We start from the raw sequence: 57671 nt of genomic DNA on the forward strand, positions 1-57671 counted from the left end.
ATAATGATGTGCTAAAGCCACTTTGTTGCATCCTTTTTCTTTTGCAAAATTATTTAATGCTCCTCTTCTTAAATTCGCACACAAAGAGCATGGATTTTCTTCTTTTCTGTAATCAAATACTATCTTTTTTATATCGGTTTCTTTAATAAAAAAAGGTATCCCTTTTTCTTGGCAAAAATTTTCTACAGGCGTTGGGTCAAAATTATCATAACCTAACGTCAACATCAATCCCATTACCTCAAATTTCTCCGGATAAAAATTTTTAAGAAGATGTAATCCATACAAAAGGGTTACACTGTCTTTTCCTCCTGAAACACCAACAGCTATTATATCTCCCTCTTGTATCATATTAAAATCTTGAACTGCTCTTCTTATTCTTCCAAGTATTTTTTGCATATTATCACCCCTTCAATATTAATACTATTCACAGGAATATGTCAATACAATTGAATATTTTAGCTAATTATGATATAAAGAAATTATTAGAAGTTGTGAGGAGAGAAGTTATGGCAGATGTTATATTAAGAAACACAAATATTAAAAGGATTTTAAATGGTCACCCTTGGATATACAAAACTGAAATAGATAGAATTGAAGGAGATTACACTCCAGGTGGAATTGTAAATGTTTTAAATCACAAAAAAGAATTCATAGGAAAAGGCTATATAAATTTAAAATCCATGATAACAGTAAGACTATTGACTCGGGATATTCATGAAGAAATAGATGAAGAATTTTTTAGAAAAAGAATTAAAAGAGCCTGGGAATACAGAAAAAAGGTTATGGACAATTTAAACTCCTGTAGAGTCGTATTTGCAGAAGCAGATTTTTTACCTGCTTTAATCGTGGACAAATTTGGTGACTATCTCGTTCTTCAAACACTTTCATTAGGTATAGATCGATATAAAGAAACAATAGTAAAGCTTCTTGTTGAAATATTAAATCCCAAAGGAATTTATGAAAGAAATGATGTAAATGTAAGAGAATTAGAGGGCCTTCCACAGCAAAAAGGTTATTTGTACGGCAAGTTTGACACAATGCAACAATTTGAAGAAAATGGAATAAAATTTTGGGTAGACATTGAAAATGGCCAAAAGACTGGATATTTTTTAGATCAAAAAGAAAACAGAAGAGCAATTCAAAATTACGTCAAAGATGCAGAAGTTCTTGATTGTTTCAGCCACACTGGTTCATTTACAGTACATGCCCTACACTATGGAGCAAAAAGAGTCGAGACAGTCGACATCTCTGAGGAAGCCATTGAAATGGCCAAAAAGAATGTAGAACTCAATGGTTATCAAGAAAGATGTAATTTCGTATGTGACAATGCCTTTGATTTGCTGAGGAAATACGACAAAGAAAATAGAAAATTTGACACTGTAATATTAGACCCTCCTGCCTTTACAAAAAGCAAAGAAACTGTAAAAGACGCATTAAGGGGATACAAGGAAATAAATTTAAGAGCATTAAAAATTCTAAGAGAAGGAGGCTTTCTCATCACCTGTTCTTGTTCACAGCACATAAAACCTGATATGTTTTTAGATGTCATTAAAGAAGCAGCCAATGATGCTAAAAGAAATGTAAGACTTGTAGAACAACGTACTCAATCAAAAGACCATCCAATATTATTAGCCTCTGAAGAAACTCAATACTTAAAGTGCCTAATTCTACAAGTCTTATAAAAAAGAACACTTTCCCTATTTTTATCATATTGTGTAATAGTGAAAGTGTATAAATGAGGTGAAAAAATGGAGAGGCAACAATTAGGCTCCAGGCTTCTATACGAGGGTACCGTCGGATACGATGTCCTTCAGCTTCAAATGATTCTTCAAAGTTTAGGTTATGACCCTGGTCCAATAGACGGCATTTTTGGGCCAAGAACCAAAAACGCCGTCATGAGATTTCAAAGAGACAATGGTCTTAAAGTGGATGGAATTGTAGGACCAGAAACAATGAGAGTTATAAATATGCTCATACCTTAAAATTTCCTGCTTCCCGGCTTTACAAGAGGAATGCCTTCTTTGCAAAGAGGACATTCCTCTTTTTCATATGTCTCAACATACAAACTTACTACAGACTTAAAAGGAACTTCAAAATTTACCTTTCCGTCGCTTCTATCAACTATACTTCCAACTCCTATAACATTGCCTTTTAAAGAATTGACTAAATTTATAACCTCTTTTACAGAACCTCCTGTAGTAACAACATCTTCTACCACTAATACATTTTCTCCTTCTTTGATTTCAAACCCTCTTCTTAGCTTCATCACCCCTTCTTCTCTTTCTGCAAAAAGAGCTTTTGCTCCAACTTGACGAGCAACTTCATAGGCCAATATAATTCCTCCAATTGCAGGCCCTATTACAACATCTATTTCGTGGCCTTTAAATTTTAATGCCAATTCTTTACTAAAAATTTCGCTGTATTTAGGATATTGAAATATTTTCGCACACTGCAAATAGGTATCGCTGTGTTTTCCTGATGTCAATAAAAAATGTCCTTTGTTAATTACTCCTAACTTGCTAAAAATCTCTAAGACTTCTTCTTTTTCCATTTTCTCATCCCCTTTAATCAACCTTTAAAGAACCTATAATCTCATTTATGTCTTCTATATTGTTTAAAACCATATATTGTTTTATGCCCTCAATAACCTCAATTGTGCAATTGGGATTTACAAAATTACAAGTGCCAATTGCCACTGCCTTCGCCCCCGCAATCATAAACTCTAATGCATCTTTAAATGAACTTATACCGCCCATACCTATAACAGGAATTTTCACGGCTCTCGCTGCCTCATACACCATCCTAAGGGCAATAGGCTTTATAGCAGGTCCAGACAAACCCGCAATCACGTTCTTAAAAACAGGGGTTCTTGTATCAATATTTATAGCCATTCCTGCAATTGTATTAATTAAAGATACAGCATCTGCTCCTCCATCTTCTGCTGCTTTAGCACAAACTCCAATATCTCCTACATTTGGAGTTAATTTTACAATGACAGTTTTTTGTGTAACTTTTTTTACTTCTTTTGTTATATTAAATATATCCTCAGGATTTATTCCAAAAGCCATACCACCTTTTTTTACATTTGGACAGGAGACATTTATTTCAATTCCATCAACACCATCTATATCAAGCTTCTTTGCCATGTAAGCAAATTCCTCAATGGTTTCTCCTGCAATATTCACTATTACAGCAACATCATAATCTCTTAAAAAAGGCAGCTCTTTCTCAATGAAAGCATTTATACCCGGATTTTGAAGCCCTACACTGTTTAGCATTCCACAAGGAGTTTCATAAACTCGTGGAGGTGGATTACCTTCTTTAGGGTTTACAGTTAATCCTTTTACAACTATTGCCCCTAATTGATTTAAATCAATATATTCTCCGTACTCTCTTCCAAATCCAAAAGTACCTGAAGCTGTCATCACCGGATTTTTTAACTTAAGTCCCCCAACTTCAACTTGTAAATTCAAAATTCCACCTCCTCTGCCCAAAAGACGGGACCATCTTTGCACACTCTTTTGTACTCAAAACCACCATCTTTTTTCACTTTACAAGCGCATACAAGACAAGCTCCTATGCCACAAGCCATCCTTTCTTCTACAGATATTTGACAAGGAATGTTATTTTTCAAAGAAATCTCTTTAAGAGCTTTTAGCATAGGCTTTGGTCCACAGCCATATATTATGTCAATCTTATCAATTATATCCTCAATTCCTTGTGTCACCATTCCTTTTTTCCCAAAACTTCCGTCCTCTGTCGTGACAATAACTTCTCCTAAATTTTTAAACTCCTCCACAAGAAAAATTTCTCTTTTAAATCCCAACGCAATATACAAATTTTTTGCTTTGATTTTTTTAGCAAGGTATAGAAGGGGAGGAATGCCTATTCCCCCTCCTACTATTAACACATTTTTGTCCTCATATAGTTCAAAACCATGTCCGTGAGGACCTGTTACTTCAATTGTGTCTCCTTTTTTCATTTCGGATAAATTTTTAGTACCTTCCCCTTTAACCTGATATACAATTGTCATTGATTTGTCATCAACAGAGCATACGCTAATAGGCCTCTTTAAAAAAGTCTTGCCTTTGCAGTCTACCATCACAAATTGTCCTGGGTGTGCTTTCTCATACCACTCAAATACCATTTTATAAATACCTGTGGCTATCTTTTCATTAGACAATATCCTGGTTTCCATTTTTCACCTCAACAAGCGATGTATTTTCTTTTAACAAGCCCATTGTTAATCATACCTGTCATAAGAATTACTTCTGCTCTCGCCGCTTGTGCATACTCATATTCAGAATATACATCTTTCCAGTAAGGAGTTTGATATGCATAGATAACGCTCCGTGAAGAATTTATTATTGCGCCAAATCCATTCTCATCAAAACAATCCATTATATCTTCAACAGTCCCCCCTTGTGCCCCATAGCCTGGCACTAGAAAGAAGCAATTTGGCATTTCCTTTCTTAGCACTTTTGCCTCTTCTGGATAAGTTGCCCCTACTACTGCACCTATAGAACTATAGCCATATTTCCCAATTGCTGAATTTGAAATTCTATTTATCATTCTTGCAACACTTTGATATACATACTCACCCTTGGTAGTTTTTATATCCTGTATATCTTTAGAACCTTTGTTAGAAGTCTTGACAAGTGCAAATATACCCTTATCGTATTTAATCGCATCTTCTACATAAGGCATTATAGTGTCTTCACCCATATAGGGATTTACAGTAATAGCATCAAACAACTGGTTTTGCAAATAAGCTTTTGAATACATTTTTGCAACCTCTTGTATATCTCCTCTTTTAACATCCGCTATTACCATAAGCCCTAAACTTTTGGCGTATTCAGCAGTTTTAAAGAAAGCTTTAAATCCTTCTATCCCATAAGCTTCATAAAAAGCCACTTGGATTTTGACCGCAGGTACAATATCGTAGACTGCATCTATTATACCTTTATTAAAGAGATACAAAGCTTCACACACACCTTCAATGTTTTCTCCTCTTTTTTTAAATGCGATATCTTTTATAAACTGGGGCGTCATTTCAATTCTAGGGTCAAGCCCCACCACAACAGGACTTTTTTTAGATTTTATATTTTCAATTAACCTATCAATAAACATATTCCTCATCCTTTACTGAAAGTTTATTCATTTTATTGTATAAATATTTATTAATAATTATACCTCAACTTTTTCTGTTTTTCTATCCTTTTTGTATTTTATTTCTCCTTCCACTATCGTACAATCCACAACTCCTTTTAGCCTCATACCATGGAAAGGCGTGTTTTTCCCTTTTGATTTAAATTTATCTTTGTCAACTACATACTCTTCATAAGGGTCTACAATTACAATATCCGCTATCGACCCTACCTTTATCCCACTGGATATACCTAATATTTTCGCAGGATTTATACTCATGTAATTGACTAACTCTTTTATGGTTATTTTACCTGTCTGTACAAGGAAAGTATTTATCACAGAGAAGGCTGTCTCTAAGCCCGATATTCCAAAAGCAGCCATGTCGTAAGGTACTTTTTTGTCATCCTTAGTGTGAGGGGCATGGTCTGTCGCGATTGCATCTATTGTGCCATCTTTCAATCCTTCTATTAATGCTTCTATATCCTCTCTTGTCCTTAAGGGTGGATAAGCTTTTGTGTTTGTATCGTAATTGTAAACTGCTTCATCTGTCAAGGTAAGATTGTGAGGAGTCACTTCAGCAGTTATTTTCACTCCCTTTTCTTTCGCTTCTCTTATAAGTTCGACACTTCCCTTTGTTGAGATATGTGCGATGTGAAGCCTTACACCAGTTGACTTTGCAAGTATAATATTTCTTGCAAGCATGACTTCTTCTGCTTCTCTTGGTATGCCTTTTAATCCTATCATTGTTGAAATTACTCCGCTATTCATTACACCTTCTCCACTTAAGGCTTTGTCTTCACAGTGAGTTATCATAAGAAGGTCATACATTTTTCCGTATGTCATTATCCTCTTCATAAGCCCTGCGCTCATTATTGGAAAACCATCATCAGATAAGGCAACAACCCCTGCTTTTTTAAGTTTTGCCATTTCGGTTATCTCTTCGCCTTTCATTCCCTTTGTCATGGCTCCTATAGGCAGTACTTTTACAACTCCTTCTCTTTGTGCAATGCTTTTTACATATTCTACTACTATTTCATTGTCTATAGGAGGATTTGTATTTGGCATGCAGGCAACAGTTGTATACCCTCCTGTTGCTGCCGCCTCTGTCCCTGTTTTAATAGTCTCTTTCTCTTCAAATCCCGGCTGCCTTAAATGGGTGTGCATATCAACAAAGCCCGGAAGTACATATTTTCCTGTCGCATCAATCACTATCCCGTCTGAGACTTGTATATTTTTATCAATCGCTTTTATGATACCATAGTCTATCAATATATCCGCTGTGGCTTCACTTCCAAATCCATCTATTACCGTACCGTTTTTTATAATCATCCTCATTTTAATTTCTCCTTTCACAAAGTATTTTTAAAAGTGCCATCCTGACAGCGACACCGTTTGTCACCTGTTCTTCTATAACAGAATACTTGTCATTTGCTGCTTCTGACGTAAGTTCAACATTTCTGTTTATAGGCCCTGGATGCATCAATATCGCATCAGGTTTTGCAAGTTTCATTCTTTCCTTATTTATCCCAAAATACTCTCTATATTCATCAATTGAGGGAAAAAGACCGCTTTTTTGTCTTTCCAGCTGTATTCTAAGCCCCATCACCACATCTGCTCCTTCTATTGCTTCCTCTACATTGTAGTAAGCCTTGACTCCTAATTTTTCTATTGCAGGTGGCATCAAGGTGGAAGGGCCTGCAACTCTCACTTCCGCCCCCATCTTTTTAAGTCCCCATATATTTGACCGTGCAACTCTGCTGTGCATAATATCTCCTATTATTGCCACTTTTAATCCTTCAAAGCTTTCTTTCTTTTCTCTGATTGTCATCATGTCCAACAAGGCTTGGGTGGGATGTTCATTTATACCATCTCCTGCGTTTATGATAGAGGCATTTGTGTATTTTGCCATAAGATGCGGCGCTCCACTCATGTTGTGTCTTGTTATTATCACATCCGCCTTCATCATCTCAACAGTCCTTATGGTATCTATTAAAGACTCCCCTTTAGCCACACTGCTGGTTGCCACTTCTATATTGCCGTAATGGGCTCCTAAATACTTTGCTGCCATCTCAAAAGATAGTCTTGTCCTCGTGCTAGGTTCGAAAAAAATCGTCACAACTGTCTTTCCCTTTAGTATCTGTGAATATTTTTCTCCATTTAGAATTTTTTTCATCTCCTTTGCAGTGTCTAAAACTTCTAGTATTTCTTCTTTCGATAAATCCTTAATGCCTAACAGGTCTTTTCTCTTCACATTACCTTCCTCCTTTTAAAAAAAGAGTAGTAACCACATCACAATAGTGTGAAATGGTACTACTCTTTTTGTATAAAATATTCTCTTTTGTTAAAATTAGGGTTCTGAATTTTGGCATAAAAAATCCTCCCTTTTTAGAGTTTAATACTCCGGGAGAATATCTATCATTCTCCCTTTTTAGCCTCGCTGGGCTAAATTAAAGGTGCTACTTTTCAGTTATTACAACTCTGTTTACTTTGTCTACTTCCTCCAACATTACATTTACTATTTCATTTTTTGATGTTGGAACATTTTTACCTACATAATCTGGCTTTATAGGCAATTCCCTATGCCCTCTGTCAATTAGTTCTGCCAGCTGTATCGCTTTAGGTCTTCCTAAGTCGATAATTGCATCCATAGCAGCCCTTATAGTCCTTCCTGTGTATATCACGTCATCCACTAATACCACTATTTTACCTACTACATCTACACCTATATCTTTTTTCTTCACTAAAGGCTGTTCAAGGTCTGTCGTGAGGTCATCGCGATATAAGGTGATATCCAGCGACCCTACTGGAGGCTTTTTCCCTTCAATTCGCGATATATACTTCGCTATCCTTTCTGCTAAAGGCACTCCTCTTGTCTTAATACCTACCAAAACCACATCTTCAATGCCTTTATTCCTTTCCACAATTTCATGGGCTATTCGTATGAGCGCTCTGTCTATAGCTTTTTCATCCATTATCTCTGCTTTTATCTTCAACTTCACAACCTCCACAAAAAAACTTCTTGCACTGACAAGAAGTTTTTTATGCTACATTATGGTAACCTTGCCAGCCTCACAGGACTGCTTAAAGAACTTTGCTTTTTTATATATTATCACATTCTTTTTAAATTGTCCATAGGAATATTTAAAAAAAATAAAAATTGTGCTAAGATGTTAGTATTGACACCAATATTAAAAGAAGGATGTGACAAAATGGAAGTAGGAAAAGTACCTGTAGAAATACTAAAAAGAAGTGTTTTCCCATATCTCGGAGTTAAAAGAAAAGAAGTTTTAGTCCACTCCCAATTAGGAGAAGACAGTAGCATAATCGATTTCGGCGAATACGTGGCGGTCCTTTCAACAGACCCCATAACAGCAGCAGAGAAATTAAGCGGCTTTTTATCTGTCATAATATCCTGTAATGATTTAGCTTCTTGTGGCGCAAAGCCAATTGGAATATTATCAACTATACTACTGCCCGAAGGCAGTGATGAATCTGTACTCCATAATTTAATGGAAGAAATAGATAAAGCAGCAAAAAAGCTCAACATAGAAGTTTTAGGAGGCCACACAGAAATAACCACTACAGTAAACAAGCCTATTATAAGCACAACAGCAATTGGCATGGCTAAAAAAGGTGAGTACATAACCACAAAAGGCGCAAAAATAGGCGATGATGTCATAGTTACAAAAGCTTTAGGCCTTGAAGGCACAGCAATTTTAGCAACTGACTATGAAGATTTGCTGCTAAAGCGCTACGATAAAGATTTTATCTTAAAAGCACAAAGTTTTATAAACGAAATAAGTGTCATAGAAGAAGGACTTATTGCAGCACAAAATGGTGCAAATGCAATGCACGATATAACAGAAGGAGGAATATTAGGAGCAGCCTATGAAATCGCAGAAGCATCAGGCCTTGGCATTGAAATATATGAGGAAAAATTGCCAGTACGCCCTGAAACAAAAGAAATTTGCCGTTTTTTTGGCATAAACCCTTTAAAGCTCATATCCAGCGGTTCAATGATAATTACTGCCAGTGATGGAGATAAAATAGTCAAATCTCTATCTGAAAAAGGAATACAAGCTACAATAATAGGTAAAATTATAAAAGAAGGAAAATATTTAATAACATCAAAAGGAAAAGAAGAAATAACTCCGCCAGAGCGAGATGAGATATATTTAGTAAATAAAGAGAGGATTCTTTTATAATTCTATCTCAGGGTGTAAACAAACTTTTTATGATATGTTGGCATTTTGCATAAGTGAAGCGACTTGACAGAGCAGGAACTAAACTTATCTCTATTTGTTTCTCAATATTTCAATCAACCTTACAAAATACTCAGGAAGTGGAGCTTCAAACTCCATGTAAACTCCTTTTGTAGGATGCATAAATCCTAAAACACTTGAATGTAATGCCTGTCCTTCCAACTTAAACTTTTGCCTCTTAAAGCCATAAACATGGTCTCCTACAATAGGATGTCCTATATAAGCCATATGCACTCTTATCTGATGAGTCCTACCTGTCTTTATAACCGCCTCTACTAATGTATTTTCTTTAAACCGCTCCAAAACTTTGTACAATGTAAGAGCATATCTTCCATCCTCTATTACAGCCATCTTTTTTCTGTCAACAGGGTGCCTTCCTATAGGTGCCTCAATTTTCCCCTCTTCATCTTTTATAACTCCCTCTACAATAGCAACATATTTTTTAAAAACACTTCTCTCTTTTATTTGATTAGAAAGGCTTATGTGGGCCTTATCATTTTTAGCAACAACCATCACACCAGAGGTATCCTTATCAAGCCTGTGAACTATACCCGGCCTTAAAATGCCGTTAATTCCCGATAAATTTTTACAGTGGTAAAGAAGTGCATTAACAAGTGTACCACTGTAATTACCCGGCGCCGGATGCACTACCATTCCCTGTGGCTTATTTATCACAATTATATCATCGTCTTCATAAAGAATATCCAAAGGTATATCTTCTGGCAGTACATCAATTTTCTCTGCCTCTGGGACATTTAAAACAACCTCATCATTCTCTTTTACCTTGTAGCTGGGCTTTACCGTTTTACCATTTACAAAAACAAGCCCATCCACAATCAATTTTTTAATATAAGACCTTGTGTAATCTAATTCTGCCGCAAGAAAGACATCTATTCTCTTTCCTTCATCCTCTTTTTCTCCTTGCAAAACTATCTTATCTACTATGTTCATCACATCACGCCTTCTCCTTAAAAATCATAAGATATCCTAATATAATAGCTCCTATAACTATAAAAGAATCTGCAACATTAAAAACCGCAGGGAAAAATTTAAAATCAATAAAGTCTACAACATATCCCAATCTAACTCTGTCAATAAGATTTCCAATAGCGCCACCTAAAATCATAGCAAGTGTATAATTATACACACTATTTTCCGGCAATTTAATCATAGAATAAATCAACACAGCTCCTACAATTACTGTTATTATTATAAAAAAAAGAGTCTTATTCTGAAGCATCCCAAATGCCGCACCTTTATTCTCCACATAAGTAAGATGAAAAAAATTCTTTATAACCGGATAACTTCCTATAAGCATAAGGTACTTCACTGCAAGATACTTCGTCAATTGGTCAAGAAAAACCACAAAAGCTACAATAACTATCGCCAATGCCAATTCCTCCTATGTATTCATTTGTTTGAGTTGGCGTATTTGCCGTACGAATATATTATACAAGAAAATTGGGATTTAAACTATATGCTTTAAAAAGTAATAACTATGGGATATAATCATTATTGAAGGCATATGAAATTGTAGTCAATCTCGTCATAAAAAATTTAATATAAATTTAGGAGTGATAATTATGGAATTCCCAATAAAACATAATGTTTACACATTTACTGACTATCTTAAATTGGAAGAAGGTGAAAGAGTAGAATTAATTGAGGGTAACCTTGTAGCTATGTCCCCTTCACCTTCAAGAATAGTATCTACATTTTCTTTAACACAATAGTTTACATAAATCTTTTATGATTTATTAACCTTCCACCTCTTTTAATTTTTCCGCTACATCTAAAAAATTACTGTCCTCCACATAAATCTTTTGAAATTGCTTTAACGCCTTTTCTTTTTGCCCCAGTTTCCTATAAACTGTACCCAACAAATACCTATACACCTTCATCTCCTCAGTATCAGTTTTTCTCTTCCTCATCGGTCCTTTTTCTAAAACCGCTAAAGCCATATCAGGTTTGTTAAGTTCTATATAACAATCAGCCATTGCATTAATTACAAACAAATTATTCTTATACTCCTCTGGCAATAAATTCATAAGTTCAAGTGCCTTTTGGTATTGCCCAACTTTAATTAAAAGATTAATATAATGAGTTTTTGCCTCCAAATCCTCCGGATACTTAAAAAGATATTTTTCAAAGCACTCATTAGCTTTTTCATCTTCTCCTAAATGGATATAAATAATTCCAATCTCTTTATACAAAGAAATTGCATCTGGTTCTATTTCAATAACTTTTAAAAAATTATCTAAAGCACTTTTATAATCTCCACGATTATAAGCCACCTTACCCTTCTCAAAGAAAGAAACTGCCTTTGAAATAGGTTTTTTACTTAACGCGTAAAAATAAAACGCAAAAATTATAAATCCTAATATTCCCAAGGGAGTATATGTAAATAGCAATATAAAAGAAGCAATAAACAACAAATAATGAGGAGCTTTTGAAGGCATTTTTTTCAATATTTCTGGTGGATAAGTTATACTAACATTATTTATTTGAGTGTTAGGTGAAGAACTGACTTGTTTTTTCTTTTTATTTAAATAATTGATGGTATAAAGACCTGTCCCCGGAATCCCAAAAGAAGTATAAACTCCCCGGGGACCTACCCCTATTCTCGCACCTCTTTTCCCTACACTAAAACCTATACCGCTTTTACTGACATTTATTCTAACTCCTTTACCCAGACTAATACTTCTTCTAAATCTCCAGCTCACTTTCAATTATACCTCCTCTAAATTACGGATCCAATTAAAAGATATCTTCTATCGCTTTAAAAATTTCCTATACATCGGCATTATTTCTTCCAATTTTAAATGAATTATTGCTGTATTTCTCTTCTTATCCTCTTTATAATTGCATTGGGTCTTTTTGAAAATTCTTCTATAGGTATTTTGTCTCGTAAAATATCATCTTTATAGATATTATAATAACCCTCATTTATAAATATCGTTAAATTCCCTATTTTAAAGCCTGTTATTTTTGTATTTTCGTCAATCATTTTACTATTAATATTGACTTTTAAAAATTCTTCTTGATGCTCATACAACCTCTTAAGTTCCAAATAAAGTCTATAGTCTTCTTTTGTTTTTATACAAAGTTCTGATACGTTTTTTGCATTCTTAAGAAGAAACAAATTAGTATATATACGATTTGTAACTCCAAAAGGACCACAAGTAATAGGTCTTTCAAGCTTATTCCATTCTTCTATTTCAAATTTCACATATAACTCATCAGAATCCTTTGGTATTTCTTTTATATCTTTCCTTTTTACTATTTCAAAACCTTTTATCCTACCATAATAGTGTATCCCAGCTTCTTTATCAAATTTTTTGATTGACTGGTATATCGCAACATATTTAAACTTGATACCGCTAGACTTAATATTTTTATAAGGTATATGATAAAAATTATATTTGAGATTTATATCAAGCTGCTCTTTACTTGACAACGGAGCAACAAGTACTTCTTTATCATCAAACTTTACTTGATCAAGGTATTCATATGTACCACCTTGAAAAACTGAATCTTCAAAAGCTGATTCAAAAGAATTATTTATAAGGTCATCTATGAGTTTCTCAACAAGCTTAGTAGAACCAGGTAAAAATGGCAGTCCTCCCACATTAACTTTTTCATTACTTTTATAAAAATGATGTTCTTTATATTTTTCTTCGTCAGAATATGGAAACAATACAAAAGCCCCGAAAACCATTCTCTCAAAATTTTTATTATTTTTATTTTCATACACAATGGCATCACGGTATCTATGCATAGTGTTTATATCCTCTTCTTCCGGACCTGGAGAACGATATTTATTATAATAATCTGTATCAACAACTGCAGGATTTATTTTGTATTTTGCATCAAGTACATATTTAAATATAGTGTTTGATCCAACTTTACTCAACGATAATATACTATCAGGCATTTGAGGTGTAGTTGGGATATTATCATATTTAAATTTCTTATTGTACACTAGGGAATATATCTCCCCATTTTTTGGATTTTGATATTCAACACGAGTCTCCTCGCCTTTTGTCAAAGTAACAGTAAGTCCTCGATTATTAAATTTAATAATACCTTGCTTTACAAGATTATATTTTTCTCTCAATATTGAATTAAGTTTGATAAAACACCAATATTCATATAATATAGCCAAATCTTTCATAGATATTTTAAAAATGTATTCCCTTATCATAAGTCCCTTTAAAAGCATAATATAATATTTATAAACATCCTTGTATCCTGGCGACATATTAAGCACAAGGGAAAGTGAATTCATAGTATATATATCTCCAACACCTTTCAAAAAACTGTAATTTAAATGCCTTCCAAGCTTATATATCATCGCTTCAATGCTTTTTTTAATCTTTTCATCAACAATACTTGATTCTTTTTCATAATTTTTCTTAACTAAATTAAGCTTTTTTATTATAGATTTTATAATGTATTTTACCAATCTGTTTTCATATGTATCATAGGTAACAGAACTCTTTACAGAGCAAACTTTGTCAACTATTATTTCCCCATCGATGTTCTTCACATATTGAGGATGCTTGTTAATCCATTTTATTCCCTCTCTGTCAACCCTTTTTGCAGTATAATATTTTAGTATTTCCCTATCTTTTTTTAACTTGAATTCGGCAAGTAGCAAGCAAATTAAAAATTCAATTTCCATGAATGTAAAAAAAACGGTGTTTTGTTATAAGTTTTGCACTTTGATAACTGCATATTTACATTGAAAGAATAAAAGCTATATCCTTTTTTACAGTTAATTTACTCTTTTAAGGTATAGCAAAGCTAACCGTCTACTTGATATGGCGGTTTCTATCATTTGGTATATTTTTTGGTATATTCTATGTGTTTACTATGTTAAGCAAAATACCATTAGTGCTTTTCGTATATACGTTATCACAGTTTTAAGAAACGGATTATTAGGATAACGTATATGCCTATAACGTCCTTTCCCAACAAGATTACCAGGTACATTATATAATATTCGCCTTATTGTGGTTATCTCATGATGACTCATAAACTCTGGCAAGATAGTCCTTTTGAACCAATTATGGAGATTGTAAGCGATCATTTTGATAAGCAAAAATATTTCGTTGCAAAATTTGTTTCTTTGACTGTTTTTTGAAAAAGCAAATCCTTCTTTTAGTTCATCTATTTTGTTTTCAATGTCGCAGCGTTGGTTGTATTCATGAAATATTTCTTCAGGTGTCATGTACTCAATATTTGTTACTATAGCTTGATATTCATATTTGAATTCGTCTATATCCATACAAATCTGCCCTGTTTTGGGCTGTGGCAGTTTTTTGCGTATAATCACAATTCTGCGTACTTTATCCCATTTAGGCATTTTTGCATATATTTCATTTACACTAAAGGTTTTATCTATTTCAGTCCAAGGATAAAGGTGTTCTCTTTGATTGACATAGTCTATAAAGCATCTGATCCATGCCTGATTTTTAGCTTTCATTACATATTCATAACCTTTAGATTCAAAATACAGCATATTATCGTAGTCAAATGCTCCACGGTCAACGCGTACTCGCTTAATTATCCAATTTTCAGGAAGCTGTTCTTCGCAAGATTTTACAAAATCTAAGAAACCATGATTTGTGTGATGTTTACCTTCTTCAAGAGTAACATTAACAAGTTCATCAGTATTAGCAATAATGCCGATTTTCTCTTTGAAAGATGGTCGACCATGGTACCTTGGATTATAACCTACTGAAGCACCTTCCTGCTCTCCAAATATAGTACAAACTGTATCATCAAAATTCATAATGACTTCACGTTTCGTTCCTTTAGATTGCAAGGAAAGCAAAGTCTTGTTAATAAGTCTTAATTCTTCAAGAGAACTTTCAGGCAAAGCTTTAATTAAGTCTCTGCATACTTTTTCGCTGGGAACTTTATGCCCTTTAATTTCTGTGTATGCATTATCATATCTTAGTTGGTCCATGTGAAGAAAGCGGGTATTCCCTTGAATTACAGAATCAATCATAAAGTCAATAATCTCGGCTGGTTGAAAAACAGCATTTGGTGCTTTTTTAAAGGATAATATGCTTGAAAGAATTTTATTAAAGCCGATTTTTTCTTTAAATGCTTGGATATAGGTGAAAGTTACATTGTTTGATACTGTAAAATTATCAAAAGTTGCTGGCAAAATATATTTTGAAAACCCCTTTTCTTTTGTAAGATTAAGTGTTAAACTCATATTATGGAGATTCTCCTTTCTGTTAATGTTTTTGTTTGACACTTAAATTTTATCAGAAAAAGGGGAATCTCCATATATTTTTTGTAAAAAATTTTTCACTTAATTTAGCCCTCAAATGGCTCTATTTGGGCATTTCGTAAATTCACTTGCCGAATCCAAGGTAAACATTGTTTAGTGAATTCTTTATTACTCATTAACCAAAGTCTTTTGAATAATTTTTTGCAATATTTTCTCAAATACTTTATTGAGCTATTTACCACGATATTATTGACAAAAAAGTGAAGCTAAGCAAAAAGCAATTTAAATAATAACAAGTAGATATAGATACGTTTTTAGATCCTCATTAATATCGTCATTATTACGGTTTATAATTACTAAATTATTACAGTTTATAATTACTAACTAATTATAATTGGATTTTTCCTCCAAAGGGCAAAACAGCCCCTTGGAGGAAATTTTGTTTACTTGTCTATTACCCCAGATCCGAAAAATCCAAGGCACCATCCCATCGGGGTAACAGAAGAAAATGTTATCTTCTGCATATTTTCACCTCCTCCTAAGCAATTTTTATGTTGAGCACATCTCAAAACTTTTTACATAAAAGTTTTGAGATGTGCTTCTAGCCTTTTTGAAATACATTTTTGCTTTACTTTTTTACTTATCTACAACTACAGAATGATAATATATCGCATCCTTTTCTCCACATGGTCCCATACTTCCATCATTTCCTAGCACACTAATACACCATGAATATACTAAAAGAGTAACTATAGAAAAAATAACTAATAATTTTTCTCCTCATACCTCCCCTTGCCTCCCTTTACTTTTCCTTCTCTTACCTATATAATATATGGTAAGTTAAACAATTTCAACCCGAATTGATTCTGGGTGGTGTGTTAAAAAATGGATGGATTTTATTACGATTTAGAAGCTTTTAGCAATGAACTAAGGGATAATAGTTTCAGGGCCAGTAAAATTAACTATTATAGGAATGAAAAAGGGCTGTTTAAAATAAATTGTCTGAAAATTCAAACTTTATTTGAATGTGAATATAAATATGTTCATTTTTTACATGATATAAAAGGCTGTCTATAGATTAAGGATTGAATCAGAAAGATAAATTTAGTTTTAAGGCCCTAGATTTTGAAAAAGCTTATGTCAGAAATATTAATTCTGTTAGCAACCTTGATACTTTTAGCCATATTACTTTACCTACCACCACAATTGTAACTAGTTAAGTTTCGTATACATCGCAGCATGTACTAACATCTGCTGAGTATCGCTTATATTAGGTCCGTTAACTTATCCACACAGGAGGATTTTCAAATGGAATTACACCAACTAAAGTTGCACTCTTTCAAGGAGTGAATCAAGTAAAGAATCTGCGCTCAGAAGCCCTAGTTCTTCAAAACGTAGTCTGGCCTTTCCCAGGTCTATCATAATCTTGACACCTCCATACGGGCACCAATTGGGCACCAAAAAAGGGTTCTGGTACCTTGCCGGATACCTAGAACCCTTGATTTTTCTGGTGGAGCTGATGGGACTTGAACCCACGACTTCCACAATGCCATTGTGGCGCTCTCCCAACTGAGCTACAGCCCCATATTTATTTTTGGTGGAGGTGCGGGGAGTCGAACCCCGGTCCGAAGGCGTCACAGTAAAAGCTTCTCCGAGCGCAGTCGCTGTTTTAATTTTCCCTCAGCGGTTCTCCCAGCGACAGGATAACCGCCTCGGTAGCTTCATAAGTTCCGGTTTTGCCCCGAAGCCTGAGCAAAACCAGTTCCCCACTCTTTTGACGCCCAATCCTGAAACGTGGGCATTTCAGGTTGGACGGCTACCTTAAATTAGGCAGCGTAAGCTAATTCTCTGTCTGCGTTTATTTTTACTCCACCGTTTTTACGAGCTGGCGGACAACTCGGCTCGCTACTTTTACCTCGACTGCCCCCGTCGAAACCAGTACACCCCCATGTTATATGCCTAATTGTTTTTCTTTAAAGTGTTTTTCTAATTCACTTTTTGCATCTCTTCTCGCAATATCTTCTCTCTTATCGTAGAGTTTTTTACCTCTCGCTACAGCTAATTCGACTTTGACAAGGCCTCGCTTTAAATAAAGCTTTGTAGGAATTAAAGTGTAACCCTTCCTTGTCACATAACCAATTAGTTTATTAATCTCATGTCTATTGAGAAGTAATTTTCTAGTCCTTAAGGGGTCTTTATTAAATATATTGCCTTTTTCATAAGGACTTATATGCATATTATAAAGATAAACTTCGTTGTTTTCAACTCTTGCAAAGCTATCTTTTAAATTGACTTTCCCCATCCTAATAGATTTAACTTCAGTTCCACTAAGCACTATTCCTGCTTCATAAGTTTCTTCAATGAAGTAATCATGGTAAGCTTTTTTGTTTTGAGCGATTATTTTAATTTCTTCCTTCGCCAAATTTTAAACACCCTCTTTAGGAGAAAATTGCCCTACTTGTGTGTCACAAATAGGGCACCCTCATCGCTATTATATTATAACACATTTTTAAATAGTGTCAATATATGTTTCAGCTTTTATGCTCGGTTAAGCCAATCTCTAAATTATCTTTTTCTTCTTCTGCTAAAACAAAGTCTATTTCTCTCCTATCCACATCTACATGAACAACTTTTACATAAACCTCTTTACCTATAGAGTAAACTTTTTTGCTCTTTTCACCAATTAAAACATATCTTTCTGGATCAAAATGGTAATAGTCATCCTCCAATGAAGCAACATCTACTAACCCTTCCACAGTGTTGTCAAGTTCTACAAAAAATCCGTAATTTGTCACGTTGGAAATTATCCCTTTATAAACATTCCCTATTCTATCTGCCATGTACTCTACTTTCTTTAATTCTTCTATTTCTCTTTCTGCAGCTTCTGCTGCTCTTTCTCTCTCAGAAGATTTTAAAGCAATGTCATTTAAAATTCTGTTGTAATGGCGTTGCCTTTTTTTTGTTAATTTTCCATTTATGTATTCTTTGATTATCCTATGAATTATAAGGTCAGGATATCGCCTTATGGGGGAAGTAAAGTGAGTATAATATTGGGTCGCCAAAGCATAATGGCCAATGTCTTCTGGACTGTATCTTGCTCTTTTTAAAGACCTTAAAAGCAAAGTTTCTACAACTCTTTGCTCACTCTTTCCTCTCACTTGTCTTATTAACTCTTGCAAAGACTTTGGATGTATTTGTCCTCCTTCAATTCCTTTTATATGGTATCCCAAATTGTGAATAAATTTATTGAAAGCAATTAATTTCTCTATATCCGGATGTTCGTGTATTCTATAAACAAATGGTACATTTACCCAATGCATATGCTCAGCTACCGTTTCATTAGCTACTAACATAAATTCTTCAATTATCCTATGAGCTATATTCCTTTCGACTTTTACAACATCTATTGGTTTACCTTTCTCGTCTACTATTACTTTAGCTTCAGGAAAATCAAAATCTACACTGCCTCTTCTTTTCCTTTTCTCTAGCAAAACAAGAGCTAGCTCTTTCATTAGTTTAAAATCTTCCAATAGGTACTGATACCTCTTTTTTAATTCTTCATCATTTTCTTCTAAAAGTTTGTAAACATTTGTATATGTCATTCTCTCTTTGCTTTTTATAATGCTTTCAAAAATTTCATGGTCTACAACTTCTCCTTGAGAGTTTATTTTCATTTTAACAGTGAGAGTCAGTCTTTCTTCCTGCGGATTTAGACTGCAAATACCATTAGATAACTTAGGTGGCAACATTGGTATTACTCTATCAATGAAATATACACTACAACCTCTTTTTAATGCTTCTTTATCTAAATTCAAACCTTCTTTCACATAATGGCTCACATCTGCAATACTCACATACAGAAGATAATTGCCATCTTGAAGTTTTTGTACACATACTGCATCGTCCAAATCTTTTGCATCTTCTCCATCAATTGTGACAAAATCTAAATCAGTCAAATCAACTCTTCTCTTATTCTCTTCTTCAGGAATTTCTGTCGGTATCTCTTCTGCTTCTTTTAAAACCTCTTTAGGAAAAACTTCAGGAATATCATACGCCCGTATTATAGACATTACATCTATGCCAGGGTCACCTTTGTATCCTAATACTTCTATAATCTCCCCTTCAGGACTTCGCCTTCCTTCAGGCCATTTAGTAATTCTGGCTACAACTTTCATGCCTGTTTTAGCGCCTTTATCTTCTCCTTTAGGAATAAATATATCTTGATGGATCTTTTTGTTGTCTGGCACTACAAAGCCAAAATTTTTGCTTTTTTCGTAAGTTCCAACAATAGTTGTATTTGCCCTTTTGAGAATTTTTACAACTTCTCCTTCTTCGCTCTTTCCATCCACCCTTTTTGTAACTCTCACTAAAACAGTATCGTCATGCATTGCACCGTTCATGCCACTTACAGGTATGAATATGTCCTTTATATTGCTATCTTCGGGAATTAAAAAGCCATAGCCTCTTGAATGAAATTCAATCTTACCTTTTACTAAATCTAATCTTTCAGGAAGAGCATATTTACCTCGTTTTGTTTTAAAAACAAGGCCTTCTTTTTCCATCTCTTTTAATATTTTTTCTAAAATGCTTTTTTGACTATAGTCTATCCCTAATATTTTCATTATTTCTTCTATTTTAGAAGGTTTATAATTCTCTTCTCTCATTAATTCTAAAAGTCTTTCTTTTACGCTCATTCCCATTCCTCACAATCCTATCTGTGGTGCGATTTTTTTCATTTCATTAAGAGCAATCTCTAAAAATTCGTCTAAAGAAATTCCAAATTCTTCACAAGTTTTGATTTGGTCACGGTTTGCTCCTTTAGCAAAAGTCTTGTCTTTAAACTTCTTCTTTAATGATTTTAATTGGACTTCCTCTAACTTCTTAGAAGGCATCACATAAGCTGTTGCAGTAATTAAACCCGATAAAGGATCTACAGCAAAAAGGGCTTTGTCAAGAAGAGTTATCCTCTCAATGCCATGAATTTCATTATGTGCCATAACTGCATGTACTATTTCCTCATCAAGACCATGTTCTCTTAAAATTTCTCCACCCCTTATACTGTGCAACTCTGGATTGTCCTTAGTTTCTTGGTAGTCTATGTCATGTAATATCCCTGTAACTACCCATCTTTCAACATCTTGCCCTAATCTTTCAGCTAACCCTCCCATTATAGCACCTGTCGCTATCATGTGATTTATTAAAGTCTCATCTGATACATATTCTTTGACAAGCGCTAAGGCCGTGTTTCTATCCATTTAACTCTCCTCCTACTATTAAAGTTACCAATTTTACTTAATATTATAACATGAATGGTCAAAAAACAATAACCTTAAACAATGCTCAAAGGCAGCAAATTTTGATTTGCTGCCTTTGAAATTAATTATTTATTATCGTATTTTATTGCCGCCTGAGCAGCAGCCAGTCTTGCAATAGGTACTCTGTAAGGTGAAGCAGAGACATAATCAAGACCTACTTTGTGGCAGAACTCAATAGAAGATGGGTCTCCACCGTGCTCACCACATATACCTACTTCAAGGTCAGGTCTTGTCTGTCTTCCAAGTTTAGTACCCATTTCTACTAACTTGCCAACACCCTCTTGGTCAAGCTTAGCAAATGGATCAAATTCATATATCTTCTTTTCATAATAGGTTTCAAGGAACTTGCCAGCGTCATCCCTTGAGAAACCGAAAGTCATCTGAGTCAAGTCATTAGTACCAAAGGAGAAGAATTCTGCTTCCTTAGCAATTTGGTCAGCTGTAAGAGCTGCTCTTGGTACCTCTATCATTGTTCCTACAAGGTATTTTATCTCAACATTGTTTTCTTTTATAACTTCGTCAGCTACTTTTACTATTATGTCTTTGAGGTATTTAAGCTCTTTAAGTTCACCTACAAGTGGTATCATAATTTGCGGTTTTACGTCTTTGCCTGTTTTCTTCTTTACGTTTATAGCAGCTTCTATAATAGCTCTTGTCTGCATTTCAGCAATTTCTGGATAGGTTATAGCTAATCTACAGCCTCTATGACCTAACATTGGGTTAAACTCTTTTAAGCTTTCTACTGTTGCTTTTAGCTCTTCAAAAGTTATACCCATGTTTTCTGCAAGTTCTTTAATTTCTTCATCTGTATGAGGTAAGAATTCATGCAGTGGTGGATCTAAAAGGCGTATAGTAACAGGGAATTCACCCATAACTTCAAACAAACCTTCAAAGTCTGACCTTTGCATAGGCAATAGTTTTTCTAAAGCTTTTCTTCTTTGTTCTTCTGTCTTTGAGACAATCATTTCTCTCATAGCAGGAATTCTATCTTCATCAAAGAACATATGCTCTGTCCTGCAAAGGCCTATTCCTTCAGCACCAAACTGAACTGCAACTTTTGCATCTCTTGGTATATCTGCATTAGTTTTTACTTTTAATTTTCTATATTTGTCTGCCCAGCTCATGAGAGTTGCAAAATCTCCAGTTAGCTCAGGTGTAACAGTCTTTATTTCACCAATGTACACATTACCTGTGCTACCATCTATAGATATGTAGTCTCCCTCATGAACTTCTATATCGCCAATTCTCATTACTTTTGCTTGCTCGTCTATCTTTGCATCGCCACAACCTACTACGCAAGCTGTACCCATACCTCTTGCCACAACAGCTGCATGAGATGTCATACCGCCACGAGTTGTAAGTATTCCTTGTGCTACAGACATACCTTCAATGTCATCTGGAGATGTCTCTGTTCTTACAAGAATTACTTTTTCTCCTCTTGATTTTGCAGCTTCTATTGCCTCATCAGCAGTAAAATATACTTTTCCTGATGCAGCACCAGGAGAAGCAGGTAAACCTTTTGCAACAGGCTTAGCAGCTTTCAACGCATTTGGCTCAAAGGTTGGATGCAATAACTGGTCCAATTGTTTCGGATCTACTCTTAAGACTGCTGTCTTTTCATCTATTAAGCCTTCAGCCACTAAGTCTACAGCTACTTTCAAAGCTGCTTGAGCAGTTCTCTTTCCGTTTCTTGTCTGTAGCATGTAGAGTTTACCTCTTTCTATAGTAAACTCTATGTCCTGCATGTCTTTGTAGTGTTTCTCCAATTTCTCAGCAATTTCTACGAATTGGTTATATACTTCTGGCATAGTCTCTTTCAAAGTTGAAATTGGCTGAGGCGTTCTAATACCTGCAACAACGTCTTCACCTTGAGCATTCATCAAGAATTCGCCAAATAAAGCTTTTTCACCAGTTGCAGGATTTCTTGTGAAAGCAACACCTGTACCTGAGTCATTGCCCATGTTGCCAAATACCATTGATTGGACATTTACTGCTGTACCCCAATCACTTGGTATGTCGTTAAGTCTTCTGTACACTATAGCCCTTGGATTATCCCAAGACCTAAATACTGCTTTTACAGCTTCTAGAAGTTGATCTTTTGGATCTTGTGGGAAGTCTACTCCCATTTCTTTTTTATAAAGTTCTTTAAATCTTTTTACTACCTCTTTGAGGTTTTCAGCTGTTAAATCTGTATCAAATTTTGCACCATTTTCCTCTTTTATTTCATCTAAAATAGCTTCAAATTTATTCTTGTCAATTCCCATTACAACATCTGAGAACATTTGAATAAATCTTCTATAGCTGTCATAGGCAAATCTTTCATTGTTTGTAGCTTTAGCAAGGCCTTCTACTGTCTCGTCGTTTAAACCAAGGTTTAAAATAGTATCCATCATACCTGGCATTGAAACTCTCGCGCCAGACCTTACAGATACTAATAAAGGATTTGTTGGGTCTCCAAATTTTTTACCTGTAATTTCTTCTAATTTAGCCATATATTCATAGATTTGTTCAACAATTTCTGGAGCTATAGTCTTACCATCTTGATAATACCTTGTACAAGCCTCAGTGGTGACTGTAAATCCTTGGGGAACAGGTAAACCCAACTTTGTCATTTCAGCAAGATTTGCGCCTTTTCCTCCTAAGAGTTCTCTCATTGAAGCATCGCCTTCACTAAATAAATACACATACTTTTTACTCATGAAATCTCTCCTCCTTTTAATACGTTTAATATCACATTAGCTGTTTCTTCTACAGCTTTATTTGTAACATCGATTACAGTACACCCTAATCTCTTCATCACCTCCTCAGCATATTTTATCTCTTTTTTAACTCTTTCTTCAGTAGCGTATATAGCATTAGCATCAAGGCCAAGAGATTTTAATCTCTCTTTCCTTATTTTTACCAAAACTTCAGGATCTATAGTCAACCCAAATATTTTTTTAGGGTTGATTTCAAATAATTCTTGAGGTGGTTCAATTTCTGGCACTAAAGGTAAATTAGCAGCTTTTATATATTTATGAGCAAGGTACATGCACAAAGGTGTTTTGGATGTTCTAGAAACCCCTATAACAACTACATCTGCCAATAGTATACCCATTGCATCTTTACCATCATCATATTTTACGGCAAATTCTATTACTTCGATTTTTTTCAAATAATCTTCTTTATTATTTTTTGCTAAATTGGTATGGGGGGATATACCAGTACTATCTTCAATAGCATTTATCACTGGTCCCATTACATCTACTATTTTTATGCCAAATTTCTGTGCTTTTTTAAGAAGATAATCTTTTAATTCCGGGACCACCATAGTATGGATTATTATGCTATTTGCATCATTAGCTGCTTCCATAATAATTTCTTCTATTTGATTTTTATCACCTACATACGGATATTTTTTTATTTTTTCTATAAAAGTATCAAAGTGAGCAGCAGCAATACTCGCAATGTTTTCTGCTGTATCTACATTAGAATCTGAAACCAAGTAAATTGATACTCCTTCTTCCATTCAAGAAATCCCCCTAACCTTCCCCAAGCTTTACAAACAATTTAGTTATATTAGTTTTCGAAATTCTTCCTGTCACTTTGTATCCTTGTTTTCCATCACTTCCCACTACAGGTTCAACTACAGGAAGACTGTCTACTTCGTGCTCTATAATTTTAACAGCAGCATTATACACAGGCTCATCATCATAAGTTGTAACTATGTTAGGCATACGGGTCATAATTATTCCCACCGGGACCTTATAAATATCAGTGTTGCCTATTGCGATTTTTAAAAAGTCTTTTCTTGAAACAGCGCCCGTTAAAAATCCTCCATCCTGTACAAAAATTGTCCCGACGTCTTTTAAAAAAAGTGTTACAATGGCATCATACACTGATGTACTTTCCTCTACCACTACAGGTAAAGACTTGATATCTTTTACTTTTATGCTCTTTATATAATCTTCTACTAAACTGAGGGGTGATTTTCCTGTATAAAAATATCCCACTTTTGGCCTCGCCTCTAAGATCCCAGACATAGTTAATATTGCCAAATCCGGTCTTAAAGTCGCTCTTGTGACATTTAATTTCTCAGCTATTTGTTCCCCTGTAATGGGTTGATGTTTCTTGACAATGTCAATAATTATATGCTGGCGGTTTGTCAGTTGAATCTTTATCACCCCTTTAAAGTTTTTGACAATTTATACTTTCCTCTGTCGTTTCATAAACGTTTTCTATCGGTTTATTACTTTAGTATAATTATATCACAAGTTTATAAGATAACCAACTTTCTTTTTCGTTTCCTTCCTATTATATCACAAATTATTGTAACATAAAAAAACAAGGAAATCAGTTAAAAATCCTGATTCCCTTAAAAATTTAACCTTTCTTCAAGATATTTCTCTACTTCTTCAATTTTTATTCTCACTTGTTGCATAGTATCTCTATCTCTTATGGTTACACAGTGATCATTTTCCGAATCAAAGTCATAAGTAATACAGAAAGGCGTGCCTATCTCATCCTGTCTTCTATACCTTTTACCTATGCTTCCTGTCTCATCGTAATCTACTACGAATTTATTTCTCAACTGGTCATAAAGCTTATAGGCATTTTCTGATAATTTCTTGGATAATGGAAGCACTGCTGCCTTAATGGGAGCAAGAGCAGGATGAAGCCTTAAAACCACTCTAGTTTCTCCATCTTCTAACTCTTCTTCTTCATAGGCATCTATTAAAAATGCCAACATTAACCTATCTACCCCAACAGAAGGCTCAATGCAATATGGTATGTACTTTTCTCCTGTTACAGGGTCCATATAAGACAGGTCAACTCCCGAATGTTCCATATGTTGCCTTAAATCAAAATCTGTTCTATTAGCTATTCCCCACAACTCTCCCCATCCAAAGGGAAAATTATATTCTATGTCTGTGGTGGCAGTACTATAGTGAGATAGTTCTTCTTTTTTATGGTCTCTAAATCTTAAATTTTCTTCTTTTAAGCCGAATTCTAAAAGCCAATCCATGCAATATTTTCTCCAGTAACTAAACCATTCCATATCTTCTCCCGGTTTACAGAAAAATTCTAATTCCATCTGTTCAAATTCTCTCGTTCTGAATATGAAATTACCAGGAGTAATTTCATTTCTAAAAGATTTACCAATTTGTCCTATTCCAAAAGGTATTTTCTTACGAGTTGTCCTTTGAACATTTTTAAAGTTCACAAAAATTCCTTGTGCGGTTTCAGGTCGCAAATACACTTCTGATTTAGAGTCTTCTGTAACACCTTGATAGGTTTTAAACATGAGATTAAACTTCCTAATATCAGTAAAATTATGGGCACCACATTTTGGACAAGATACTTTATGTTCTTTTATAAATTCCATCATTTGTTCATTTGTCCAACCTTCAATAGAAATATTTAATCCCTTTTCTTTAATGTAGTCTTCAATCAATTGGTCAGCTCTAAATCTTGATTTACACTCTTTACAGTCCATTAAAGGATCGCTAAAACTGCTAACATGACCTGATGCAACCCACACTTCTGGATTCATCAAAATTGCAGAATCAATCCCTACGTTATAAGGACTTTGTTGAATAAATCTTTTCCACCACATCCTTTTAATATTGTTTTTAAGTTCTACTCCCAGAGGTCCATAATCCCAAGTATTAGCAAGTCCTCCGTATATTTCAGACCCTGGAAAAACAAATCCTCTGTTTTTTGCAAGGGCAACTATTTTATCCATTGTAACTGCTTGTGGCATTTAATAACACTCCTTTTTCTCTCGCAATTATGCAAAAACCCTTCATCCCTTTTGGGAAGAAAGGTTTTTAACTTTACTTATTTAAGAATACCAAAGAGACAAGTTTCTGTCAATCTTTTTTCTTTTCTTCTTTTAATACGGTTACGCTTTTATCATGTTTTTCAACTTCAATTGTGCAATTAGCTAAAAGCGCTACTGCCGCTCCTACTAATGTCAACTGAGGAATGATAACTGCAGAAATAGCCCCTGCCGTTACAGGAATCTCCAAAAGAACTTTATCGTCTTTTTTTATTCTTATTTTTGTAACATTACCTTTTTTAATTAATTCTTTTATTTTATCCATAACTTCTGAACCTGCGACTGTAAAGGTCTCAGTCCAACTTTTTCTATTCTCTTCTATATATATCAATGCGTCTACAACACTGCCACCTGACTTCTCTAATGCTTCTTTTGCTTCTTTATAACTTACTCCCATTCTCTCTACTATCATATCTATTTTTTCTAATTCTTCATCTAACACGTTAAACCCTCCTTTCACATATTTTGTAAATTGTCAATAAAATCTTTTGATTTAAACTCTATTTCAAGATGTTCTTTCATATAGGCTGTTATTATTTTATCCACTTCTTCTTTTATAACTCCTGAAACTTTAATATTTTGAAGCTTGTCATAATCTCCTTTAAGAAAATACTTTATAGCTTTTAATGTTACTTCATGTAATGGCTTGGCGTCAAAACATTTATTTTTGCAGTTTATACACACTGCACCCCCGCAGGAATTAGAAAAATATTTTAAATTCTCTCTTTTTCCACAGACAACACAATTATCAAGTTGAGGCATATATCCCAATAAAGAAACTAATTTTAAGTTATAAGAAGAAATAAAAATTAAAGGGTCTATTTGTAGCTCGTCAACTGCTTTTAAAGAATGTTTTAAAAACAGATACAGCCTCTCGCTTTTTTGATTTTCCTCTAAAATTTTGTTTATAGTTTCGGCAATATACGAAGCTACAGAAAATTTGACTAAGTCTTTTTCTATATTTCTATGCGCTTCGATTAACTCCCATTGGTCAATATAGTAATAATTTTTCCCCTCAAAAATAACATAATTGGCAACAATAAAAGGCCTTATTGCATTCACAAAGCGGCTCTTTGAGCGCCTTGCCCCCTTTGCCACTGCCTGGAGTTTGCCATAGCTTTTAGTAAAAAGAGTGGCAATTTTGTCTGTTTCACCTATTAAATTGTTTTTTAATACTATTGCTTCTGTCTTTAACAAGCCCATTTTTTATCAACTCATTTTTAGTTTATTCCATTCCTCTGCAATCTTAACGCCTGCACTTGCCCCAATACGATTAGCTCCTGCTTCAATCATCGCCTTAGCATCTTCAGCAGTTCTTACACAGCCAGAAGCCTTAACACCAAAGTTTTCACCAACTGTCTGTCTCATTAATTTTACATCCTCTACTGTCGCTCCACCTGGTCCAAAGCCAGTAGAAGTCTTAACAAAATCAGCACCTGCTTCTCTTGTGAGCTGACATGCTTTTACCTTTTCTTCATCAGTGAGATAACAGGTTTCTAAAATTACTTTTACAACTATATCTCCATAGGATTTCACCGCTTTTACAACTTCTTCAATTTCTTTTTTCACATAATCATAATCTCCACTCTTTAACATACTTACATTCAACACCATATCTACTTCTGTAGCACCTCTTTTTACTGCATCTACCGCCTCAAAAACTTTACTTTCAATAGTATTTGCCCCTAATGGAAAACCTATCACTGTGCAAACTTTCACATCTGTATCTTTCAACATACTATAGGCAAGGTCTACAAAGCAGGGGTTTATGCAGACAGAAGCAAATCCATACTCTTTTGCCTCATTACAAAGTTTTTCTATTTCACTTTTTGTCGCATTTGGCTTCAGTAGAGTGTGGTCAATCATTTTTGCTATGTTCATGACATAACCTCCTTTTGTTTTCACTAAATACTTTACTATTCGTAAGTTTTCTTGTCAATGGCATATCCTAATTTTTTAAGTAACGTTGTATTGTCTCTCCACCCCTTCCTCGTCTTTACCCATAGGTCAAGAAAAACCTGTTTTCCATAAAATTCTTCTAAATCAAGTCGCGCACTTTGACCTATCTTTTTTAGCATTTGCCCATTTTTGCCTATAATAATTCCTTTGTGGGACTCTTTCTCACAGTAAATATATGCTTCAATGTCTATTATATCTTTATCTTCCCTCTCTTTAATAGATTCTACTTCCACATAAACACCGTGAGGTACTTCTTCCTCTAAAAAGTGTAACATCTTCTCTCGAATTATTTCTGCCACTATTAATTTTTCGGGCTGATCTGTTATATAATCATCCAAATAATATTTGGGGCCTTCTGGCAAAAGTGATACAATTTTTTCTTTTAACAAATCTATATTTTTATTTTCAATAGCAGAAATAGCTACTACATCTTTAAACTCATATTGCTCTTTAAAAATTTTTATAGTCTCTTCTACTCTTTTCTCAGGCACCAAATCTATTTTGTTGACTACAAGTATGACAGGTGTATCTACTTCTTTTAAATGTTCGATTATGTATCTATCTCCAGGTCCTACTTCCGTATCTGGTTCTATCATATACAAAATAAGGTCAACTTCCTTCAATGTTCTTTTAGCTACCTCAATCATAAATTCGCTTAATTTAGATTTAGGTTTATGAATGCCAGGAGTGTCAACAAAAATAACCTGGTATTCATCTGTTGTCAAAATCCCACGAATGGTATTTCGAGTAGTTTGGGGTTTGGGAGAAGTAATAGCAATCTTCTCTTGTAAAATTGCATTTAAAAGAGTAGATTTACCTACATTAGTTCTACCAACTAATGCTACAAAACCAGCTTTATGGCCCATATCATCACTCCTTATTTGATTATTTGAAAAATCAACACTGTAATCAATATCCCAAATAAACCTCCAAAAAATACCTGAGAAAAAGAGTGGATTTTACCTTCTACTCTGCTTTCAGCCACCATAAGAGCAAGTAAAAAACCTAAAGTGGCAATAAAAGCATTTGCTGTCATAAAAGTTATAGCTGTCGCAGTAGCAAAAGCAATAGCACTATGAGCGCTGGGCATTCCTCCCCTCATAGGAGTTCCTTCTTTAAAATGTACCTTTAAAATTACAGTCAAAAACACTACAACTAAAAGATTTATAACTGTGATATGAATGGGTGACTCTCTAAGCTTTAATAAAATTATTTTTGTCCAAGGATTTACCCTATCAAAAAATATTAAATAAGCTACAAGAATGGCATTTATTGCGGATATAAGAACTGCCCCTGCAGCTACATTTTTCGCGACCTTAGCCAAAGGATTATAATTTTTAACCATCATGTCAATTGTGGTTTCAATAGCCGTATTTATCATTTCAGAAATTAAAACTAAAGAAATTGTAAATAAAATTACCACAAATTCTACTCTTGAAAGGTCAAAAAAAAGGCAAAAGAATAATACCAATATCGCTATGGCAAAGTGAACCTTCATGTTTCTTTGGGTCTTAAAAGCATGTAAAATGCCCTCTATCGCATAATTAAAGCTGTCAATTAAATTTCTCGATTTCACAAAATCACCGCCCAATATTAAGCCTTGCCATAACTTCCTCTTCTTTTTCCCTCATAATTTTTCTTTCTTCTTCAGTTTCATGGTCATAACCCAAAAGATGCAGCATGCTGTGAGCTGTTAAATAAGCTACTTCTCTTTCAAAGGAATGTCCATATTCCATTGACTGCTCTAAAGCTTTTTCTAAAGAAATAACTATATCTCCTATTGGCTGTACCTCTTCTGAATCTTCCTCTATTTCCTCAACTTCCCCATAAGTATCTTCAAACTCTGCTAAAGGAAATGACAAAACATCCGTCGGCTTATCTATACCTCTATAATATTTATTTAATTTTCTAATTTCCTCATTATCCACAAAAGACACACTTACTTCAACATTATCAATAACCTCTTCTACCTCTAATACTGTTTTTATAACTTTTTCCACCAATTCTTCCAAATTTATTGCATCAACTTTATCTTGTCTGTTGTCTATCAAAATGTTCATTCTAACACCTCTTTATTTTGATTTGGTTCAATATCAGGATACTCAATTCTTTTATGAAACATACCAGTTAAAGCAGTCAAAAAAGAATTTTTTATAGTTTTAATATCTTTTAAAGTTAAATCGCTATCTTCCAACTGACCATCATTTAATCTATCTGCGACGATTTTATCAATCATATTTTTTATATTTTCCTCAGTAGGTTCCGGGATAGATCTCACAGCTGCTTCTACAGAATCTGCCAACATCAAAATGGCAGACTCTTTGGTAGAAGGCTTTGGACCTGGATATCTGAAAGATTCTTCTTCGCAAGATTCCTCTTCATTTTGTAAAGCCTTAGTATAAAAGTATTTCACTAAGGAAGTACCATGGTGTTCTTTTATCAAATCAATGACTTGTTGAGGAAGTTTATACTTTTTAGCTAATTCTACACCATCTTTTACATGGGAAATTATTACTAATGTACTTAAATCAGGAGAAATTTTGTCATGCAAATTTTCTCCTGAAAGCTGGTTCTCTTTGAAAAAATAAGGTCTTTTAATTTTACCTATATCATGGTAATAAGCCCCCACTCTAACTAACAAACTGTTTGCTCCAATAGCATCAGAAGCAGCTTCTGCGAGATTTGCTACTACTATGCTGTGGTGATAAGTACCAGGAGCATCCATCATAAGTTTTTTAAGAAGCGGATTATTGGGATTTGATAGCTCTAAAAGTTTTAAAGGAGTTAAGATATCAAAAGCTGCTTCCCAAAAAGGCAAAGTACCAATAACCAAAATTATACTAAAAGTTCCACTGACAATTCCCCATAAACTACTTTTTAATACAGAAATTATATCATTGCTATTTAAAAGCCCTATTCCTACAATACTTACAAGATTTACCCCACTGACGTAAAGACCCGCTTTTACAAAATCTAAACGTTGCTTAGAATGAGAAAGTTTTACTGCACCAATCAATCCCCCTAGCAATGACATAAAAATAAATTCTTGGTTAAAACCCACCATTAAGCCTACTAAAAGAGAATAAATTATGTCAATCATAATAGCAATATAAGGATCTATTAAAACAGAAATTAGCATAGGCAAAGTAGCAGCAGGAATTAAAAGCGGTTCAATCTCTTTAAAGGCAACAGCTAATAAAAGATAAAAAATACCTGTTAAGCACAACAATTCAATGTACATTTTTTTTGTAGTAATCTTTTTGTCCAATTTTATAATATAATACACTGATAAAAAAAGTGACAAGCCTAAAATCAAAAATAAGCCTATTATCATTCCATAGTCAATCTTACTGCTACCTTTTAAGAGACCTAAAGATTTCAAAACCTCAATTTGTTGTTGTGTCACCACTTCTCCACTGACTACGATATTTTGTCCTTTTTTATACATAACCGGCTGTACTCTTTCCTCTGCTTCTTTTTTAGCAAGGTTTGTCTCATAGGCATTATATATCATATTAGGAACAATAACAGAAGATAAAATCTTAACAGCTACTGGTTTTACTTCTTCAGAAATATCAGAACTTTCTACAACACTCTTGGCATCGTTTAAAACAGTAGGCAAAGCATCTTCTGTAATCTGCCTTGCCATAATTGCTTTTTCTGTCGATAATACCACCGATTCCATGTTTATAAGGGTATTATCATCTATTTTTAAAAGCAAAGCCACGTCATTATCTTCTAAACCTATGGGACTTACAGCTTTAAAGTCCTGCAATTTCTTTTCTTCTGTTTCTGAAGATTTGCGTACATCTCTTAATTTATTAAAAAAATCAACTAGCTTAAGATAAGATTCTTTTGCAATATTTTCATTATAATCATATTTGGGATTGACCGCATTTACTGCTTCCTCTATTTTCTTTTGAGTAGCAACTACATCTACTACATCTTTAGGAGCTTTTATGTCTTGAGTAGCTACGTCCCCAGCTTTTAAGTCAAATTTTGGAGGCGTTACACTAGTATAAACTAAGGCATAGGAAGAAACAAAATAAAAAATAACAAAAAAAATGATTATCAATTGCTCATTTTTAATTATATTTTTTATATGTTTGTCCAGTTTTTTCATGGATTATTCCCCTCGCTCTGGGATTTCTGATTTGTTTTCCTCCATGTTCTTCTCATAAATTTCATAAGCTTTTATGATTTTAGCTACAAGAGGATGCCTTATCACATCTTCTTCAGAAAGCATTACAAACTCTATACCTTCTATTCCTTTTAATATCTCCATAACCTCTTTTAGTCCGGATTTTTTACCTCTTGGCAAATCTATTTGAGTAACGTCACCAGTTATAACTGCTTTAGAACCAAAACCTATACGGGTTAAAAACATTTTCATCTGCTCAGGAGTGGTGTTTTGAGCTTCATCAAGTATTATAAAAGAATCGTCCAAAGTTCTACCTCTCATATAAGCTAGGGGTGCTACCTCAATTAAGCCTTTCTCCATGTATTTTTGGAAAACTTCTGCTCCTAAAATGTCGTAAAGCGCATCATATAAAGGTCTTAAATAAGGATCAACTTTTTCTTGCAAATCTCCTGGCAAAAAACCCAACTTTTCTCCTGCTTCAACAGCCGGCCTTGTTAAAATTATACGACCTACTTCTTTATTTTTCATTGCAGTAATAGCCATTGCCATAGCCAAATAGGTCTTGCCCGTACCGGCAGGTCCTATTCCAAATACAATCTGATTTTTTCTTATAGCTTCTACATACCTCATTTGCCCATAAGTTTTGCACCTTATCTGTTTGCCTCTAGCTGTTATACAAACAATATCAGACATTAAAGACTTTAGTTTTTCTTCTTCTCCTGCCTCAATCATATTCATAGTATACAAAACATTTTGAGTAGTAATCACATCTCCCTTTTCAATCATTCCCATCAATTTGTTAAAAAGTTTATTAGCAGATTCCACGTTTTTTTCTTCCCCCGTTATCTTAATAATTCCTCCTCTTAACACTATCTTGACATCTAATCCCTCTTCTATTAACTTAATATTTTCATCAAAGTTGCCAAACAAATTGGCAGCTTGCTCCATATCCTCAATATTAATAGCTAACTCCTTAATCAATGTTCCCCTCCTATATAAGAAATTTTTTCTTTCATTCCTATTTCCTCTAAAACCTCTGCAGTAATATTGGCTCTTAATATTTTATCTTGTATAATCACATAACTTTCTTTTTTATTTACTATCTTACTTTGAGGGCCTAAAACCTTCTCCAACTCCTTTAGTGCTTTTTCAAAAGCAATATTTTTTGCTTCCTCTTTAGATAAAACAATAGTTTTAGGTTTGGTTTCATAGTATACTTCTTTTATTATTCTAACTGGAAAGTTTTTTGATATTATCTCTTTTTCCTCTTTTTCAAAATTCTTAAAGTCTACTTTTTTAGGGGATATAGTTATAGTATTGTTACCAAAGATTATTTTTGTAACAGTTATTTTGTTGTTTGTCCTCTCAAAGACTTCTTTTTTGAGTTCGGCGTCAGCATAAACTTCATACCATGTCCTCCCAATAATTTGGCCATCAGCATGTACAAATCTTGTCTCTAGTCCTGGCTTTTCAATTATCCCTGTAACAATTATATCTCCCGCTTTTACTGTATCTCCAACTTTTTTTACCGCTTCCCCTTCTAAAACCGTCATCTTATAAATTATACCATCTTTTTTAGCTATTATATTGCATGGTTCATCTTTTGACAATACCTCTTGAGGTTTTGTTTTACCTACAACTTTTACAAAAGCATTAGTACCCTTTATATTTATTCCTATCCACGATATATCATTATTTTGTAATAAAAATTCTGTCTCTATTTTATTAACATCTATAGCAAATTTAGAAACTCCTGGCTTTAATCCTAAGTATGAAAGCTTTTCTAAAACTACTTTTTCATTTACATTGTTGACGGTCTCTATATTAATTTCCCATATAAAAGTAGAAAATGCATAAATAAGTATAAGAGAAACTATTGCCCCTAAAACCAACAATTTCCTTCTTTTTAATCGAGAAATCACAAAAGGCAATCCTTTTTTAGAAATCACTGAAACACGACAATTAGTTTTTTTCGCAAAAGATACTATTTCTTTAAAACCCTTTAAACTCACTTTTGCAACTATAGTAGTATAATTCTTACGCTCAATATCCCAAATATAGACATCATTTACCATTATGAGATTTAAAAATTTTTCAATTGACAAACCTTCAATCTTAATAATAACATATCCTTTTAAAAAATTCCATAATTTTATTGCAACCAAAAATACTCCTCCTATACCATTATTTCTATATTCATTATTTCGCCACTAATCGTTATAATCTCTGTCATTATAGAATTCACAATCATATTTTTACCTAATATTCTAACAACTCCAATTGTTGTATTTACCCTAATCCTTTCAGGAATATACTCAATAATTCCCTTGTGGTTTTCTATAGTAACATGGGTTTTCCCTATCAAAGTTATTTTAGGGAGATTCAACAGTACCTCTTTTGGAAAGTCTATTGCATTTACAAGTTCGTTTTTTGTCCCATCTTTCATACAGTAACCTCCCTTCTTTTAAAATTTTATGAGGAAGAAATTAAAAAAATTCTCTTGCTTTTTTATAGGTAATAGACCTTTTGAGTAATTAGAAAATGTATTATAATGAAAGTAAGAAAATAAATATTTCTATTACTGTAAATTATTTTTTGGGGGGATTTGCCTTGGAGAAAATAGTAATAATTTTTACGGGTGGAACTATATCCATGAAAAATGACCCTAATTTAAATGCTGCTATACCCTCTTTATCAGGAAAAGACATACTAAAAATGGTTCCCAACATAAAAGAAATTGCCCAAATTGAAATAATCCAATTTGGTAATTCCCCAAGCCCTCACCTTACTCCTGAGCTATTGGTAAATTTAAGACGAGAAGTTGAAAACGTAATCAAACAACAAGTAAAAGGAGTCGTCATTACTCACGGTACAGATACATTAGAGGAAACAGCATATTTTTTAGACTTAACTATAAATTCTGAAAAGCCAATAGTCTTGACTGGAGCCATGAAAAATTCTTCTGAAGTTGGATACGACGGTCCCAATAACTTAATTGCTTCTGTAATTACTGCTTCCTCAGAAAAAGCCAAAAATAAAGGAGTGTTAGTAGCTTTCAATAACGAAATACATGCAGCACGAGATGTCACAAAAACTCATACTTCAAGTATTGACACTTTTAAAAGCCTTGAAACAGGTCCAATAGGTGTTGTAGATAATAACAAAGCGTATTTTTATAGGAACATTGAGACAAGAAATTATATACCAGTAGACCATTTAGAGCCAAGAGTCAGTCTTCTAAAAGTCGCCTTTGGTATGGAGGATAAAATTATCAGATTCCTTGTTGATAGCGGAGAAAAAGGAATAGTAATAGAAGGAACAGGAAGGGGAAATGTACCTCCAAAATTGGCTGAGGGCATAGAATATGCTATATCAAAGGGAGTAATTGTAGTGTTAGTTTCAAGATGTCCTATGGGAAGAGTTGATGCCTCTTACGGTTATAAAGGTGGCGGAAAGCATCTTGAGTCCTTAGGGGTAATCTTTGGAGGTAATCTCTCAGGGCAAAAAGCTCGCATAAAACTCATGGCAGCTCTTGCTTATTCCAATAATTACAATGAAATCAAAAAATTATTTGAAGAAGAAAAGACTTGATACCTAATGGCATCAAGTCCTTTGTTTACTGTAGATACTTGTTTACCATGTCTTTAACAAGGTTGCCATCTGCTCTCCCTTTTACGATTGGCATTACCTTTCCCATCACTTTTCCTATATCGCTTTTAGTTTTAGCACCAGTTTCTTCGATAGCTTTTTTTACTATTTCCTCTATTTCCTCTTCGGATAGCTGCTTCGGTAAATAAGAAAGCATAATCTCAATTTCTTTTTTGGCTTTATCCACTAAGTCTTGCCTTCCACTTTTCTCGTAATCCGGCAACACTTCTTTTCTTTGCTTTATCTCCTTAGAAATTACATTGATGACCCCTTCATCGTCTAATTCTTTTTGAGTATCTTTTTCAACTTGGAGAATAGCTGCTCTTACCATACTTAAAATATTCTTTTTGAAATTATCTTTGTTTTTCATAGCTTCTACCATATCTTTGTATATTCGCTCTTTTAGGGGCATGGCAAGCACTTCCTTTATTTATTATATTTATATTTTCTTTTTCTTGCTGCTTCGGATTTTTTCTTACGTTTTACACTGGGACTTTCGTAATGCTCTCTTTTGCGAACCTCTGATAAAACGCCTGCTTTGGAACATTGGCGCCTAAATCTTCTCAGAGCATTGTCCAATGATTCGTTTTCGCCGACTCTTACTTCAGCCACTACTCTCCCTCCCTCCAGATAAACTGCTCAAGCTAAGCTGCGTATTCTGCTGCGATGTCTTGCTGAAAATTCTCATTTTATTATACTCCTAAAACCATAATGTGTCAATGATTAACCTGGTGGCCAAGTCATAAATCTACCCCCTAAAAGATGAAAATGTATGTGATATACCGTTTGTCCCCCGTCATTTCCACAGTTTGATACAATTCTATAACCTTTTTCGTCAATGCCCTCTTTTTTTGCCAATTCTTTTGCCACCATATAAGCATGAGATACTATATGTTTGTTATCCTCATTTAAATCTAACAATGTCGGTATATGTTCTTTTGGCACAATGAGGATATGCACAGGTGCTTGGGGGTTAATATCTCTAAATGCTACTACTAAATCATCTTCATAGACTATATTGGAAGGTACTTCTTTATTTATAATTTTACAAAAAATGCAATCTGACATCCTTTCACCTCCTCTTTTTATATTCTACACATCAGGTTAAATTCCTTCAATTTCTCCAATTAAGAAATTATCTTTTATTTCTTTTATTTTCACTGGAAAAATCTCATTTCTAAGTAACTTTATATCCCCTTTAACAGCTATACTTAAATAATTATCAGTCAAGCCTTCTACATAACCCTCCATATTCTTTACTGGTTGTTCAAAGAGGACTTCCAAAGTTTTCCCTATAAAACTCTCCATAAATTTATATTCACACCTATTAGACAATTCTATGAGCTTTTTACTCCTATCTTCTTTTATATGATTTGCAACTTGATTTGGAAAGTTGTATGCTCTTGTACCTTTTCTCCTTGAATATTTAAAAACATGCATTTTGCTAAAACAAATCTCTTCCACAAATTTGTAAGTCTTGAGAAACTCCTCTTCCGTTTCACCAGGAAATCCCACCATAACATCTGTAGTTATCGCCACATCCTTGATGTATTCTCTTAACCTATCAATTACACTTTTGTACTCCTTTGTAGTATATCTTCTTCCCATTCTTTTTAAGGTTTCATCACATCCACTTTGAAGGGATACATGATAATGCCTGCACATCTTAGGCAAGTTAGCTATTTCTTTCACAAACTCTTCAGTTAAAAAAGTAGGCTCAATAGAACTAAGTCTTATCCTTTTTATGCCATCTATTTCATGAATCATCTTTATAATGTCCAAAAGCCCAATATTTTTTAAATCTTTGCCATAGGAAGCTATGTGTATACCTGTGAGAACAATTTCTTTATACCCTGAATCAGCAAACCTTTTTACTTCATCTAGTACTTTTTTGGGGTCTCTACTTCTCACAGGTCCCCTGGCGTAAGGGATTATGCAGTAAGTACAGTATTGATTGCAGCCGTCTTGAATCTTTATATATGCCCTTGTCCTTTCTGTATAAGCTGTTACTCCAAATTCCTCATATTCCTTTTGAGTCATTATATTATTTACCACACTCAACTTTTGATTTTTTTGTGTAAATTCCTCTACTAATTCCACTATTTTGTCCTTATTTTTCGTACCAATCGCTATGTCCACTTCCGGAAGAGAAAAAGCTTCCTCTGGACTTACTTGCACATAGCAGCCAACAGCTACTACCAGCGCATCAGGATTTTTCTTTCTAGCTTTTCGTATCTCCTGCCTTGACTTCATATCACTTCTATTTGTTACAGTACAGGTATTTATTACGTAAACATCCGCTTTTTCATTAAAATCAACTACTTCATAACCAGCTTTTTTAAAAAGCTCAGCCATGACTTCTGTCTCATATTGATTTACCTTACACCCCAAAGTATAAAAAGCAACAGTTTTTTTATGACCATATCTTTCATAAAATTCCTCATTACTAAGAGTTAAATCTACTTTTGCCACTTTAAAAATGCTCCTCCTATTAAATCTCTTTTTCATATTATATCACATATTATAACATGCTATTGTACACAAAAAAAAAACATGCCCCGAAAAGCCTTTTATTTTGCTCCTATGTTAGCTTTTCCGCTGCTTCATTTAACCATCTTGGAAGCTTGACTGTCTTTTTCATATTTTTGTTTATGAATTTTACACAAACAAAAATGTGGACTTGACCTCTTCAATAGCTTTTTTTCTACATTTTTGTCAGTAGAATTTAAAACAGTATATTGTCCAGGATGCATAGAAACTCTCATTCTATTTTTTTATTTTTCCTCCAATTTTTAAAAGCCTATCTTTAAAAATTTTCCACCACGTAAATTTATTTATTTCATTTGAACCAAAAGGTATCAAATCTGATGTGATTCTAAAAAGCTTTATATTATTTTCAACATTGAATAATATTTTCGAGAGAATTTAAGTTGTACACAATTAATTCTAATAATTTTTCTTCAGTTGCATTTTCTTTTTTTATAGCTTTTAAACTAGGTGTTCAAAACTCTTACTGTTAAACAAGCATATCTTATTGCTATATTATTTTCCATCTTTTATTTATTTGAGATGGTATATCTATTTTTGCCTTTTGCTTTGCTTACATACATTAGTCTATCTGCTTTTTTTAGTAATTTTTCTGGGGTATCCTCTTTTTTAATCATAACCCCTCCTATAGAAGCAGAAACTTTTATTATTTGTCCTTTTTCTTCAAAAAAAGAGTTTTCTATAAGGGTAATCATTTTTTGGGCTAGTTCCTCTATTGAATTTATGTCTTCTATTTCAAATATGACAATAAATTCATCTCCTCCAAATCGTGCTACTATGTCATTTGCTCTTAAATTGCTCTTCAAAGTCTCTCCTATCATTTTTAAGACTTTATCTCCTATATGATGACCATATAAGTCATTTATGTCTTTAAAATTATCTAAGTCGATAAATAAAACAGCAAATTTTCTATTATACCTTTTTGTCTCTTTTATTTTTTCTTTTATAAAAAAGTCTAATCCTCTTCTATTTAAAACTCCTGTAAGTTCGTCTATAAATGCTAAATTTCTTAGTTTTTCTAGTTCTGTTTTTATGATTTTTACATCTGTTACCTCATTGAAAATTTCTATTGCTCCCATTACTTTCCCTGTTTCATCTGCAATAGGTAATACTTTCACATAAACAGGGATTCTATGACCAGATTTGTTATGTAAAAATACTTGTTTTTCTACAAAAGTATTGTTTTTAATAGCATAAACTAAAGGACATTCTCCCTTGCAAAGTTCTGTACCCTTTTCATCTATATGTTTTAAGATGTTGTCCCAGCAGTGAGAATTAAGTACTTCCGTTTTTTTAAAACCAGTAATTTCTTCTGCTCTTTTGTTCCAATAAAGAATTTTTCTCTCTGTATCTACAAGGTATACACCATCTGATAGATTTTCAAAAACCGATTCGCACACCCCATCTTTTAAAAACATTAAAATCTTCCTTTCATTAAAAATTTTATATAATTATGATGTTATAATTATATTGCTATTTCGATTTTTGCAATAAAAGAATAAAAATTAATTTTAAATTTCAAATTAAAATTATAAAAAGCATGAAATACAGCCTTTCAAAAAGTTAAAAGAAAGGCTACATATTTTAATCATTTTATTCGACTCTTGAAACATCAATCTGAAGTTCATCTAAGTATTTTATCAATATTTTTGAGGTTTCTTCTATTTCTTCTAATATTGTTTCTGCTTTACTGATATTACCTGTATGATAAGCATCTATAGCTTCTTTAACTAAAGAATGTATTTTAATGTGGGGCTCTTCAATCTTTTTAAAAGAAGTCATAGCTTTGATACTTTCATTATTTACAGAGTAGTACCACCCACCTAATGAACATGTGTGATGGTTACTAGCATCACCGCTTAAAGGTTCAAAACCTAAAAGCATGTTATAAACCTTCCATTTCCATAGTAAATGGTCAACTTTATATAATTCTATATGGTCAGAGATTTTCATAAAGTGGGCTTTTTCTCTTATTTGTGTCCTTGTTTTTTCTAATCTTTTGCTTAAATCATATATTGCTTTTCCTACATCTATACTCAAAGTTTTAATTTTATCCGCAAACCCGGCATTTTCTTCATTTGTTGCAGACATTTCCTGTATGAACGCAGATTGTTCCTCTACATTAGCTGTTATTTCTTCAATATGCTCTTGAACATGGTTGGTCTTTTCAATTATATTACTCATAGCTTCTATTGCTTTTGTAGACAAATCCTTCCCTTTGCTTAATTTGTTTGCTGCAGTTGATATGTAAGATACAGCTTTTGTCATTTCATTTTGAAGTAGTTCTATGTTATTACCAATTCTATCCGCCGATATCTTAGTATGTTCTGCTAATTTTTTAACTTCCTCAGCAACAACAGCAAACCCTCTTCCGGCTTCTCCTGCACGAGCTGCTTCAATTGCGGCATTCAGCGACAGAAGATTTGTTTGGTCAGCTACTCCCCTTATTATCTCTACTACTTCATTTATCTTTTTCATACCTTCAGTTAAAGAATTAATTAGATTATTTATGTAATTAAATTGTTCTAACATTTCATCAACAAATACAGTTAACTCTTCTACCGAAGAAGTCCCTTTTCTGGCTTGTTCAAGCGCATCATGCATTTCTTCAGTAATATCTGTAGCTTTTGTAGCAATTTCCTGGGAAGCAGATGCCAATTCTTCTGTTGTTGTAGCTACATCATTTAATCTTGCAGATTGCTGTGATACCATTTCTAAAAGTTCTCTCAAAAATTCCATTTTAGCAGTAACTGCAACAGCATCATTTATATCTAGAATAGTTTCTTTGGTAATTCTTTTGAAAGATTCAGCACAATTTACCATTTCGTTGTTTATTTTATCTAAGTTTCCTATACCTTCTACTTTACTCAAGTTATATGTCCCTTTAGTTATTTCTTTTAAGTTATTTTCCAACATAGTAATTACACTATCAAATTTATCATTACCTAAAGATTTATTTTCTTTTTTTAAAAACATGTTTTTCTCCTCCTTTTTTTCGTTTGTTTGGCTTTCAACCCGCAACTTTTTCTACAGTTCTTTCTTTTTCTTCTGTTATTACAGATATGGGATCAATAAGTATTATAACTTTATCTTCTTTTTGGCTAAACCGGAAATATATTTGAGATTTTCTCATCTTAGATTAATTACACCTTCTATATACGAAGGCATGCCAGGAATTTTTATAGGTGTTTCATATTTTGTTATTTCCTCAATCCTTATAAATTTCAATACCCTACTCTTCGCTATTTAAAAGAAAAATAACATACTGTTTTTCTATCATTTTATTTCTCCTTTCTACGTTTTAGTTTTTGTATTATTGGATATTACTTTATAAATTGCAGATACGTCACCACCTTTTCTTTAATTAAAATTAAGTATAAATAACTAGATATATAAAAACAATTGTACCTAAGAGATTCCTTTTTTTACACCACTTTCTCTTTTCTTAATAGCTCTTTCCAATGATAACACAACGAAAATATTATATTTTCGTGGAAGGTTTTTTAACTCTAATATAGCTTCCTGTTCATTTTTAATTTTCCCTTTGTTATAAGGCCTTTCCGTTGTCATGGCATCAAATGAATCACAAACTCCAATTATTTGTGCAACCAACGGAAAATCATTTAAGCCAAATGGATAGCCAGAACCATCAAGTCTTTCATGATGATAAAGCATTCCCGGGATAAGATCTTTTAAAGAAGGAAAAAACTTTAATATCTCATTGCCATATAGCGGGTGAATTTTTATAATATCATATTCAAGCTCTGTAAGTTTCCCAGGTTTATTGAGGATATCTTTGGGAACTATAAATTTGCCAATATCATGTAAAAGAGCACTTTTACAATTTAGAATTTTCTCTTCTTGTGATAATTCCAATTCTTCAGAAACCAACTTTGTAAGTCTAGCTACTCTTACACTATGTAAGAAGCTTGTATAATGATGATACTTAAGTTTTTTCAATAAATATCTTATTAAATAACAATCATTTAGATTATTTGGTCTCATCTTACATCATCCTTATATGATAGTTTTTCATAAATTTCCATCTTGCTATAATTATTATTAAATTATTATAATTCGACAAAAAATTCAAAATACTTCAAAAAAAAAAAAAAAAAAAAAAAAAAAAAAAAAAAAAAAAAAAAAAAAAAAAAAAAAAAAAAAAAAAAAAAAAAAAAAAAAAAAAAAAAAAAAAAAAAAATTATGCAATTTTCTCCATGCATCTTAAAAAGCTTTAAAACTATCTGGATTTATGTCAATATAGTAGACACAAAAACTCGGAATTTTTATGCTGACTTTTTAATTAAATCCTCAAATTGTTGCAAAGTCTATAGCCTATACTACTATGTAGTCTCTTTCTATTATACCAGGATTCAATATACTCGAATATAGCAAGTCGGGAAGTATCAAAATCATAGTAAGTAGCTAAATTTACTTCTTCCTTTTTAAAAGAAGCATGAAAAGATTCTATACACGCATTATCATAAGAGCATCATAATATTTTTTATTTTCCTCGATAAACTCAAATATAGAGTTTACTCCTTTGCAAATATGGCCATGGCTTTTTTAATATTTTATTCTCCTCTTCAAGCCTTGCCATCTTTTTTAACATAGCATGACATTCTGCTACTGTAATTGTTGTGCCCTTGTTGTCTATATTTATTGGTTTTGCTTTTTTCAACCAACCTGATATTGTGGATTTTGAGATGCCATATTCGCTTGAAAGCTCTGATAGACTTTTACCATGGTTATACAACTCTACTATAGTATTCTTGAATTCATCATTATACTTTGTCCTCTTGGTATTTTGTAGACACTACTCTCTTTATATTTTTATTTTATCCTGTTCGTGTTAAAGTGTCTACAATAATATACTAACACCAAATACTTGAAACCACCGATTACATAAACACAATCCCTTGAATATGTTTGTCCTTTAACTGATACATAACCGATATTGGGATCCATTAATAAATATACTTTATCATAAGTGTCAGCATAGTATTCATATCCTCGAACTACCATAGTATGCCCCGTACTACTGCTAGTTGGATACATCCCCTCTTTAAATTCCATAATCTCCCATAGAGGAATTTTTCTCCCAACATAGAATTACGTGCCATTTTTAATTTTACAAGCATTGTGCATAACAGTAAATTTAAGTAATGAAGGAGAACAGTCCCAATAGTTCATATATAAATTTATCTAACTTTATTTTCATTTTTAAATGCCTTCACATATAAAACTATAGACCTTCTAAAATCCTCTATTTATTACTTATTGCATAAATGAGGTAGTGGTCCACAGAAGTTATATAAATTGTCTCATCTGAGACAATAGCATGTAATGAAATAATATCATCAACTGTTTCAAATCTCCATTTGAGTGTACCATTAAAAGCCAAAGTAGAACTTTTAATCCTTTTCATTTTCTTTCTTTCCTTTCTCCTCTTAATTTTCCATCCCCTCAAAGCATGCAATACTTCAAAGTGTCTTGAATTTTTTTGCCCCAGTTTTTACAAAATAAAAAACTATCTCTTACCGAGTATCATTTTGTATAGATGTCTTATAATCATAATTCTTCATCGCACCAAGATGTTCTTTATCAAGAACAGGTGAAACCGCAATATATCTATTGTTATTATTAATAAGGCTACTAATCAAATCATAAAACACTTCACACATTATTAATTCTTTATCGCTTCCGAAATAAAGGTTGTGAAACCTACATAATTCCAAAAAACATTCCTCTTCTATAGCGAACAATTCTTCTAAGAGAGAATGTATTTTAAATTCATTCGCCTCAATCAACTTATCAATAGTTAAAGGATAAATGTAGTACATTTCATCAAATAAAAAGCATACAAAATCTCCCAAATGAATTCGAAAACTGCTCATATTTTCTTTCAGATTATAACAATTTAAAAATCCTCTTTTATTATTTTGAATTAGTTCTTTTATCTCATCGGGAATGACAACATTTTCATCAAAGTATGACATTGTATTAATGCCTTCATACTCAAGTTTATCATATTGCAATTCTGCAATATCCGTTTCTGGTAGGAAAGTGAGCCTATGCAGTTGTATTGTGACGGTTCTTTTATCTGAAACTTTTCGTTCTAATTGTTTTATCCTAAATATTGTTTGCAAAGTAGCTTCTAAATCTTCTTCTTCTTCAAATGGGTAGCCGTAAATAAATGAGAGTATGCAATTTGTCCCTTCAGAAATAATAAATTGCACGATAGGCTCAAGGATATCTAATTTTAAATCCTATCTAACCAATCAAGAAATGATTCTTTATTATTAATAACTTCTAATGAAATTGTTATAGACAGGGTAGCTCTAACCCCATTCTTTTTCAGTAATTCGAGGTTTTTTATTACTATATCATAAACGCTTCCCTTATTCGTTGAAAATACTCTGCTCATATCATTAATATATTTAGGTCCATCAAGTGAAATACCTATATTTACTCCATGTTCCTTGCAGAACCTTACCATTTGTTCTGTAAGCAGTGTTCCATTAGTCACAATAGAATAACTAAATTTTATCTTACTTTTTTCAGTTTTCTGAATAAAATAAGCCAAACTATTCCACACTAATAATGGCTCTCCACCATAAAAAATAATGTCTACATTTTCTACGGCTTCTTTAATTGCATATCTCATATATCCCTCTATAAATTTATCAATAACATCCATTTTTAAATACTCCACTTCAGAAAATTGCTCTTTATCTGCAATATTTTTAACAGCACAGTATGTACATCTAAGATTGCAAGCGTTTGTAAGAATAATATATATTGTATTGACCTTTCCCATTCTCATTTTTAAAGTATTACGTTTCAATTCTAAAGCATGATTGTCAGTCTCGTCATCATATATATAAATCCCTGCCTCCAAAAGAATTACCAATTCATCCCTATTAACAACTAATAGATGTTCAATCCTTTCAAGCTCATCATTATCTACAAAGATAACATCCATTATCAAAGAATTATATATAGCATAAACTCCATCATCCACTTGTAGTTTTTTATAATATTTTGATAATTTCATAAAACCTCTTCTCCCTCCATAGTCAAAGTATAAAAGAACCCTTTCCTGTTGTACAATTCATCATATGTCCCTCTCTCAATGATTTCCCCATTGTCCATTACAAGTATTTCATCCACCATCTGCATAGTATGATAGTTTAATCGGTGCATGACAGCTATAACGGTACAATTATCTTTATTCATTAAAACCTCTTCAACTTCACCAGCAGTTTCATTATCCAAATTTGAAGTTCCTTCATCAAATAAAATTATCTGAGGATTTCTTAAGAAAACCCTAGCTATTGAAACTCTTTGTTTTTCCCCTCCAGATAATGAATTCCCCTGTTCTCCTAAAGGTAAAAGCAGATTATAGTCAATTTTCTTTAGAAACTCACTCATTCCTGCTTCTGTTAAAGCATTTATAACATCTTCGTTTGAAAAGTCTTTGCTAAATAAGGTGACATTTTCCTTTAATGTCGCATCAAAAATATATGTTTCTTGATCAACCATACTTAAAATATCATAATAATCCTTTTCGTTTATATTTGATAGCTCGTTATTTCCAATCAGACATTCCCCTGTATATCCCATATACATTTTTGCAATAATTTTTAGGAGAGTACTTTTCCCTGATCCGCTTTTTCCAACAATAACATACTTTTTCCCTTTTTCAAATTCACAATTAAGATTTTTTATCACCGGTGTATCTGAACTGTACGAGAATGACAGCCCTTTAATAGTTATTTTATCCCATTCATCTATTTTGCTCTTGTCATTATTTAGAAATTCTCCCTCGTCAGGAAAGTTAGTATCAAGAATCTCATGAATTTCATCTCTCAATTCTTTGCATGATTTAATTTCCACTAAATAATTGCTTGACCTCATCAACGGAAAAGCCACATAGGTCATTAGCTGCGAGGCGGCAACTATATCAGCTACAGAAATGATTCTATTCATTGCTAAAACTCCACCTATACAATAGGTACCTACAAACATAATCTGTCCCAATAAAAAAGAAAGCTCATTCAGTAAATACTTACTTAAATCTAATTTATATCTCTTTTCCAAATCTTCGCTGCTTTTCATTTGATATTTTCCAATCATTATGCCTAATAACTTAAACCTTTTCACAATATGAAATGCACCCAATTGTTCATTCAATTCTCCAATAAATTTATTGTGCTCCTTCATGTATTGATTATTTAACCCATCTATCCATTTACCTGAAAACATAGGAATCGCTAGTTGGATTAAGGACATAGTTAAAATAAAAGCTCCAAGTATCGGACTAATTAAAGATATTAATATCCCAGCAGTTATGAATTGAGTTAACCCAACAAGCATATCTAATATAACGTGAAAATATGAATTTTCCAGTATCTCCATTCCTTTAGTAAAAATGTTAATATAATAGGACCTTGATGAGCTGTAAAATCTGCCTGTCTCTCTGTTCATTATTGATTCGAATCCTCTTTTTCTTATATAAGAAATACACCGTTTTATGAGAACGCGACGTGATTTTGCAGCACAATAATTTATTAATGAAGCTATACAAATATATAATATTGCTATAATCATCAAATCAATCATTTTTCTGAAACTATGCCCCATCGCTACTTCTATTAAATTTTTTAGAAGAATGGCAAGCCCCACTTCAAATATTGACCGTAAAACTAAAAAAAATATTGTTATAGCAAAAATCAACTTGTTTTTAAACATTAAACGCCACATATGCGCCTCCTATTTATAGTGTATCTTGAAATATCTTGCCATCTTTTATTCTTAGAATATTTGTTGATATGTTTTTAATAAATCTAACATCATGGGATACACATATTATCGTGCCAGGATACATCTTGATTAACTCTTCTAAAGCAGTTATAGAAGTTATGTCTAAATAATTTGTAACTTCATCAAAAATTAAAACGTTAAAATCAGAAAGGAAAAGCCTTACAAGGCTTAATTTGACTTGTTCACCTCCGCTCAAGGTGTTTATTTTGTTTTGAAGTTTGTCAGCAGGAAAACCCATTCTATATAAAATACTGCGAGAAAAGCTTTCCCCTTGTATTGAATTCTCTAGAATATATCTACCAACAGTTTTGTTATAATCAAGTTCTTTTAAATTTTGTGATTGCATGCCTATTTTTACTTGAGGCGAAATATGAATACCAACCTCCGATTTTCTATCCGCAATGAGATTTAGTAAAGTTGTTTTCCCACAGCCATTTTTACCTACAATTACTGTTTTACTTCCATTTTCTATATAAAATTTTGCATTTTCAAAAATTATTTTTCCATCATCATAGCTGAAGTTGAGGCAATCCGAGTAGATAATATACTTATTTCTACTTCTAATAAGGGAATAAAGTTGTAACCATGGTTTTATTTGAAATGCCTCATATGGTCTTTCAACAACAGGCAATTGATCAATTCTAGACTGAATACTTTTCGCTTTTTTTGCAAGGGCTTTCTGCTTTGCTGAATAGGACCTACCTACACTTGAGAATTCCTGTGCCTTTCTATCGCTATTGCTAATTTTTCTATTCTTACGGCTAAACTTCATCTCCTTTTCTTTTTGTTCTTTTAAAGCCTGATATAACTTCTCTTTTTTCGCTAAATACTCCTCATATTCAAACTTTTGCCTCTTTACCTCCTCTTCTTTTATACGTGTATATTCATCATATGTGCATTTATATAACTTGACCTTTTTATTTTCTATTTCAAGTATAGAGGTACACAAAGTATTTAGTAAATCACGATTATGAGATATTAATATAAATGATGATTCTTTTTTTAACCTCTCTTTCAAAAAATTAATATAATCCAAGTCAAGATTAGATGTTGGTTCATCAAGCAATAATAAATCGTGAGGTTGTTCCAGCGTTCTTTTAATTCTTAATTTCTGGATCTCACCAGCACTTGCAGATTCCAATGCAGGACTATTTGCAATAGTCAGTTCTGAATACTGAGGAAGATAAGAAATGAGTGCGTTAACATCTACTTTTCCGGTATCATACTCCTCAATCCCATATATAATTTTTAGAAGTGTTGATTTGCCAGAACCATTTTGTCCTACTATACCAACTTTATCACCAGAAAAAAGTTCAAATTTATCTATTGAAAAAAGTTCGTAATCCCCATAATACTTCTTTAAATTACTAATATTTATATATCTCATCAGGATCACTCCTGTTTTTCATCATTTTGGATGCCAAATAATAGAATTTACAACATTATTATTGTTTGTATCCCTCTTGACCTACCAAACTTTTCTATTGCCATTATACAATGAAAATTCTTGAATGTCTACTATATCTTTGTATAGTTTTTATTCCCTAGTTTTGCAGCAAATTTTAAATTAATGTAACCCGAAAACATTTATTTTACTAATGATTTCGGGTAAAATTTTTTATAAATTGCAATGTTAAATGCAACACCTAATGAAAATCATGTAGATATAGGATTTGGAACAAATCATATATAACCTTAAGCCCATCTTAGTTAACAAATTGAGCGGAGGTCGTGATTTGTCAAGGGTTTAAGTCAGGCGAAGCCTGCCCCTTGACAAATCACAAGTGAGCACTATACTTTATAAAGGATGGGCTTAACAGATTTTTGCCAGCTCCTCATAAAAGTATTCTTTAGGTGTCTTATGTCGTTCATTTTTAGCTCTTTCCCAAGATGAATATGGATGTGTATAATATACTTCTATGCCATATTCCTTAAGAGCACTTTCTAAATCACTAAACTCTGTACCATTATCAGATGTTATTGTTTTAAATACTTTGTTTAAATTGTCACCAAACATATCTTTTAATTTTGATAGTGCATCTTTAACAGATTTACTGTCTTTTGTATCCAATAGTAATATTATTTCATGGCGAGTCTTACGCTCTATTAATGTTAAAAGGACCTTGTCATTAGACTTCTTGCCAATTAACGTATCTATTTCCCAATGCCCAAAAACTTCACGGCTTTCAACTTCTTTAGGCCTAAAATCAATACTTTTACCCATAATACGTTTATTTTTACGGTTTTGTTTCTTCCTTGCTTTTAAACGTAGTTTTAAAGGTAAATCAATGTTTTTAACTTTTAATAATCCTCTATCTATATAGTTGTACAGTGTTTTAGTACAAACAATGGTTTTATTATTCCAGCTTGGGTCTTTTTTACAATAGCCTACAACTGCATCTGGTGACCATTTTTCATTTAATATTTTATTTTCAGCATATTTCAAGAAATCTTCTGCTTTAGCTACTTTAAATTTAGCTCCGCAATTTGAACGATTTTTTTCGTAGATAGCTTGACCGGTTTCAGGAAAATAGCTTGTATAAGAAGATAAATCACTTCTAAGTTGTGTAGTAGTTCCACGTTTAATTTCACGGCTTATAGTGCTTGGAGATCGATTAAGTTTTTTAGCAATATACCGAATACTTCTTCCTTCTTTGAGTAATGCATAGATCTCTCCTCGTTCATAGCTACTTAAGTGTTTAAAAGAACGATTTTTTGTGGTATCATTATTATGAACCATAGTGAAAATCCTCCTTGTATGATGTTGAGTTGACACCTATATCATACACGATTTTCACTATGGTTTCTATTTTTTTATCTGTTGCATTTAATTATACAACTAACCTCATTAAATTCTTCTTTTAAAAGGTATGCTATTCTTAAGTCGTCACTGTACCAGAACATTACTTCCAATTCTTCTTTTTGTTCTGTTGTTAAAGTATCATATTTTGCAAGAAGAAGCTTACGGCTTCTTTTGAAATATTTTCTTTTATTGTCTGGCAGCTCTTTTTGTATTCTTTTTCTTACATTTTCTATCGCCCAATATATGTACCTTGTAAAATGAAATTTGTCTATTGCTATTTTAGCTCCTTTGAAATATGTTTTTACTGTATCTGAAAAAGGCCTCCACATGTCTATAATAACCCACTTTACTTTATTCCTGTCTTTAAATCTTTTGAAATATTCACTTAGATTCTTTTGTTTTCTGTCTTTTAAAATATCTAATATTTTTCTTTCTTTTGGGTCTACAATAATGCAATGATATTTCCTGCCTCCAGAGTTCTCTTTGAATTCGTATATACTGATAATTTCCGGTAATGTTTTATAATCAGGTTCTACTCCTATTGTGTCTAAAAGTCTCATCACAGTCGTAATTGATACCCCTGTAACTTCAGATATATCTTTCATGCTTTGTTGTTTTTTTAGTTGTTGTAGTATGTAAATAGATAATCTGCTGGTCATTCGTGGTAAATAGTCTATATGTTCATAGAATTTCTTGCCACAGTGTTTACAAACGTATCTCCTCTTTTTTAGTACTATCACTGTTGGTTTCCCGAATAATGGTACATCTTTTATTCTTTGTACTCTATAATCATGAATCTTAGATGTTATTTCCCCGCATCTTGGACAAATATGTGGTTTCTGTTTCATCTTAATATGAAGCTCTATTCTGTTGTCATTTTCTATAACACCTTCCAAAATTGTATCTTCAGATTTTAAGAAATTTGTGATATAATTACCTTGCACTTATTCTGATGCCTCCTTTTGTTGGGTTGTTTTAACCACTTCTATTATAGCAGGCATTCAGAATAAGTGCTCTCTTTTTTATAGATTTCTTTTTCCCCACCCCAACATTTATTATAGAACCAAAAGTTTCAGTAATTCTTGTAGCCTTTAGGAAATTCATGTGTTGTTCATAAAAAAGAGTAAATGGCAAATATCCTACAGCAAATCCTAAAAATCCAACCCAGGACCCTAAATAACCTAAACCTATTCTCATATAAGTGCGAATTTCACAACCTATTAGCAATACTGCTTCCATTCCCAACAAAAATCCGCCAATACGTTGCCTAAAGTTAATTGTTCCTTTATTCCATCTTCAAAACCAGGATGTGCTCCAAAAAATATCCAACCTACTAATATAAAAGCTAACATGATTACCCATGTAATTACTATACCAATTATGGGTAGATAACCCCTCATTAATATTCTTGTAATACGGGGTACTCCCAATTTTGCATAAAAACTATCGTTTTTTGTCATGCTTTTGCCTGTTTCTAAGCTTATCAATGCGCACTCTGTTCCATAGCCACTTTTTGCAAGGCCAAAACCTCCAATAATTCCAGCTATTAATGTTAATAAAACGTAGATATGCCTTTATCAGCTATAGATTTACCAAAAGGTAAAATTTTTTCTCCATTAGAATATTGGAGAAAGGATGGATTAATTATTCCGCCCCAGACATTTGCAAATGCAAAATAAATGATGTATATTAAGAATAACCACCAGATTATATTTTTATAATATCTGTATTTTGAATCATAGGTAATAGATTCAACAGGATCATTTGTATTACTCTTTACATAAGATAGTGTTTCTTGATGTTTAAAATAACTTGCTAATTTTAGTTTACTCATAATGAATAAAGCTGTGATTCCGCCAATAGCCATAAATATGATTGTAACAGTTGAGTGAATACTCATAAGAGGTACTCCACCAATTAGGTGATTAAGAGTACAACCACCAGCTAAACGTGTTCCATAACTAAAAAGCATTCCTCCTAAGAAATTAATAGCTTAGGTCTTTGCAGAATCCCAAAATCCTTATGGATTAAGGGATTCTGCTGTATATTTTCAAAGGAATTCCCCCGCTTTCGTCGAATTTATATAGAGAACCAAATCCCAAAAAGAAATGGAGGAAATCCTATGAAAATCAAAGCTAAACAACTTTCTCTCTCCGATATTTACGATGATGTTCAATCCTTCTTTGAAGAAGATAAACCCAAGTTTATTAAACTCTTTGATTCCTTTATTGATTTATCTGAACTTATTCCGCCTTCTTTTTACGCCCATTATTATTCCCACTTTGGACGTCATAGAGATTTTTCTCTTGAATCTATGCTCACTGCTTTGATTATCCAAAAAATTCTCTCTATCCCTACTGTTCAACTCCTTGTCCCTGTCCTTAAGCTATCTAAAGAATTAAGAGAGCTTTGTGGCTTTAAAAGAGTCCCTCATCCTTCTCAATTCTCTAGATTTAAATCCATTTTCCTCAAAGATTTGGAGAATTCCTTCAATAATCTTGTTAATTTAACTGAGCCTATTTGTAAGGCTATTAATCCTTCACTTTCTAATATCCTCATCGCTGATACTACTGGCTTTCAACCTTATGTCAGAGAAAATAATCCTAAGTTCTTTGATTCCCTTTATAGAAATATTAAAAAGTTCTCTAAATCTAATCCTGATTTTGATGCCCACTCTTATGCTTGTTCTAAAATGCCTAAGTTCGCTCACTCTAATCCTGATGCTAAATTCTCTTATATTAATGGCCATTATTGTTACTCTATCAAAGCTACCATCCTCACTAATGGCTTAGGCATTATTCAGCATATTAGTTTCTATGACGATGATTTTTTAGATGTCAATACTGCTAAATCTGCTGCCGAGTCTAAAGATTTGTACGATTCTAAAACTTTAATCCCTTCTCTTAATGAATTCTTTAATTTACATCCTATTTTCTCTTATAGATACTTCTTAGGTGATGCCGGGTTTGATTCTTTTGATAATTATAAATACTTGCTCTCAGAGCATGGCATAATACCTATTATCCCTCGAAATTCTAAAAACTTACTTCAACCTACTTTTAACTCTGATGGTATCCCTACCTGCCCCCGTGACCCTTCTCTTAAAATGTCCTATGATGGCATCGTTCGGGAAAAAGGTAGAGCTACCAGAATTAAATGGCTTTGCCCTATGTCCAAAAAAGTTAGACTAAATGGTAAAACTACTTATATTCTTGAATGTGATAACCCTTGTACCTCTTCTAAATGTGGCAGAATATTCTATACTACCCTTGACATTGATTTTAGAAAAAACACTGTTGTCCCTCGTAACTCTAAAAAGTGGTCCAAACTTTATGAAAAACGCCCTATTATTGAAAAATCTATTTCTCTTTTAAAAAGTTCTATCGCTGTTGATAGCTTTAAACTCATAAATACCAGGTCAATCAAAGCTGATGTTTTTCCTGGGGCTATCACTCAACATATTGGTTTAATTATTACTGCAAAGCTTGGTACTTTTGAACATCCTTTATCTTTGAAAAAACTTTTGGCTTGATGACTTGTTCTTATGTTTTGATTCGTTTGTCACCTTTTAACATTAAAAAGGTGTGTTAAGTATTGTCTTTTTTGAATTTGTATCTTTCTTCCATTTCTCTTTTCCCCTCTTGAGCGTGCCTTTAAAATGTAATTTCTTTATTTTGTTCCTTGTAATGTAACTTTTTTACTCTAATATTTATCTCATTTTGCAATCACCTAAAATCTTTTTATATTATAACATGGTATTATAAAAAAATAGGCTTCAAAAAGCCTTTCAGTTTGTTGACAAAGTTAAAAAAATATTCAAAGGAGATATTTTGCATCGTCGCTCCGATGTTCCAAAGCGACAAAACATAAGCTTCCCCTTCAGGTTCCGGCAGGGTACCTACGTCAGGTGGCATCCATGCCTTAAGGTGCCCGCCTCCGCCCTCCTTGGCTTCGGCCCTGCCTCCACCCTCGGTCTTGCTAAGTTTCCCGGCACTCAAGTAAGTATAGTTGTTTTTTTTATTTTTGCTTTATCAAACTCTCTTACTTGAGTGCCGGGTCGCTTTGTAACAAGTTGCTCCTTATGCAAAATATCTCCTTTACGAAAGTTTATCTACAATTTGACATGCCCTAAAGGGCATTAGAAAATATCTTTTTGTTCTTTGTTTATTAATAATTTAACCCATATCTCCTAATTCATACATTACTATTGAACAAACTGCGATGGCTGCTGTCTCAGTTCGCAAAATCCTGGGGCCTAAGCTTACAGGCTTAATACTTTTGTTTAAGGCTAATTCAATTTCCTCTTGAGAAAAACCTCCTTCAGGGCCTATAAAAATTCCAATTTTTTTTACGCCTTTTGCCTTTTTAAGCACCTCTTTTAATTTTGAAGTTTGTTCCTTTTCATATGGAATTATGCATAGATCAAACTTATCAACCTGATTTATAGCCTCTTCAAAGGAAATAGGCATACAAATTTCGGGCACCCCAGTTCTGCCCGATTGTTTACAAGCTTCTTCACTAATTTTTCTCCACCTAGCAATTTTTTTATTTATATTGCTTTTAGTTATGTCTACAACCGTATAACGAGTCACAACTGGGATAAATTTTTTAACTCCAATTTCTGCACATTTTTGAATAATCAATTCCATTTTATCTGACTTAGGCAAGCCTTGAAATAATGAAATTTCTAAGGCACTCTCTGTATTTGATTCTAATTCTCTTTCTAAAAATAAAATAAGCTTGTCTTTTTTTATCTCTTCAATACGAGCAGCATATTCTTTTAATCCATCCGATGCAACAATTTCATTTCCTCTTTTAAGCCTTAAGACATTTACCAGATGATGAAAGTCTTCTCCTTCTATATAGACAAATTCTCCTTTAATATTTTGCCTATCAATAAAAATTTTTCTCATAAGCTCTCACTTTTTCCTTGATAATATTGCACACCATTCTCCTTCTTCTCTAATTTGCAACACTTCAAAAAATTCTTCAACTTTTTGCAAAACTTCTTCTTTTCTACTTTTTATTATACCACTAGCTAAAAATAAGCCCTCTTCTTTTAAGTATTTAGGAACCTCTGCCGACAACTTAATTATCACATCAGCAATAATATTTGCCACTATAATGTCAGCTTTTCCTCTAAATTCGCTTAATAAATCACTTTTAAATACTTTTACATTTTGCAAGTTATTTAATTCTACATTTTGTCGGGCTACTTCCACAGAAACTTCGTCTATATCTGCCGCATAAACTTCCTTTGCTCCTAATTTGCTACTAGTAATACTAAGTATCCCTGAGCCACAACCTACATCAAAAACTATGCTTTCTGGCATCACAATATCTTCTAAAAACTCCAAACACATCTTTGTAGTCTCATGGGTGCCTGTGCCAAAAGCCATTCCGGGGTCTAACTCGATAATTATCTCTTCTCCTTGAGATACATATTCTTCCCAAGAAGGCTTAATCACTATTTTCTTCCCTATTTTTAGAGGCTTGTAGTACTGTTTCCAATTGTTTTCCCAGTCCGCTTCATCTACTTCTGAGACTTTTACGTCAAAATTGCCTATATCAATTCCAAAAGATTTAAGTTCTACAATTCTATCTTTTAAAATATTTATTTTATCTGTAGTATCTGAAGCAATAGGAAAATAGGCAAAAACCTTAATATTTCCCTCTTCTTCAAAAAGAGAAGAATCCAAATAATCCCAATTATCACTTTGCGCCAACAGTTTTACATCATTAGGGTTTTTTATAACTACACCGCCAGCTCCTAATTCGTGCATGATATTTGTCACAGCCTCTTCTGCTTCTTGTGTAGTTGTAACTTGTACTTCAATCCATTTCATTCTTTTCACACCTTTAATTTAAATTTATTATCCGCCAAAAGCATCCTTCATCCTTTGAAAAAAGGATTTTGATTCTGTCGCAGTATTTCCTTCTAATTTTTTTAATTCTCTTAGCAATTCTTTTTGCTTTTCTGTCAACTTTTTAGGCACATCAATATAAACTTCTACAATTTGGTCTCCGCGTCCTCTTCCATTTATGTGAGGAATCCCTTTTCCCCTTAACCTAAACTTAGTCCCTGTCTGAGTTCCTTCTGGTATTGTAAAACTAACTGTTCCATCCAGCGTAGGAATTTTTATTTCTCCGCCTAAAGCTGCATCAGCAAAACTTATAGGCATTTTCAAATGCACATTGTATCCTTCTCTTGTGAACAACTCGTGGGGCTTTACGTGAATTACAATATACAGATCTCCCCTTGGACCTCCTCTTAAGCCTGGCTCTCCTTCCCCTCTTAAGGTAAGCATTTGTCCTTCGTCTATTCCTGCTGGTATAGTAACTCTAATTTTTCTCCTCCTTCTAATTCTACCTGTTCCACCGCATTTGTTGCAAGGGTCAGTAATAATTTTTCCTTCACCATGGCACCTATGACAAGTTCTTATATTTACAATTCTTCCAAAAGGAGTATTCTGTGCAGTTCTCACTTCACCAGTTCCATGGCATACAGGACAAGTCTCCGGTTTGCTACCTGGCTTTGCCCCTGTTCCTTTACACACATCGCATTCTTCAAATCGCTCAACCTCTATCTCTTTTTCTGTTCCAAAAGCAGCCTCTTCAAAAGTTAAAGTAAGGTCATATCTTATGTCATTACCCTTTTGAGGGCCTGTTTCTGCTCTTCTCCTGCCAGTACCAAAGAAATCATTAAAAATATCGCCAAATATATCGCCAAATCCTCCAAAGCCTCCAAAATCAAAACCGCCCTCTCCAAAACCTCCTTGACCAAATCCACCTTGGCCAAAACCGCCTTGCTCAAAGGCTGCGTCTCCAAATTGGTCATATTGGGCTCTTTTTTGAGGGTCGGAGAGAATTTCGTAAGCTTCGTTTATTTCTTTAAATTTTTGCTCTGCTTCCTTATCTCCTGGGTTCAAGTCAGGATGATATTTCTTAGCAAGC

58 protein-coding genes, 1 tRNA gene, 1 other RNA gene and 4 pseudogenes (2 of these 64 running past the window's edge) are annotated in these 57671 nt (G+C 33.2%); 7 read left to right on the plus strand and 57 right to left on the minus strand.

Translation table 11 applies throughout. From position 1 onward, the window contains the following. Positions 1 to 396 carry the 5' portion of a tRNA 2-thiocytidine biosynthesis TtcA family protein gene (locus THEBR_RS06785; protein WP_012269396.1) on the minus strand. Its footprint begins 312 nt before the window's first position, so only the first 396 of its 708 coding nucleotides appear in the window; it begins with the start codon at positions 394 to 396; the stop codon falls past the left edge of the window. Positions 397 to 506: 110 nt separating this feature from the next. Between THEBR_RS06785 and THEBR_RS06790 the strand changes: the two genes are divergently transcribed. Both THEBR_RS06790 and THEBR_RS06795 read left to right on the plus strand, forming a co-directional pair. Continuing rightward, positions 507 to 1682 carry a class I SAM-dependent rRNA methyltransferase gene (locus tag THEBR_RS06790; RefSeq protein ID WP_009052448.1) on the plus strand — a complete coding sequence of 392 codons (1176 nt, stop codon included), beginning with the start codon at positions 507 to 509 and terminating at the stop codon, positions 1680 to 1682. Between the two features lie 66 nt (positions 1683 to 1748). Continuing rightward, a complete protein-coding gene (locus tag THEBR_RS06795; protein ID WP_003868407.1) occupies positions 1749 to 1982 on the plus strand; it encodes a peptidoglycan-binding domain-containing protein in 234 nt (77 codons plus the stop codon). On the opposite strand, the gene pyrE is transcribed toward THEBR_RS06795, so the two are convergent. The 7 genes from pyrE to pyrR all read right to left on the minus strand — a co-directional run bounded on the left by pyrE (position 1979) and on the right by pyrR (position 8141). Beyond that, positions 1979 to 2551: an orotate phosphoribosyltransferase gene (gene pyrE / locus THEBR_RS06800; RefSeq protein ID WP_012268739.1), complete on the minus strand. Its 573-nt coding sequence runs from the start codon at positions 2549 to 2551 to the stop codon at positions 1979 to 1981. The genes THEBR_RS06795 and pyrE overlap by 4 nt on opposite strands. 13 nt (positions 2552 to 2564) lie before the next feature. After that, the gene (locus THEBR_RS06805; protein WP_012269397.1) at positions 2565 to 3473 is read right to left on the minus strand and encodes a dihydroorotate dehydrogenase; all 909 of its coding nucleotides are present in this window, start codon (positions 3471 to 3473) and stop codon (positions 2565 to 2567) included. Then, entirely contained in the window at positions 3470 to 4198 is a 729-nt protein-coding gene (locus tag THEBR_RS06810) for a dihydroorotate dehydrogenase electron transfer subunit (RefSeq protein WP_012269398.1), read from the minus strand. Before THEBR_RS06810 ends, THEBR_RS06805 begins: the two co-directional genes overlap by 4 nt. A gap of 8 nt (positions 4199 to 4206) precedes the next feature. After that, a complete protein-coding gene (gene pyrF, locus THEBR_RS06815) occupies positions 4207 to 5130 on the minus strand; it encodes an orotidine-5'-phosphate decarboxylase (protein ID WP_012269399.1) in 924 nt (307 codons plus the stop codon). A gap of 57 nt (positions 5131 to 5187) precedes the next feature. Continuing rightward, positions 5188 to 6483 (minus strand): dihydroorotase, encoded by a 1296-nt coding sequence (locus THEBR_RS06820; RefSeq protein WP_003868402.1) that lies wholly within the window; start codon positions 6481 to 6483, stop codon positions 5188 to 5190. Between the two features lies 1 nt (position 6484). Next, on the minus strand, positions 6485 to 7399 hold the full coding sequence (locus THEBR_RS06825; RefSeq protein ID WP_003868401.1) for an aspartate carbamoyltransferase catalytic subunit: 915 nt from the start codon (positions 7397 to 7399) through the stop codon (positions 6485 to 6487). Positions 7400 to 7604: 205 nt separating this feature from the next. Then, positions 7605 to 8141, minus strand: coding sequence for a bifunctional pyr operon transcriptional regulator/uracil phosphoribosyltransferase PyrR (gene pyrR / locus THEBR_RS06830; RefSeq protein WP_003868400.1), 537 nt, complete (start codon positions 8139 to 8141; stop codon positions 7605 to 7607). A 216-nt stretch (positions 8142 to 8357) separates the two neighbouring features. On the opposite strand from pyrR, the gene THEBR_RS06835 reads away from it, so the two are divergent. Further along, on the plus strand, positions 8358 to 9353 hold the full coding sequence (locus THEBR_RS06835) for an AIR synthase family protein (RefSeq protein WP_012269401.1): 996 nt from the start codon (positions 8358 to 8360) through the stop codon (positions 9351 to 9353). A gap of 90 nt (positions 9354 to 9443) precedes the next feature. Here THEBR_RS06835 and THEBR_RS06840 read toward each other — a convergent pair whose 3' ends face one another. Both THEBR_RS06840 and lspA read right to left on the minus strand, forming a co-directional pair. Beyond that, the gene (locus tag THEBR_RS06840; RefSeq protein WP_012269402.1) at positions 9444 to 10361 is read right to left on the minus strand and encodes an RluA family pseudouridine synthase; all 918 of its coding nucleotides are present in this window, start codon (positions 10359 to 10361) and stop codon (positions 9444 to 9446) included. Positions 10362 to 10365: 4 nt separating this feature from the next. Continuing rightward, the gene (lspA, locus tag THEBR_RS06845) at positions 10366 to 10800 is read right to left on the minus strand and encodes a signal peptidase II (RefSeq protein ID WP_012269403.1); all 435 of its coding nucleotides are present in this window, start codon (positions 10798 to 10800) and stop codon (positions 10366 to 10368) included. Positions 10801 to 10993: 193 nt separating this feature from the next. Here lspA and THEBR_RS12065 point away from each other — a divergent pair, with 193 nt between their 5' ends. Beyond that, positions 10994 to 11143 (plus strand): hypothetical protein, encoded by a 150-nt coding sequence (locus THEBR_RS12065; RefSeq protein ID WP_013570815.1) that lies wholly within the window; start codon positions 10994 to 10996, stop codon positions 11141 to 11143. A 24-nt stretch (positions 11144 to 11167) separates the two neighbouring features. On the opposite strand, the gene THEBR_RS06850 is transcribed toward THEBR_RS12065, so the two are convergent. From THEBR_RS06850 to THEBR_RS06860, 3 genes are all read right to left on the minus strand, one after another. After that, positions 11168 to 12133: a DUF4236 domain-containing protein gene (locus THEBR_RS06850; protein ID WP_012269404.1), complete on the minus strand. Its 966-nt coding sequence runs from the start codon at positions 12131 to 12133 to the stop codon at positions 11168 to 11170. Positions 12134 to 12237: 104 nt separating this feature from the next. Further along, positions 12238 to 14094 (minus strand): DUF2357 domain-containing protein, encoded by a 1857-nt coding sequence (locus tag THEBR_RS06855; protein ID WP_013570816.1) that lies wholly within the window; start codon positions 14092 to 14094, stop codon positions 12238 to 12240. Between the two features lie 189 nt (positions 14095 to 14283). Continuing rightward, positions 14284 to 15639, minus strand: a complete 1356-nt coding sequence (locus tag THEBR_RS06860; protein WP_003867561.1) for an IS1380-like element ISTps2 family transposase — start codon at positions 15637 to 15639, stop codon at positions 14284 to 14286. A gap of 1081 nt (positions 15640 to 16720) precedes the next feature. Here THEBR_RS06860 and THEBR_RS12070 point away from each other — a divergent pair. After that, positions 16721 to 16877 (plus strand): annotated as a pseudogene (locus tag THEBR_RS12070) (transposase); the annotation flags it as partial. A gap of 288 nt (positions 16878 to 17165) precedes the next feature. On the opposite strand, the gene THEBR_RS06875 reads toward THEBR_RS12070, so the two are convergent. The 19 genes from THEBR_RS06875 to yqfC all read right to left on the minus strand — a co-directional run bounded on the left by THEBR_RS06875 (position 17166) and on the right by yqfC (position 35339). Then, positions 17166 to 17241, minus strand: a tRNA-Ala gene (locus THEBR_RS06875). 11 nt (positions 17242 to 17252) lie between these two features. Next, positions 17253 to 17605: a transfer-messenger RNA gene (gene ssrA, locus THEBR_RS11800) on the minus strand. Positions 17606 to 17608: 3 nt separating this feature from the next. Beyond that, positions 17609 to 18079 (minus strand): SsrA-binding protein SmpB, encoded by a 471-nt coding sequence (smpB, locus tag THEBR_RS06880; RefSeq protein WP_012269405.1) that lies wholly within the window; start codon positions 18077 to 18079, stop codon positions 17609 to 17611. 109 nt (positions 18080 to 18188) lie between these two features. Continuing rightward, positions 18189 to 20351: a ribonuclease R gene (gene rnr, locus THEBR_RS06885; RefSeq protein ID WP_013570817.1), complete on the minus strand. Its 2163-nt coding sequence runs from the start codon at positions 20349 to 20351 to the stop codon at positions 18189 to 18191. A 9-nt stretch (positions 20352 to 20360) separates the two neighbouring features. Continuing rightward, a complete protein-coding gene (locus THEBR_RS06890; RefSeq protein WP_003867907.1) occupies positions 20361 to 20912 on the minus strand; it encodes an HD domain-containing protein in 552 nt (183 codons plus the stop codon). Positions 20913 to 21037: 125 nt separating this feature from the next. Further along, the gene (gene ppdK / locus THEBR_RS06895; protein WP_003867908.1) at positions 21038 to 23671 is read right to left on the minus strand and encodes a pyruvate, phosphate dikinase; all 2634 of its coding nucleotides are present in this window, start codon (positions 23669 to 23671) and stop codon (positions 21038 to 21040) included. Next, entirely contained in the window at positions 23668 to 24480 is an 813-nt protein-coding gene (locus THEBR_RS06900; RefSeq protein WP_003867909.1) for a pyruvate, water dikinase regulatory protein, read from the minus strand. The genes ppdK and THEBR_RS06900 overlap by 4 nt, the downstream gene beginning before the upstream one ends. Before the next feature lie 13 nt (positions 24481 to 24493). Then, positions 24494 to 25135 (minus strand): transcriptional regulator CcpN, encoded by a 642-nt coding sequence (gene ccpN / locus THEBR_RS06905; protein WP_003867910.1) that lies wholly within the window; start codon positions 25133 to 25135, stop codon positions 24494 to 24496. Between the two features lie 191 nt (positions 25136 to 25326). Next, positions 25327 to 26715 (minus strand): glycine--tRNA ligase, encoded by a 1389-nt coding sequence (locus THEBR_RS06910; RefSeq protein ID WP_003867911.1) that lies wholly within the window; start codon positions 26713 to 26715, stop codon positions 25327 to 25329. A gap of 109 nt (positions 26716 to 26824) precedes the next feature. Beyond that, positions 26825 to 27235, minus strand: a complete 411-nt coding sequence (locus tag THEBR_RS06915; RefSeq protein WP_003867912.1) for a DUF4342 domain-containing protein — start codon at positions 27233 to 27235, stop codon at positions 26825 to 26827. 14 nt (positions 27236 to 27249) lie between these two features. Further along, a complete protein-coding gene (recO, locus tag THEBR_RS06920; protein WP_003867913.1) occupies positions 27250 to 27996 on the minus strand; it encodes a DNA repair protein RecO in 747 nt (248 codons plus the stop codon). 6 nt (positions 27997 to 28002) lie between these two features. After that, positions 28003 to 28674, minus strand: a complete 672-nt coding sequence (gene deoC / locus THEBR_RS06925; protein ID WP_003867914.1) for a deoxyribose-phosphate aldolase — start codon at positions 28672 to 28674, stop codon at positions 28003 to 28005. 35 nt (positions 28675 to 28709) lie between these two features. Continuing rightward, positions 28710 to 29618 carry a GTPase Era gene (era, locus tag THEBR_RS06930; RefSeq protein ID WP_003867915.1) on the minus strand — a complete coding sequence of 303 codons (909 nt, stop codon included), beginning with the start codon at positions 29616 to 29618 and terminating at the stop codon, positions 28710 to 28712. Between the two features lie 11 nt (positions 29619 to 29629). Further along, entirely contained in the window at positions 29630 to 30328 is a 699-nt protein-coding gene (locus tag THEBR_RS06935; protein WP_003867916.1) for a diacylglycerol kinase, read from the minus strand. 4 nt (positions 30329 to 30332) lie between these two features. Further along, entirely contained in the window at positions 30333 to 30812 is a 480-nt protein-coding gene (gene ybeY, locus THEBR_RS06940; protein ID WP_003867917.1) for an rRNA maturation RNase YbeY, read from the minus strand. Continuing rightward, positions 30809 to 32875, minus strand: a complete 2067-nt coding sequence (locus THEBR_RS06945) for an HD family phosphohydrolase (RefSeq protein ID WP_012269407.1) — start codon at positions 32873 to 32875, stop codon at positions 30809 to 30811. The genes ybeY and THEBR_RS06945 overlap by 4 nt, the downstream gene beginning before the upstream one ends. A gap of 3 nt (positions 32876 to 32878) precedes the next feature. Beyond that, a complete protein-coding gene (locus THEBR_RS06950; RefSeq protein WP_003869507.1) occupies positions 32879 to 33874 on the minus strand; it encodes a PhoH family protein in 996 nt (331 codons plus the stop codon). Beyond that, entirely contained in the window at positions 33871 to 35058 is a 1188-nt protein-coding gene (gene yqfD / locus THEBR_RS06955; protein WP_009052245.1) for a sporulation protein YqfD, read from the minus strand. Before yqfD ends, THEBR_RS06950 begins: the two co-directional genes overlap by 4 nt. 11 nt (positions 35059 to 35069) lie before the next feature. Next, positions 35070 to 35339, minus strand: a complete 270-nt coding sequence (yqfC, locus tag THEBR_RS06960) for a sporulation protein YqfC (protein WP_003867921.1) — start codon at positions 35337 to 35339, stop codon at positions 35070 to 35072. A 95-nt stretch (positions 35340 to 35434) separates the two neighbouring features. Here yqfC and THEBR_RS06965 point away from each other — a divergent pair, with 95 nt between their 5' ends. After that, positions 35435 to 36484: an asparaginase gene (locus THEBR_RS06965; RefSeq protein ID WP_012269408.1), complete on the plus strand. Its 1050-nt coding sequence runs from the start codon at positions 35435 to 35437 to the stop codon at positions 36482 to 36484. A 25-nt stretch (positions 36485 to 36509) separates the two neighbouring features. Here THEBR_RS06965 and THEBR_RS06970 read toward each other — a convergent pair whose 3' ends face one another. From THEBR_RS06970 to THEBR_RS07055, 22 genes and pseudogenes are all read right to left on the minus strand, one after another. Further along, positions 36510 to 36953, minus strand: a complete 444-nt coding sequence (locus THEBR_RS06970) for a GatB/YqeY domain-containing protein (protein ID WP_003867923.1) — start codon at positions 36951 to 36953, stop codon at positions 36510 to 36512. A 14-nt stretch (positions 36954 to 36967) separates the two neighbouring features. Continuing rightward, the gene (gene rpsU / locus THEBR_RS06975; protein ID WP_003867924.1) at positions 36968 to 37153 is read right to left on the minus strand and encodes a 30S ribosomal protein S21; all 186 of its coding nucleotides are present in this window, start codon (positions 37151 to 37153) and stop codon (positions 36968 to 36970) included. 111 nt (positions 37154 to 37264) lie between these two features. Then, positions 37265 to 37609, minus strand: coding sequence for a histidine triad nucleotide-binding protein (locus tag THEBR_RS06980; protein ID WP_003867925.1), 345 nt, complete (start codon positions 37607 to 37609; stop codon positions 37265 to 37267). Between the two features lie 36 nt (positions 37610 to 37645). Then, on the minus strand, positions 37646 to 39013 hold the full coding sequence (gene mtaB, locus THEBR_RS06985) for a tRNA (N(6)-L-threonylcarbamoyladenosine(37)-C(2))-methylthiotransferase MtaB (RefSeq protein WP_003867926.1): 1368 nt from the start codon (positions 39011 to 39013) through the stop codon (positions 37646 to 37648). A gap of 131 nt (positions 39014 to 39144) precedes the next feature. Beyond that, entirely contained in the window at positions 39145 to 39306 is a 162-nt protein-coding gene (locus THEBR_RS12785; RefSeq protein WP_019907585.1) for a hypothetical protein, read from the minus strand. A gap of 291 nt (positions 39307 to 39597) precedes the next feature. Beyond that, the gene (locus tag THEBR_RS06990; RefSeq protein ID WP_012269410.1) at positions 39598 to 40506 is read right to left on the minus strand and encodes a GGDEF domain-containing protein; all 909 of its coding nucleotides are present in this window, start codon (positions 40504 to 40506) and stop codon (positions 39598 to 39600) included. Positions 40507 to 40681: 175 nt separating this feature from the next. Then, positions 40682 to 42064, minus strand: a complete 1383-nt coding sequence (locus tag THEBR_RS06995; RefSeq protein ID WP_012269411.1) for a methyl-accepting chemotaxis protein — start codon at positions 42062 to 42064, stop codon at positions 40682 to 40684. A gap of 34 nt (positions 42065 to 42098) precedes the next feature. Then, a complete protein-coding gene (locus THEBR_RS12630; protein WP_013570818.1) occupies positions 42099 to 42221 on the minus strand; it encodes a hypothetical protein in 123 nt (40 codons plus the stop codon). Then, positions 42218 to 42316, minus strand: coding sequence for a chemotaxis protein CheW (locus tag THEBR_RS12790; RefSeq protein ID WP_353784554.1), 99 nt, complete (start codon positions 42314 to 42316; stop codon positions 42218 to 42220). Before THEBR_RS12790 ends, THEBR_RS12630 begins: the two co-directional genes overlap by 4 nt. 180 nt (positions 42317 to 42496) lie before the next feature. Then, positions 42497 to 43093 carry an HD-GYP domain-containing protein gene (locus THEBR_RS07000; RefSeq protein WP_012269412.1) on the minus strand — a complete coding sequence of 199 codons (597 nt, stop codon included), beginning with the start codon at positions 43091 to 43093 and terminating at the stop codon, positions 42497 to 42499. A 281-nt stretch (positions 43094 to 43374) separates the two neighbouring features. Then, positions 43375 to 43580: pseudogene (locus THEBR_RS11805) on the minus strand (integrase core domain-containing protein); the annotation flags it as partial. A 30-nt stretch (positions 43581 to 43610) separates the two neighbouring features. Continuing rightward, positions 43611 to 43877 (minus strand): annotated as a pseudogene (locus tag THEBR_RS07005) (transposase); the annotation flags it as partial. A 477-nt stretch (positions 43878 to 44354) separates the two neighbouring features. Next, positions 44355 to 44516, minus strand: coding sequence for a hypothetical protein (locus THEBR_RS12240; protein WP_003868803.1), 162 nt, complete (start codon positions 44514 to 44516; stop codon positions 44355 to 44357). A 109-nt stretch (positions 44517 to 44625) separates the two neighbouring features. Then, on the minus strand, positions 44626 to 45087 hold the full coding sequence (locus THEBR_RS07015) for a hypothetical protein (protein WP_244262382.1): 462 nt from the start codon (positions 45085 to 45087) through the stop codon (positions 44626 to 44628). A 263-nt stretch (positions 45088 to 45350) separates the two neighbouring features. Next, a complete protein-coding gene (locus THEBR_RS07020; RefSeq protein WP_012269415.1) occupies positions 45351 to 46145 on the minus strand; it encodes a radical SAM protein in 795 nt (264 codons plus the stop codon). Then, the gene (locus tag THEBR_RS07025; protein WP_012269416.1) at positions 46142 to 47854 is read right to left on the minus strand and encodes an ABC transporter ATP-binding protein; all 1713 of its coding nucleotides are present in this window, start codon (positions 47852 to 47854) and stop codon (positions 46142 to 46144) included. Before THEBR_RS07025 ends, THEBR_RS07020 begins: the two co-directional genes overlap by 4 nt. A gap of 13 nt (positions 47855 to 47867) precedes the next feature. Then, positions 47868 to 49301, minus strand: coding sequence for a ribosomal protection-like ABC-F family protein (abc-f, locus tag THEBR_RS07030; RefSeq protein ID WP_012269417.1), 1434 nt, complete (start codon positions 49299 to 49301; stop codon positions 47868 to 47870). A gap of 426 nt (positions 49302 to 49727) precedes the next feature. Beyond that, a complete protein-coding gene (locus tag THEBR_RS07035; protein WP_012269418.1) occupies positions 49728 to 50654 on the minus strand; it encodes an IS30 family transposase in 927 nt (308 codons plus the stop codon). Positions 50655 to 50737: 83 nt separating this feature from the next. After that, positions 50738 to 51661, minus strand: a pseudogene (locus THEBR_RS07040) (ISL3 family transposase); the annotation flags it as partial. Positions 51662 to 51692: 31 nt separating this feature from the next. Continuing rightward, positions 51693 to 51956: a hypothetical protein gene (locus tag THEBR_RS07045; RefSeq protein ID WP_156770935.1), complete on the minus strand. Its 264-nt coding sequence runs from the start codon at positions 51954 to 51956 to the stop codon at positions 51693 to 51695. After that, positions 51938 to 52177: a hypothetical protein gene (locus tag THEBR_RS07050; protein WP_012269421.1), complete on the minus strand. Its 240-nt coding sequence runs from the start codon at positions 52175 to 52177 to the stop codon at positions 51938 to 51940. Before THEBR_RS07050 ends, THEBR_RS07045 begins: the two co-directional genes overlap by 19 nt. 92 nt (positions 52178 to 52269) lie before the next feature. Further along, a complete protein-coding gene (locus THEBR_RS07055) occupies positions 52270 to 52689 on the minus strand; it encodes a YeeE/YedE thiosulfate transporter family protein (RefSeq protein ID WP_041589953.1) in 420 nt (139 codons plus the stop codon). A 150-nt stretch (positions 52690 to 52839) separates the two neighbouring features. On the opposite strand from THEBR_RS07055, the gene THEBR_RS07060 reads away from it, so the two are divergent. Continuing rightward, positions 52840 to 54249 carry a transposase gene (locus tag THEBR_RS07060; protein ID WP_012269422.1) on the plus strand — a complete coding sequence of 470 codons (1410 nt, stop codon included), beginning with the start codon at positions 52840 to 52842 and terminating at the stop codon, positions 54247 to 54249. Positions 54250 to 54892: 643 nt separating this feature from the next. Here the strand turns inward: THEBR_RS07060 and THEBR_RS07065 are convergent. The 3 genes in view from THEBR_RS07065 to dnaJ are tightly spaced (at most 27 nt apart) and all read right to left on the minus strand, a layout consistent with a single transcriptional unit that may run on beyond the window. Continuing rightward, positions 54893 to 55630 carry a 16S rRNA (uracil(1498)-N(3))-methyltransferase gene (locus THEBR_RS07065; RefSeq protein ID WP_013570822.1) on the minus strand — a complete coding sequence of 246 codons (738 nt, stop codon included), beginning with the start codon at positions 55628 to 55630 and terminating at the stop codon, positions 54893 to 54895. 6 nt (positions 55631 to 55636) lie between these two features. Next, a complete protein-coding gene (prmA, locus tag THEBR_RS07070; RefSeq protein ID WP_012269423.1) occupies positions 55637 to 56563 on the minus strand; it encodes a 50S ribosomal protein L11 methyltransferase in 927 nt (308 codons plus the stop codon). A gap of 27 nt (positions 56564 to 56590) precedes the next feature. After that, a protein-coding gene (gene dnaJ, locus THEBR_RS07075) for a molecular chaperone DnaJ (protein ID WP_003868076.1) crosses the window boundary here: on the minus strand, positions 56591 to 57671 show its 3' portion. The gene runs 80 nt beyond the window's last position; 1081 of the gene's 1161 nt are visible here — the last part of the coding sequence; its start codon lies beyond the right edge, outside the window; it ends in the stop codon at positions 56591 to 56593.

This window comes from Thermoanaerobacter brockii subsp. finnii Ako-1 (genome assembly GCF_000175295.2).
Taxonomy (GTDB): Bacteria; Bacillota; Thermoanaerobacteria; order Thermoanaerobacterales; family Thermoanaerobacteraceae; genus Thermoanaerobacter; species Thermoanaerobacter pseudethanolicus.

Bases quoted from the DNA above. Each gene is read 5' to 3' on its own strand.
- THEBR_RS06900 (WP_003867909.1), bottom strand. From the start codon at position 24,480: ATGGAAGAAGGAGTATCAATTTACTTGGTTTCAGATTCTAATGTAGAT.
- THEBR_RS06945 (WP_012269407.1), bottom strand. From the start codon at position 32,875: ATGAAAAAACTGGACAAACATATAAAAAATATAATTAAAAATGAGCAA.
- THEBR_RS12630 (WP_013570818.1), bottom strand. From the start codon at position 42,221: ATGAGAAAATCTCAAATATATTTCCGGTTTAGCCAAAAAGAAGATAAA.
- abc-f (WP_012269417.1), bottom strand. From the start codon at position 49,301: ATGAGATATATAAATATTAGTAATTTAAAGAAGTATTATGGGGATTAC.
- yqfC (WP_003867921.1), bottom strand. From the start codon at position 35,339: ATGAAAGATGGGACAAAAAACGAACTTGTAAATGCAATAGACTTTCCA.
- era (WP_003867915.1), bottom strand. From the start codon at position 29,618: ATGGGCCATAAAGCTGGTTTTGTAGCATTAGTTGGTAGAACTAATGTA.
- deoC (WP_003867914.1), bottom strand. From the start codon at position 28,674: ATGAACATAGCAAAAATGATTGACCACACTCTACTGAAGCCAAATGCG.
- THEBR_RS06910 (WP_003867911.1), bottom strand. From the start codon at position 26,715: ATGCCACAAGCAGTTACAATGGATAAAATAGTTGCCCTTGCAAAAAAC.
- THEBR_RS06970 (WP_003867923.1), bottom strand. From the start codon at position 36,953: ATGCCCCTAAAAGAGCGAATATACAAAGATATGGTAGAAGCTATGAAA.
- THEBR_RS06790 (WP_009052448.1), top strand. From the start codon at position 507: ATGGCAGATGTTATATTAAGAAACACAAATATTAAAAGGATTTTAAAT.
- THEBR_RS06835 (WP_012269401.1), top strand. From the start codon at position 8,358: ATGGAAGTAGGAAAAGTACCTGTAGAAATACTAAAAAGAAGTGTTTTC.
- THEBR_RS06860 (WP_003867561.1), bottom strand. From the start codon at position 15,639: ATGAGTTTAACACTTAATCTTACAAAAGAAAAGGGGTTTTCAAAATAT.
- THEBR_RS06820 (WP_003868402.1), bottom strand. From the start codon at position 6,483: ATGAGGATGATTATAAAAAACGGTACGGTAATAGATGGATTTGGAAGT.
- THEBR_RS07045 (WP_156770935.1), bottom strand. From the start codon at position 51,956: ATGGAAGCAGTATTGCTAATAGGTTGTGAAATTCGCACTTATATGAGA.
- THEBR_RS07050 (WP_012269421.1), bottom strand. From the start codon at position 52,177: ATGACAAAAAACGATAGTTTTTATGCAAAATTGGGAGTACCCCGTATT.
- recO (WP_003867913.1), bottom strand. From the start codon at position 27,996: ATGGGCTTGTTAAAGACAGAAGCAATAGTATTAAAAAACAATTTAATA.
- pyrE (WP_012268739.1), bottom strand. From the start codon at position 2,551: ATGGAAAAAGAAGAAGTCTTAGAGATTTTTAGCAAGTTAGGAGTAATT.
- THEBR_RS07000 (WP_012269412.1), bottom strand. From the start codon at position 43,093: ATGAGACCAAATAATCTAAATGATTGTTATTTAATAAGATATTTATTG.
- THEBR_RS06855 (WP_013570816.1), bottom strand. From the start codon at position 14,094: ATGGAAATTGAATTTTTAATTTGCTTGCTACTTGCCGAATTCAAGTTA.
- THEBR_RS07055 (WP_041589953.1), bottom strand. From the start codon at position 52,689: ATGCTTTTTAGTTATGGAACACGTTTAGCTGGTGGTTGTACTCTTAAT.
- THEBR_RS06980 (WP_003867925.1), bottom strand. From the start codon at position 37,609: ATGTCAGATTGCATTTTTTGTAAAATTATAAATAAAGAAGTACCTTCC.
- THEBR_RS06990 (WP_012269410.1), bottom strand. From the start codon at position 40,506: ATGTTTTTAAAAGATGGGGTGTGCGAATCGGTTTTTGAAAATCTATCA.
- THEBR_RS06810 (WP_012269398.1), bottom strand. From the start codon at position 4,198: ATGGAAACCAGGATATTGTCTAATGAAAAGATAGCCACAGGTATTTAT.
- THEBR_RS06890 (WP_003867907.1), bottom strand. From the start codon at position 20,912: ATGGATAGAAACACGGCCTTAGCGCTTGTCAAAGAATATGTATCAGAT.
- THEBR_RS07060 (WP_012269422.1), top strand. From the start codon at position 52,840: ATGAAAATCAAAGCTAAACAACTTTCTCTCTCCGATATTTACGATGAT.
- THEBR_RS07015 (WP_244262382.1), bottom strand. From the start codon at position 45,087: ATGTCATACTTTGATGAAAATGTTGTCATTCCCGATGAGATAAAAGAA.
- THEBR_RS07025 (WP_012269416.1), bottom strand. From the start codon at position 47,854: ATGTGGCGTTTAATGTTTAAAAACAAGTTGATTTTTGCTATAACAATA.
- THEBR_RS07035 (WP_012269418.1), bottom strand. From the start codon at position 50,654: ATGGTTCATAATAATGATACCACAAAAAATCGTTCTTTTAAACACTTA.
- THEBR_RS07065 (WP_013570822.1), bottom strand. From the start codon at position 55,630: ATGAGAAAAATTTTTATTGATAGGCAAAATATTAAAGGAGAATTTGTC.
- THEBR_RS12065 (WP_013570815.1), top strand. From the start codon at position 10,994: ATGGAATTCCCAATAAAACATAATGTTTACACATTTACTGACTATCTT.
- ybeY (WP_003867917.1), bottom strand. From the start codon at position 30,812: ATGAACATTTTGATAGACAACAGACAAGATAAAGTTGATGCAATAAAT.
- ppdK (WP_003867908.1), bottom strand. From the start codon at position 23,671: ATGAGTAAAAAGTATGTGTATTTATTTAGTGAAGGCGATGCTTCAATG.
- THEBR_RS12785 (WP_019907585.1), bottom strand. From the start codon at position 39,306: ATGAGAGTTTCTATGCATCCTGGACAATATACTGTTTTAAATTCTACT.
- THEBR_RS06840 (WP_012269402.1), bottom strand. From the start codon at position 10,361: ATGAACATAGTAGATAAGATAGTTTTGCAAGGAGAAAAAGAGGATGAA.
- pyrF (WP_012269399.1), bottom strand. From the start codon at position 5,130: ATGTTTATTGATAGGTTAATTGAAAATATAAAATCTAAAAAAAGTCCT.
- prmA (WP_012269423.1), bottom strand. From the start codon at position 56,563: ATGAAATGGATTGAAGTACAAGTTACAACTACACAAGAAGCAGAAGAG.
- rnr (WP_013570817.1), bottom strand. From the start codon at position 20,351: ATGAGCGTAAAAGAAAGACTTTTAGAATTAATGAGAGAAGAGAATTAT.
- THEBR_RS06995 (WP_012269411.1), bottom strand. From the start codon at position 42,064: ATGTTTTTAAAAAAAGAAAATAAATCTTTAGGTAATGATAAATTTGAT.
- THEBR_RS12240 (WP_003868803.1), bottom strand. From the start codon at position 44,516: ATGAAAAGGATTAAAAGTTCTACTTTGGCTTTTAATGGTACACTCAAA.
- THEBR_RS06795 (WP_003868407.1), top strand. From the start codon at position 1,749: ATGGAGAGGCAACAATTAGGCTCCAGGCTTCTATACGAGGGTACCGTC.
- THEBR_RS06965 (WP_012269408.1), top strand. From the start codon at position 35,435: ATGTATTATAATGAAAGTAAGAAAATAAATATTTCTATTACTGTAAAT.
- THEBR_RS07020 (WP_012269415.1), bottom strand. From the start codon at position 46,145: ATGAAATTATCAAAATATTATAAAAAACTACAAGTGGATGATGGAGTT.